Consider the following 54,878-nt stretch of genomic DNA (forward strand, 5'->3'; position numbering starts at 1 on the left):
TCCCGGTGCGCCGCAGCCGCCCGGTGCGCCCGGGATGCCGCCGCATGTCGCGCCGCCCGTGCCGCCCGGTGCGATGCCTCCGCCGGGGCAGGCGGGGCCCGGTCCGCAGCCGTCGTACGGCTATCCGCAGCCGCAGGGGCAGCCGACGGTGGGCCCCGGCTACCAGGCCGTGCTGCGCTATCGCGCGCAGGACGGGTCCGAGCAGCAGTTGATCAGGCGGTCGGCGCCGGGCACCCCGCACCCGGAGTGGCAGATCTTCCATGAGCTGCGCGCCATGAACGTGCCGCCGGACCAGGTGTTGGAGCTGCACACGGAGCTGGAATCGTGCGCGCTGCCGGGTGCGTACTGTGCGCGGATGATCCGTGAGCAGTGGCCGCAGGCGCGGCTGGCGTCGATCGCCCCGTACGGCACGGATCATGCGAGCCGGCAGCAGGGCATGCAGCAACTGATCGCGCACCAGGGCGAGTTGCACCAGGTCGCGGACGGTCCGGCGCGTCCGGCGCCGGTGCGTGCGTCGCTGCCGCCGGTGCAGGCGGCGCCGCCGATCCCGCCGGAGAGCATCGCGCAGGAGCTGGCGGGTGCCTTCGGACCGGGCGTCTTCCGGTTCGAGCAGGTGGCGGTGTCCCGGCAGGGTGTGCCGCCGGTCGTGGCGCAGGGGCTGGTCATGGGCGGGCTGCCGATGGACATGGGCCCGTTCTTCTGGGCGCAGGCCCAGCCGGGCCGGCCCGTGCCGACGCTCGCAGAACTGGCGCAGGAGCGCGGTGTGCAGCCGGCTTCCGACGCGGGCTCGTACCTGGTCATGGGCAGCGACTTCGGCAAGGCGATCTGTGTGCAGTACGGCACGGCGAACATCGTGGCCGTGCCGGTGGAGTCGGGCCCGGGCGGGGCGCCGGTGCCGCCGCAGTTCGTGAACACGGGGCTGCCCGAGTTCCAGCGGTGCATGGCGCTGCTGGGCCGGATGTGGCGTCTGAGGTTCGGGCTGAACCAGGAGCAGGCGGGCCGCTGGACCGTCGACTTCCAGGCGCAGCTGGCCTCCCTCGACCCGGCGGCGCTCGGCTCGCCGGAGAGCTGGTGGTCGGTGCTGCTGGAGCAGATGTGGGACGGGCTGCTGTGACCTGCCCCTGACGCATCCGCCGCTGACGCGTTCGCGCTGCTTGGACCCCGAGGGCCGGGCCGGTCGTTTCGACGACTGGCCCGGCCCTTTGGCGTGCGAACGCCGTGCGGTCGTCGTGCGACCGCGAGCGTCGCCCGGAGTGTCGCGTTATGAAGACTTCCGTCCGATATATCAAGATGTGCGCGAAATCATCATTTCGCGCCCACTCGGCGGAGAGGGGTCCCAGGATGCGCGGCACGCCGGTCTTGCCCCACGGCTTCGGAGGCCTGCGGGGGCGTGGCTACTGTCCCGAGCAGGTCGAGGCCCTCGCCGAGGCGCTGGCCCAGGACCGGGACGCCGCCTGGGAGCGGGCGGCCCGGCTCACCGTGCTGGCCCGGGACATGGAGGTGGAGGCCGAGCTGCTGCAGGAGCATGTGGCGCAGCTGGCCCCACAGTCGTACGAGACCCTCGGCGAGGGTGCGCGGCGGCTGTTCCAGTCGGCGCTGGAGGAGGCCGAGGCGGTACGGGAGCGGGCGCGGCAGGAGGCCCGGCGGCTGCACGAGGAGGCCGAGGAGCACGCGGACGGCGTGCGGGAGGCAGCGCAGGCGCACGCCGACACCGTGCGCGCCGAGGCCGAGGACCGGGCCCGTCACCGGCTGCTCGCGGCGCAGGCCGAGGCGGACGAGATCCGTGTCGATGCCCGGCGTGCGGTGAAGGAGGGCCGCGGCGAGGCGCTGACCGCGCTGCGGGAGGTGCGCCGGCGTACCGCCGCGATGCTCACCGAGCAGGCCGCGGAGTGCGCACGGCGGTGGGCCGAGGTGGAGCAGCTGGAGTCCGACCGGTTCGCCGGGCGCGATGCCCTGGGGGCCGAGCGCACGGCCCGCGCGGAGGCGGAACTGGCCGCGGCGGAGCGGGAGTTCGCGCAGGCGGAGGAGTTCGACCGGCGCAGCCAGGAGGAGGCACGCGAGCGTGCCGCCGAGATCCTGGCGGCGGCTCGCTCGCGTGCGGAGCAGATCGCCCGGGAGACGGAGCTGGTGCTGCGCGAGCACGAGGAGCGGTCCGGCGGCGTGCAGGCGGAGATGGACGTCGTACGCAACAGTCTTACGGCGCTGACGGGTTCGGCGTCGGGGGAGTGACCGGCGGGCCGGGGCGTGCGGGCCCCGGCCGTGCGCCGTCGCCGGCGCGCCTCGTGCTCAGCCGCTTCTGCGCACCGCTCCCGCCAGGATCCAGCCCTCCACCGCCTCGTACTGGTGGCGCTGTTCCTCGGCGGCCCTGCGGCCGGAGATGGCGGTGCCGAGCCAGCCGAAGGCGAAGCCCAGCGGGATCGTCACCAGGCCCGTCGTGGTGAACGGGAACCAGTTGAAGTCGGCGTCGGGGAACGCCGAGATGGGCGAGCCGGAGACCAGGTTGGTGCCCGGCATCAGCACCAGGACCGCTGCCGTGCCGCCGATGAGGGTCCACAGCAGGCCGGTTCGGGTGTAGCGGCGCCAGAAGAGGCTGTAGACGAGGGCGGGGGCGAGGGCGGAGGCGCCCAGGCAGAAGGAGAGCGTCACCAGGGGCTGCAGGCTGCGGTGCTGGACGAGGGTGGCCAGCAGGATCGCCGGAGCACCGACCGCGAGGGCCGAGACCCGGGCCAGGGTCATCTCGCGCCGCTCCGACATCTCCTGGACGCGGGTGGCGAAGACGTCGTGGGCGAGCGAGTTGGCGCAGGCGAGGATCATGCCCGCGACGGAGGCCAGCAGGGTCAGGAAGATCGCGGTGGTGACCGTGGTGAACAGGAACGTTTCCGCGGTGGAGACGTCCGGGCCGAAGGCGGCGCGTGAGCCCAGCAGATAGGCCGTGTTGCCCTGCGGGTCGGCCCCCGCGATCGTCGCCCGCCCGATGAGCGCCGTGGCGCCGAAGCCGATCACCGTGATGATGAGGACGAACAGCACCACCAGCGACACCGCCCACGACATGGAGCGCCGCACCTGGCGGGCGCTGCGCGCGGTGTACATGCGCATGGTGACGTGCGGCAGGCAGGCGCCGCCGATGACGACCGTCAGCTCCGAGGTGATCATGTCCAGACGGGGGTGGGAGCTGCCCGCGAACTGCACCCCGGAGTGCAGGAAGCGGGAGCCGACCCCGCTCTGGCCTGCGGCCGTGTGGAACAGCGCGCCCGGGTCCCAGTCGAAGCGGCGCAGCATCAGTACGGCGACCACGGCGCCCGATCCCAGGAGCATCACGATCTTCAGGATCTGGATGAGGGCGGTGCCCTTCATGCCGCCGATGGCCGCGTAGCTGATCATCAGGGCGCCCAGGCCGATGATGCAGCCGGTCTTGAGCGCGTCGGCGGAGAAGCCCAGGATGAAGGCCAGCAGCTGTCCCGTTCCGGCCAGTTGGACCAGCATCAGGGGCAGCAGCGCGGCGATGGTCACCGCGCAGGCGGTGATGCGCACGGTGCGGCCCGGCATGCGCCGCGCGAGGGCGTCGCCCATGGTGAACCGGCCCGCGTTGCGCAGGGGTTCGGCCAGCAGGAACATCAGCAGCATCAGCGACAGGGCGGTGCTCAGGGCGAGCGCGATCCCGTCGTAGCCGCACAGGGCGATCACGCCGCCGGTGCCCAGCACGCTCGCCGCGGAGATGTAGTCGCCCGCGATCGCGAGGCCGTTGCGCATGGGGGAGAGGGAGCCGTAGCCGGTGTAGAACTCGTCGAGGTCGTCGCCGTCGGGGCCCGTCATCACGCACAGCAGCAGCGTGATCGTGGCGACCGCGGAGAAGGCGACCAGGGACATGGCCTGGGCGTTGCCGCTGAAGTGGGTCATCGTGCCGCCTCCCGCTTGGCGTCCACCTCGGACTGCTTGCGGATACGGGCGGCGATCGGGTCGACGTTGCGCCGGGCCGTGTGCTCGTACAGCGCGATGGCCAGCCAGGTGACCGGGACCTGCAGCAGGGCGAGCAGCAGTCCGGTGGGCAGTCCGTCGGCGATCTCGCTCGTCATCAGCGACGGTGCGAATGCCGACAGGATGAGGAACAGCGTGAAGTAGCCGAGCGCGGTGAGGGTGGCGGTGCGCCGCTGCCAGCGGTAGGCGCTGCGCAGGATGCGCAGATCGCTGTGGTGCCCGAGGGCGGGTTCGGCCGGCCGGCGCCGGGCGGCCTGCGGCGGGTCGGTCAGGGGCGGTTGCCAGGGGTAGGTCAGGTCGTACGCGGGCGACACGGTGGGGCGCGGGGGTGGATGCGGGGACGGGTCGTAGGACATACCGGTGCTCCTTGAGCGGCTCGGGGCCGGTCCGGCGGAGGCTACTCGTCGGTACTGACGTGGCGCGAGGTTTTCACCAAACTGGTCGGTCGGTACGCGCTTACTTCACTGACCTGCGGTGTTACCCGCGTTAACTCAGACTTTTGACGGTCAGTCGGTCCGTTCGGTCGGTGCGGTCAGCCCGGTCAGCCCGGTCAGCCCGGGCAGCCCGGTCAGTCCTTGAGGACGGGGAAGCGGCGGGGCGCGAGGAAGAGCAGGACCAGGAAGGCCGCGGCGGCCGCGCAGCCCGCGCCCGCGTACACCGAGTGCACCGCGTCCGCGATCGCCCGCCGCGTCGCCTCCGGCACCGCGCCCGCATCCAGACCCCGGGTCACCGAGTCCAGGTCGCCCGCGCCGCCGAGGCGGGAGGCGAGCACGCCGTTGGCGACCGCGCCGAAGACCGAGGCGCCGATCGTCTGGCCTGTCTGCCGGCAGAACAGGACGGACGCCGTCGCCGTCCCCCGCTCCGACCACCGCACCGTCGACTGCACGCCCACGATCAGCGGCAACTGGAAGACGCCGAGGGCGGCGCCGAGGCACAGCATCAGCAGCGCCGGCTGCCAGGCGGCACCGGGATAGGGCAGGAAGGGGAAGGCGAACAGGATCAGCGCAGCCGTCCCGATGCCTAGCATCGCCGTGTTGCGAAAGCCGATCCTGCGGTACACGTGCTGGCTCAGGGCCGCCGACACCGGCCAGCTCAACGTCCATACGGACAGCACGAATCCGGCACTCACCGGCGCGAGGCCGAGCACCGCCTGCGCATACGTCGGCAGGAAGACGCTCGGCGCCACCATCAGCAGCCCGAGTGCGGCCAGCGCCAGATTCACCGCCGCGATCGTACGGCGGCGCCACACCCACCCGGGAATGATCGGCTCGGCCGCCCGGCGCTCCACCAGGACCACAACCACGGCGAGCACAAGTCCCGTACCGAACAAGGCCGTTGAGGGCGCCGACAGCCAGGGCCAGGCCACCCCGCCCTGCACCAGCGCGGTCAGCAGGACGCCGCCGCAGGCGAACACCGCCAGCGCGCCCGCCCAGTCGATGCGGGGCCGACCGGCCGACTCCCGTGCGGGCTCGTGGAGATGACGGACGATCAGCCACAACGCCAGTGCGCCGATGGGGAGGTTGATCAGGAAGATCCAGCGCCAGTCGGCGTAGGCCGCCAGGATCCCGCCGAGTCCGGGTCCTGCCACCGCCGACACCGCCCACACCGTGGACAGCCTGGCCTGGATCCGGGGGCGGTCCCTGAGGGGGTAGAGGTCGGCGGCGAGCGTCTGGACGGTGCCCTGCAACGCCCCGCCGCCCAGGCCCTGCACGATCCGGAACGCGATCAGCGCGCCCATGCTCCAGGCCATACCGCACAGCAGCGAGCCGAGCAGGAAGACGGACGCGCCGGCGACCAGGACCGGCTTGCGGCCGAAGGTGTCGGACAGCTTGCCGTAGACGGGGAGGGTCACCGTGACCGCGAGCAGATAGCCGGAGAAGAGCCAGGAGAAGACGGAGAAGCCGCCGAGGTCGCCGACGATCTGCGGTACGGCCGTCGAGACGATGGTGGCGTCGAGTGCGGGCAGCGCCGTCGCCAGCATCAGCGCGGCGACCACAGCCCCCCGTCCGGGGGTGCCCGGCGATCGCTCGTCCGCGACCGACGCCCGTATCTCCGTGTCCCCCTGGTCCACCGGATTCCTTCCCCGTGCATCCATCCGCCGGGACAACTGTGCCACTTGCACCTCACGCCGCGGCAGGGCGCACGGTGATGGGCGGGTGGGTGGAGCCAACCCTTAGACCGGCTCCACCCGTCGGTGGAGACCCCTTAGGGGTTCCTCCGTACTACGGCTCGGGGAGGGTTCGTACCGCTGGAGGACGAGACGGGCGCCGGGCGTCCTTAACCTGGCTTTATGCCGCTGGGGGGCGGCTGACCGAACCGGCGGGGGTGGGGTTTTCCCCCGTAGAAGAGGGTGCTGGGCACCAGCGCGCGGGACCCCCTCCCGGGACCAGACTCATCGACGTACCAGTTCGAACGACATCCGAACCACATCCGAGTGACACACGCACTGCCCGACATAGGAGACAAACCATGACTTCGGCCGTGACCATTCCCAGGCACGGGGGCACTGGAGGGCGTACGGCCGTTGCCGCGCGAGCGCGACAGGTCGTCAAGGCATACGGGTCCGGGGAGACCCGCGTCGTCGCCCTCGACCATGTCGACGTGGACATCGCCCGTGGCCAGTTCACCGCGATCATGGGCCCCTCGGGGTCCGGCAAGTCCACGCTGATGCACTGCCTCGCCGGGCTCGACACCGTGACCTCCGGTCAGATCTATCTGGACGAGACCGAGATCACCGGGCTCAAGGACAAGAAGCTCACCCAGCTGCGCCGGGACCGGATCGGGTTCATCTTCCAGGCGTTCAACCTGCTGCCGACGCTGAACGCGCTGGAGAACATCACGCTGCCCATGGACATCGCCGGGCGCAAGCCCGACAAGCAGTGGCTGGCGCGGGTCGTCGACACCGTCGGGCTCTCCGACCGGCTCAGGCACCGGCCCAGCCAGCTCTCCGGCGGCCAGCAGCAGCGCGTCGCCGTGGCCCGTGCGCTGGCCGCCCGGCCTGAGATCATCTTCGGTGACGAGCCCACCGGAAACCTGGACTCCCGTGCGGGCGCCGAGGTGTTGGGCTTCCTGCGGCGCTCCGTCGACGAGCTCGGACAGACCATCGTGATGGTCACGCACGACCCGGTCGCCGCCTCGTACGCGGACCGTGTGCTGTACCTCGCCGACGGCCGGATCGTCGACGAGATGTACAAGCCCACCGCCGAGGCCGTCCTGGACCGCATGAAGGACTTCGACGCCCGGGGGCGTACGTCATGACCGTCCTGAAGACGTCGATGCGCAACTTCTTCGCGCACAAGGGACGCATGGCCCTCTCGGCGATCGCCGTGCTGCTGTCGGTGGCCTTCGTGTGCGGGACGCTGGTGTTCACCGACACCATGAACACCACCTTCGACAAGCTGTTCCAGGCGACCTCGTCCGATGTCACGGTCAGCGCCAAGGGCGCCTCCGACAGCGGTGAGACCACCTCCGACAACGGCAGGCCGCCGGTCATGCCGGCCTCCGTGCTCGCCAAGGTGCGCGCGGCGCAGGGCGTGAAGTCGGCGGAGGGGACCGTCTTCTCCACCTCCGTCACCGTCGTCGACCACAAGAAGGACAACCTCTCGCCCACCAGCGGCGGCCCGACCATCGTCGGCAGCTGGAACGGCAACGACGCCCGCACCATGAAGATCACCTCCGGTACGGCGCCCAAGGGCCCCGGCCAGGTGATGGTGGACGCCGACACCGCCGACAAGCACCACCTGAAGCTCGGCGACGACCTCGGTGTGATCAGCGCGGTCGGCACGCACCACGCGAAGATCTCCGGCATCGCCGACTTCCAGGTCACCAACCCCGGCGCGGCCATCTTCTACCTGGACACCAAGACCGCGCAGCAGACGCTGGTGGGCAGGACCGGCGTCTACACGAACGTCAACGTCACGGCCGCCTCCGGAGTGAGCGACCCGCAGCTGAAGCAGCACGTCCGCGCGGCCCTCGGCACCGGCTACAAGGTGCAGACCGCCAAGGAGACCGCCGACGCCAACCAGAAGGACGTCGAGAGCTTCATGAACGTCATGAAGTACGCGATGCTCGGCTTCGCCGGGATCGCCTTCCTCGTCGGCATCTTCCTGATCATCAACACCTTCTCGATGCTGGTCGCCCAGCGCACCCGCGAGATCGGCCTGATGCGGGCCATCGGCTCCAGCCGCAAGCAGGTCAACCGGTCCGTGCTGGTCGAGGCGACACTGCTCGGCGTCCTCGGCTCGGTGCTGGGCGTCGGCGCGGGCGTCGGCCTCGCGGTCGGGCTGATGAAGCTCATGGGCAAGCTGGGCATGCATCTGTCGACCACCGACCTGACGGTCGCCTGGACCACCCCGGTCGTCGGCCTCCTGCTCGGCGTCGTCGTCACCGTCCTGGCCGCCTACCTGCCCGCACGCCGGGCCGGCAAGGTCTCCCCGATGGCCGCCCTGCGCGACGCCGGAGCCCCGGCCGACGCGAAGGCCGGGCGCATCCGCGCCCTGATCGGCATCGTGCTGACCGGCGCCGGCGGCTACAGCCTCTACCTTGCCGCGAACGCCGACAAGGCGAGCGGCGGTTCGCTCTGGCTCGGCCTGGGCGTCGTGCTCTCCCTGATCGGGTTCGTCGTCATCGGCCCGCTCCTGGTGGCCGGCGTGGTGCGCGTCCTGGGCGCCGTCCTGCTGCGCATGTTCGGTCCGGTCGGCCGCATGGCCGAGCGCAACGCGCTGCGCAACCCGCGCCGCACCGGTGCCACGGGCGCCGCCCTGATGATCGGTCTCGCCCTGGTCGCCTGCCTCTCCGTGGTCGGCTCCTCGATGGTCGCCTCCGCCACCGACCAGCTCGACAAGACCGTCGGCACGGACTTCATCATCCAGTCCGACAGCGGCCAGCTGGTCACCCCGCAGGCCGTCAAGGCGGTCAAGGGCACACCGGGCCTGGCGCGGGTCGACGAGTACAAGACGTACGAGGGCGACTACACCACCCCCGACGGCAGGACGCTCAAGGACACCGACATCACGGCGGCCGACCCGGCGTACGCCACCGACCTGCGCACCAAGACGGTGGCCGGCAACCTCAAGGACGCCTACCTGCCGAACTCGATGTCGGTGCACGAGAAGTTCGCCAAGGCGCACGGCATCCACCTCGGCTCGAAGATCAGGATCGCGTTCAAGGACGGCGCGACCGCGAACCTGACGGTCCGGGCGATCACCAGCAGCGACGTCGTGATCGACTCGGGCGCCAAGTACACCTCCATCGCCACGCTCGCCAAGTACGTGCCCGCCGACAAGATGCCGCTGGACCAGCTGGTCTTCGCCACCGCCAAGGACGGGCAGCAGGACGCCGCGTACAAGTCGCTGAAGTCCGCGCTGCACGACTACCCGCAGTACAAGGTGCGCGACCAGACCGACTACAAGCAGGCGCTGAAGGACCAGATCGGCCAGCTGCTGAACATGATCTACGGCCTGCTGGCGCTGGCGATCATCGTCGCGATCCTGGGTGTGGTGAACACCCTGGCCCTGTCGGTGGTCGAGCGGACCAGGGAGATCGGCCTGATGCGGGCGATCGGTCTCTCCCGCCGCCAGCTGCGCCGCATGATCCGCATGGAGTCGGTGGTCATCGCCCTCTTCGGCGCCCTGCTCGGCCTCGGCCTGGGCATGGGCTGGGGAGCCACCGCCCAGAAGCTGCTCGCCCTGGAGGGCCTGAAGGTTCTGGAGATCCCCTGGCCGACCCTGATCACGGTCTTCCTCGGCTCCGCCCTGGTGGGCCTGGTCGCCGCCCTGATCCCGGCGTTCCGGGCGGGCCGGATGAACGTCCTGAACGCCATCGCCACCGAATAGGGGGCAGGGGAACGGGGGAACGGCCACCGCAGACGGGGGTTGCGGGGGACGGCCCGGCGCCGGGGAGTCTTGGGGGACTCCTCGGCGCCGGGTTTTGTTCGTGCGTCGGGTTTGTTTGTGGCGGATGGCGCCAAGCCCGCTTTTGTCTGTGGCGCGACGGCGCCAAGCCCGCTTTGATCGTCGTTTTCCACAGGCACCGCACCCTCGCGCGGTGCGTCGTACGCTGGAGGGACCCCCGGCCCGCAGCGCGTGTCGGGCGGTTCGTGGTGCCCGCCCCCGGATGAAAGCCGCCAAATGAGCCTGCACGGTCTGCTCGACGCCGTCGTCAAGGACCCCGCCCTCGCGGAAGCCGTCAAGGCTGCGGAGGACGGCAACCGCATGCACGTCGACCTGGTCGGCCCCCCGGCGGCCCGCCCCTTCGCGGTGGCCGCGATGGCCCGCGAGACCGGCCGCCCCGTGCTCGCGGTGACGGCGACCGGCCGGGAGGCGGAGGACCTCGCGGCGGCCCTCAGGACCCTGCTGCCGTCGGACGGCGTGGTCGAGTTCCCGTCCTGGGAGACCCTGCCGCACGAGCGCCTGAGCCCCCGCAGCGACACCGTGGGCCGCCGCCTCGCGGTGCTGCGCCGCCTGGCCCACCCCAGCCCCGACGACCCCGAGACCGGCCCCGTCTCCGTCGTCGTGGCGCCCGTGCGGTCCGTGCTGCAGCCCCAGGTCAAGGGCCTGGGCGACCTGGAGCCGGTCGCCCTGCGCACCGGCCGGACCGCCGATCTGAACGACGTCGTGGAAGCCCTCGCCGCCGCCGCGTACGCGCGCGTGGAGCTGGTGGAGAAGCGTGGCGAGTTCGCCGTCCGGGGCGGCATCCTCGACGTCTTCCCGCCCACCGAGGAACACCCCCTGCGGGTGGAGTTCTGGGGCGACGACATCGAGGAGATCCGCTACTTCAAGGTCGCCGACCAGCGCTCCCTGGAGGTCGCCGAACACGGCCTGTGGGCGCCGCCCTGCCGCGAACTGCTGCTGACGGACGACGTCCGCGCACGTGCGCGTGCCCTCGCCGAGGAGCACCCGGAGCTGGGCGAACTGCTCGGCAGGATCGCCGAGGGCATCGCTGTCGAGGGCATGGAGTCCCTGGCCCCTGTGCTGGTCGACGACATGGAGCTGCTCCTCGACGTGCTGCCCAAGGGCGCCATGGCTCTCGTGTGCGACCCGGAGCGGGTCCGTACGCGCGCCGCGGACCTGGTGGCCACCTCGCAGGAGTTCCTGCAGGCATCCTGGGCCGCCACCGCGGGCGGCGGCGAGGCCCCCATCGACGTCGACGCGGCTTCCCTGTGGTCCATCGCGGACGTGCGGGACAGGGCGCGCGAGCTGGACATGATGTGGTGGTCGGTCTCGCCCTTCGCCGCCGACCTGGAGCTGGAGGCGGACACCCTCAAGCTCGGCATGCACGCCCCCGAGACCTACCGCGGCGACACCGCCAAGGCCCTCGCCGACACCAAGGGCTGGCTCGCCGACGGCTGGCGCACGGTCTACGTCACCGAGGCCCACGGCCCTGCCGCCCGCACGGTCGAGGTCCTCGGCAGCGAGGGCATCGCCGCCCGCCTGGACGCCGAGCTGGGCGCCATCTCCCCGTCCGTCGTGCACGTGGCGTGCGGTTCCATCGAGTACGGCTTCGTGGACCCGGCCCTCAAGCTCGCGGTGCTGACCGAGACCGACCTGTCCGGGCAGAAGGCGGCCGGCAAGGACGGCGCCCGGATGCCGGCCCGCCGCCGCAAGAGCATCGACCCGCTCACCCTGGAGGCGGGCGACTACATCGTCCACGAGCAGCACGGCGTGGGCCGCTACATCGAGATGGTGCAGCGCACCGTGCAGGGCGCCACCCGCGAGTACCTGGTCGTCGAGTACGCCCCCGCCAAGCGCGGCCAGCCCGGCGACCGTCTCTACATCCCCACCGACCAGCTGGAGCAGATCACCAAGTACGTCGGCGGGGAGGCGCCCACCCTGCACCGGCTGGGCGGCGCCGACTGGACCAAGACCAAGGCGCGCGCCAAGAAGGCCGTCAAGGAGATCGCGGCCGACCTCATCAAGCTGTACAGCGCGCGCATGGCGGCGCCCGGTTACACCTTCGGCCCGGACACCCCCTGGCAGCGCGAGCTGGAGGACGCCTTCCCGTACGTGGAGACGCCCGACCAGCTCACCACCATCGCCGAGGTCAAGGACGACATGGAGAAGTCGGTCCCGATGGACCGCCTGATCTGCGGCGACGTCGGCTACGGCAAGACGGAGATCGCGGTGCGCGCCGCCTTCAAGGCGGTCCAGGACGGCAAGCAGGTGGCGGTCCTGGTGCCCACCACCCTGCTGGTGCAGCAGCACTTCAGCACGTTCTCCGAGCGCTACTCCCAATTCCCGGTCAACGTGCGGGCGTTGAGCCGCTTCCAGACGGACACCGAGGCCAAGGCCGTGCTGGAGGGGCTGCGCGAGGGCTCGGTGGACGTCGTCATCGGCACCCACCGGCTGTTCTCCTCCGAGACCAAGTTCAAGGACCTGGGCCTGGTCATCGTCGACGAGGAGCAGCGCTTCGGTGTCGAGCACAAGGAGCAGCTGAAGAAGCTGCGCGCCAACGTCGACGTACTGACGATGTCCGCGACCCCGATCCCCAGGACCCTGGAGATGGCAGTCACCGGCATCCGCGAGATGTCGACCATCACCACCCCGCCCGAGGAGCGCCACCCGGTCCTCACCTTCGTCGGACCGTACGAGGAGAAGCAGATCGGCGCCGCGATCCGCCGTGAACTGCTGCGCGAGGGCCAGGTCTTCTACATCCACAACCGGGTCGAGTCGATCGACCGGGCGGCCTCCCGGCTGCGCGAGATCGTCCCCGAGGCGCGCATCGCGACGGCCCACGGCCAGATGTCGGAGTCGGCGCTGGAGCAGGTCGTCGTCGACTTCTGGGAGAAGAGGTTCGACGTCCTCGTCTCGACCACGATCGTCGAGTCCGGCATCGACATCTCCAACGCCAACACCCTGATCGTGGAGCGCGGCGACAACTTCGGCCTCTCGCAGCTGCACCAGCTGCGCGGCCGGGTGGGCCGCGGCCGCGAGCGCGGCTACGCCTACTTCCTCTACCCGCCGGAGAAGCCGCTGACGGAGACCGCCCACGAGCGGCTGGCCACCATCGCCCAGCACACCGAGATGGGCGCGGGCATGTACGTCGCGATGAAGGATCTGGAGATCCGCGGCGCCGGCAACCTCCTCGGCGGCGAGCAGTCCGGCCACATCGCGGGCGTCGGCTTCGACCTGTACGTCCGCATGGTCGGCGAGGCCGTGGCCGACTACCGCGCCTCCCTGGACGGCGGGGTGGAGGAGGAGCCGCCGCTGGAGGTCAAGATCGAGCTCCCGGTCGACGCGCACGTCCCGCACGACTACGCCCCCGGCGAGCGCCTGCGCCTGCAGGCCTACCGCGCCATCGCCTCCGCCAACACGGAGGAGGACGTCAAGTCGGTGCGCGAGGAACTCGTCGACCGCTACGGCAAGCTGCCCGAGCCGGTGGAGAACCTGCTCCTGGTGGCGGGCCTGCGGATGCTCGCGCGTGCGTGCGGCGTCGGCGAGATCGTCCTGCAGGGCAGCAACATCCGCTTCGCGCCGGTGGAGTTGCGCGAGTCCCAGGAGCTGCGGGTCAAGCGGCTGTACCCCGGCGTCGTCATCAAGCCGGCCGCGCACCAGGTGCTCGTACCGCGCCCGAAGACCGCGAAGGTGGGCGGCAAGCCGCTGGTCGGACGCGAACTGCTGGGCTGGGTCGGCGAGTTCCTGACGTCGATCCTGGGGTCGTAGACCGGACCGCCCTCAGGGCAAGGCCGTCCGCGCGAGCCGGTGCCCCGCGCGGACGGCCTTTCTCTGCCTGTAGTCGCGTCCGTCCTACGGCTGTTCCGGCTTGTCCCGGTCCATGCCCATCCGGCCCTCGATGTTCTGCTGTGCGTCGTCGACCTGGCTCTCGTACTTGTTGCCGGTCCTCTCGTTGACCTTCTTCTCCGCCATGTCGGAGGCCTTCTTGGCCTTGTCCTGCATCTGGCGGTTGCTCTTGAACCTGTCGAAGATGCCCATCCAGAGCTCCTTCCGGAGTAGCTCACCCTCGACAGTACGACCGGATTGCGCGAATCGACCACTTAAGCCCGAAGTGGTCTGGACCTCGTGCGTGACTCCGTGCGCCCTGTCGCTACCGTGTGCGCGAGTCGTACACAGGGAAGACGCCCGGCAGGGGCGGATCCCGTTGGCAGGGGGAGGGTGCGCCGTGAGGCGTCTGAGGGGTGGGGTCGCGGCAGCCGTCGTGCTGGTGTTCGCCGTGGCCGGATGCAAGGCGGAGACGAAGACGGGCTCCGGCGGACCGGAGCAGACCGGCGGTGGCGGGGGCGCCGCCCTCACGGCGGCCGAGTCGCTGACGGTGAAGGGGCGGGCGCCGAAGACGGGATACGCCCGCGACAGGTTCGGCACCGCCTGGGCGGACACCGACTCCAACAGCTGCGACACCCGCGACGACATCCTCAAACGGGACCTGAAGGACGTGAGGTTCACCGGCGGGACCTGCAAGGTCTCCTACGGCGTCCTGGAGTCGGACCCGTACTCGGGCAAGAAGGTGACCTACCGGCGCGGCCGCAGCCAGGTCGACATCGACCACATGGTCGCCCTCTCCGACGCCTGGCAGAAGGGCGCGAAGTACTGGGACGCGAGCAAGCGCATAGCCCTGGCCAACGACCCGCTCAACCTCCTCAGCGTCGACGCCGGCACCAATCGCTCCAAGGGCGACGGCGACACCGCGACCTGGCTGCCGCCGAACAAGGCCTTCAGGTGCACCTATGTCTCCGCGCAGGTCGCCGTGAAGAAGAAGTACGGGCTGTGGGTGACCGCCGCGGAGAAGGCCGCGATGGAGAAGGTCCTCAGGAGCTGCCCCGGACAGAAGCTGCCCTCCGGCGGCAATCCGACGAACGCACCCTCCCGCTTCCACGCGGACTGAACCGCGGCCCCTCCGCGTGAGCCGCGGCACGTCCTTGAGGAGTGTCGGGCGGTTCAGCCGCCCAGGGCGTCCAGGTCCAGGATCTTCCCGGCGGGCTTCTGCGCCGGGACCGGCTCGTCGAAGTCGCCGAAGGTGATCGAGCCCGGGTCCTTCGCGGTGCTGTCCAGCCGCAGCAGGTACGGCTTGCCCTCGGTGGCGACGTACATCGTGTAGCGCTCCTTGCCGTCCTTGACCTTCAGGACGGCCGCCGTGCTGCCGTCGACCTTGGCCGTGCCGGCCCGGGTCGCCGTGGGGGCGTCCGTGCTCCCCGAGGAGCCGTCCGAGCCGACGTCCTCGGCGCCGCCGAGCACCGAGTCGAGGTCGCAGAAGCCCGCGATGTCCTTGGCGTCCGAGCCCTTGGCGGACATCTTGGTCCACTTCCCGGCCAGCATGGTCACGGCCGCGTCGGTGTCGGCAGCGGACTCGCCCTTGCTCTGCTCCCGCAGGAACGCCTCGTCGTACTTCATGTAGACGGTGTCGCCGGTCTTGATCAGGTCGGCCTTGCCCTGTGTGCCCATGCCGAGCGTGCCGGCGCACTCGTTCTTCTTGTCCAGGGCCATGTCGATCCGGATCGTGCCGTCGCTCTCGTCGTCCTGGATGGTGCCCTTCATCCGGAGCGAGGAGGCTTCGGTGGTGGCCTTCATGGCCCGGTCGCCGATCTCGTCGGCGCTCAGGCCGGCGAAGGGGTCCTTGGGCCTGCTCGCGGCGGCCGTGGCGGACACCTTGCCGTCCGCCGTGCCGTCGGCCGTGTCCTTGCCGGACTGGCAGCCGACGAGTCCTGTGGTGGCCGCGGCGAGCAGGCAGGCGGCGGCAAGTGCGGTGCGACGCATGGAGATTCCTCGGTGGGTGAGGGTGAGTGTGGTGGTGCCGGCGGTGGTCAGCCGGTCTTCTTCCAGTCCTGGCAGCCGGTCGTCTTGAAGTAGGCGTCCGAGGAACTGATCGTGACGACGGCCGTGCCGGTCGCGTTGTTGTTCGCGATGATCGAGCCGAGCGAGTGCCCGGCGTCCTTGGCCCGCTCCCAGTAGCAGGTGCCGTCGGAGTTGCCCGTGGAGCGGTAGGTGCCCGGCGCGATGTCGGCGCCGACCCGGAACATGCCGCCGTCGCCGGCCATCCCGGTCGCGGGCGTGCCCTTGGCCTTGGTGTCCACGGCCTCCCAGTCCTTGCAGCCGTTGGACTTGAAGTACCTGTCGGTGGCCTTGACGGTGACGTAACTGGTGCCGCTCACATTGTCGTTGGCGATGATCGAGTTCATCTCGCCCTTGGCGTCCTTGGCGCGCTCCCAGTAGCACATGCCGTCGGAGTTGCCGGTGGTGCGGTAGGTGCCGGGCTTGATGTCCGAGCCGACCCGGAAGTCGCCGTCGCCGGCGAACGCGGCCTTCTTCTTGGTGGCGGCCGCCTTGGAGCCGCCGGAGCTGTGGTGGGCGGACGCCGAGGAGTCCTTGCCGGAGCCGGAGCCTCCGTCGCTCGATCCGTTGCCGCCGTGCGTCGACGCGACACCGATGACTACGACCCCCACGACGGCGCCCAGCGCGATCTTGCCCTTCATGCCCATGACGTGTTCCCCCCTTGAACCGCGGCCGCCGCCCTTCGGCGACCGCTCGTTCGCTGGGTCAATAAGAGCAGAGCTTGTGAACCGAGTCAACACGGTTCACGGATGCGGGTACGTACACGGGCGTGAATCCGTAGATCTTGCGTGCGTCGGTATGCTCGCCCCACAGACGGTGGGGACGACGAGGGGAGCCGCCGGTGCAGGACAACGCGACAGAGGTGACCGCCGCCGGGATCGCGCGGCTCGCCGGGGTCGGCCGCGCCGCCGTCAGCAACTGGCGCCGCCGCCACGCCGACTTCCCCAAGCCGGTCGGCGGCACCGAGACCAGCCCGTCCTTCGCGCTCGCCGAGGTCGAGGCCTGGCTGCGCGAGCAGGGCAAACTCGCCGAGGTCCCACTGCGTGAACGCGTCTGGCAGCAGCTCGCCGGACACCCCGAGGGCCCCGTCACGGCGCTCACCCACGCCGGCTGCGTCCTGCTGCTCATCCACGCCCGCCCCACCGTGTGGCTGGAGGTGAGCGCCGGGACGGACGAACGACTGGCCGAACTGCTGCCGAAGGCCCTGGACGAGGTGCTGGCGCCACGGTTCGGGGAGGGGAGGGCCGCTGGAGGGGAGCCGGCTTCCGGGAGGGGGGCCGCGTCCGCGGCGGCGGAGCCCGCTGTGCACGCCGCGCCCACTGTGAACGCCGCGCCCGCCGTGCACGCCCCCGCGAGCTCCCAACTCCTGGCCTCCGCCCCGCTGCTGCGCGGTGCCGCCGAACTCGCCGCCGAGACGGGCGCCCGCCAGGCCTTCGAGTTCCTGCTCGGCCGGCATCTCGACGCCAACCCGCGCCAGTACACGCTCACCCCCGCCGAACTCGCCGGGCTCATGGCCGACCTCGCGGGTCCCGCGCGCACCCTCCTGGACCCCGCCTGCGGCACCGGCGCCCTGCTGCGCGCCGTCGCGCCCCGCCCCGACCAGGAGCTCTACGTGCAGGACAGCGCCCCCGAACTCGCCGCGCTCACCGCGCTCCGGCTCGCCCTGCACACCCCGGCCGCCGTGCACGCCGGCGCGGGCGACACCCTGCGCGCCGACGCGCACCCCGGACTGCGCGCCGACGCCGTCCTGTGCCACCCGCCCTTCAACGAGCGCAACTGGGGCCACGACGAACTCGCCTACGACCCCCGCTGGGAGTACGGCTTCCCGGCCCGCAACGAGTCCGAGCTGGCCTGGGTGCAGCACGCGCTCGCCCGCCTGAAGGACGGCGGCAGCGCCGTCCTGCTGATGCCGCCCGCCGCCGCCTCCCGGCGCTCGGGCCGCCGCATCCGCGCCGACCTGCTGCGCCGCGGCGCGCTGCGTGCCGTCGTGGCCCTGCCCGTCGGCGCGGCACCCCCGTACAACATCCCGCTCCACCTCTGGGTGCTGCGCCGGCCCGACAAGGCGCCCGCGCAGCCGGAGTTGCTGCTCGTGGACACCGGGCAGTACGCCACCGAGGGGCGCGGCGGGCCCGACTGGCGGGCCGTGCGTGGAAGCGTCCTGGACGCCTGGCAGGCGTACGACCGGCGGCCCCCCGCGCGCGGGGGCACGTTCGAGGAACGCCCGGGTCTGGCCCGCGCCGTGCCCGTGATCGACCTCCTCGACGACGACGTCGACCTCGCCCCGGCCCGGCACCTGCCGCCCCCGGCCGCGGCCGACGGCGCGGGCGCGCTCACCGACGTACGCGAACGCCTCGGCGAGACGCTGCGGCTGACCGCCGACCTCACCCCGCCGCCCGTGGAGGCCGGCCGGCCCGCGCGCTGGCCGCTGACCACGGTGGGCGAACTCGCGCGCGGGGGAGCCCTGGTGCTGCGCACCGGCGGAAACGGCGGCCACGCGCGCGTGCCCGTCCTCACCGACCACGACGTCCTCGCCGGCACCGCGCCCTCCGGCACCCTGCCGGAGAGCGACGAGGAGGCCGTGCTGACCGAACCGGGCGACATCGTCGTGCCGGTGCTCGGCGGGGGTTCGGTGGCGCGCGTCATCGACGACGCGACTGCCGGCGCCGCCCTGGGGCGCAACCTCGTGCTCCTGCGCCCCGATCCCGCGGCCCTGGACCCCTGGTTCCTCGCCGGGTTCCTGCGCGGCACCGCCAACAACCGCCAGGCCAGCAGCTATGCGTCCACGGCCACCCGGCTCGACGTGCGCCGCCTGCAGCTCCCGCGGCTCCCGCTGGACGAACAGCGGCGCTACGGCGCCCGCTTCCGCGCCCTCGACGACTTCGAGCGCGCCCTGCGGCACGCGGGCCGGCTCGGGGAGCAGCTCGTGCGCGGAATGTACGACGGGCTGACGGACGGGACGGTGGCACCGGGCTGATCAGGACAACGGTTCGGTACAACCCGTGACCCGTTGTCGTTGTCGGCCTATACGCTCGGACTCGGCATCCACGTTCGTCCCATCAGGTCTCCAGGAGCAGCCATGCAGGGCCACGGCTACGCCCCGCCCCCGCCGCGTCGACCCTCGACAGGGGTGTTGGTCCTGCTGCGCGTGATCTTCGCGGCGCTGCCGATCCTCAGCATCGGCTTCCTGGCCTGGGTGGCGACGCTGCGCGCGGCGATCGTGACCCGCAAGGGCTCGGACTGGTGGATCTTCGGCGGCTCGCTGGCGGTCCTCGGCGTGAGTTTCGGCTTCCTCGCCACCGACAACACCGACGACTTCAGCACGGTGAACGGCAACATCGGGATGAGCATCCTGCTCCTCAACGCCGCCGCCTGCACCGGGTACTTCCTGTACACGGACATACGCCACTACCGGCCCCACCCCACGGCCCATCCGCTGCCCCCGGCCCCCGGCATGGGCTACGGCTACCCGCAGCCCCCGTCGCCGTACGCCGCGACCCTTCCGCAGACGCCGGTGACACCCATGCCCGCCCCCGCGCCCGCCACCCCCGTGCCGCCCCCGCCGCAGCGTCCCGCGCCCGTTCGCATCGACCAGGTGCGCGCCGAACTCGACGAGCTCAGCGACTACCTGCGCCGGCACCCGGGCCGGCCCGACGGCAACCACGAGGGCGGAAGGTGACCGTGGCGGCAGGACGTGTCGTCGCCGGCCGCTACGAGCTGTCCACGCTCATCGGACAGGGCGGCATGGGACAGGTCTGGACGGCGTACGACAAGCGGCTCGACCGGCGCGTGGCGGTGAAGCTGCTGCGCCCCGACAAGGTGGCCGGGCAGGAGGCCGAGGAACTGCGCCGCCGGTTCGTGCGCGAGTGCCGGGTGACCGCACAGGTCGACCACCCGGGGCTCGTCACGGTGCACGACGCGGGCAGCGAGGGCGAGGAGCTGTTCCTCGTCATGCAGTACGTCGACGGCGCCGACCTCTCCGACCATCTCGCCGAGCACGACCCCTACCCCTGGCAGTGGGCGGTCGCGGTCGCCGCGCAGCTGTGCGCCGTGCTCAGCGCCGTGCACGCGGTGCCGATCGTGCACCGCGACCTCAAGCCGAGGAACGTGATGGTCAAGCAGGACGGCACGGTCACCGTCCTCGACCTCGGCGTCGCCTCCGTGATGGACACCGACACCACACGCCTGACCCACACCGGCTCACCCATCGGCTCGCCCGCCTACATGGCGCCCGAGCAGGCGATGGGCGGCGCGGTCGGCCCGTACACCGACCTGTACGCGCTCGGTGTGCTGCTCCACGAACTCCTCAGCGGCGACGTCCCGTTCGCGGGCTCCACCGCGCTCGGCGTGCTGCACCGGCACCTGTACGAACCGCCGGTCCCGGTGCGCCGTATCCGCCCCGAGGTCCCCGAAGCCCTCGAAGCGCTCGTGCTGCGCCTGCTCGCGAAGGACCCGCAGCACCGCCCGGCCTCCGCGCAGGAGGTGTACGAACACCTGGCGCTGCTCCTGCCCGCGCGCGGGATGCCCACCGGAGGCCCCCTCGACCCCACCCGCCCCTTCGTGCGCCCGCACGCCCCCTGGCCGGACCGCGCCCGCACGCCCGCGCCGCAGCCCGCCCCGGCCGCGCAGGGCGTCGAGAAGGCGGAGAAACCCGATGTCGTCCGCGCCGTCGACGACGTCAAGCGCCTCCTCGGGGAGGGCCGCATCACCCAGGCCGTCGACATCCTCGGCGCGATCCTGCCCGCCGCCGCCGAACAGCACGGCGAGCACTCCCCGGTGGTGCGCACACTGCGCAAGCAGTACGCGGCGACCCTCATGGACGACGGCCAGTACCGGCGCGCACTGCCCGAACTGCGCCGCCTCGCCGACGAACGCGCTGCCGAGGCCGGCCAGGCCGACCCCCAGTCGCTGCGCTTCCGCTACGAGGCCGCCCAGTGCCTGGAACAACTCGGCGACCCGGCCGCGGCCCTCGCCGAGTACCGCGCACTGCTGCCGTACTACGAGAACCAGTACGTGGCCGGCGACCCCGGGCTCTCCCACGACGTCCGCCGCCGCATCGGCCACCTCCTGCTCGCCCTCGGCGACCGCCCCGCCGCCCACGACACCCTCGCCCGGCTGCTCATCGACGTGGAGCGGCTGCGCGGCCCCGGCCACCCCCTGGCGACCGAGATCCGCCGCACCCTGCAGTGGCTGGGACAGGTGCGCGGCTAGTCTTTGCCGATCCCTGGGGGACTTTTGTGATCTCCAGGGGTTTGTGTTTCCCGAACGCATGATCGGCGCGGGATACGTTGCGGTTCCTTTTCGCCGCGCAAGGCACAACCAGGGGTGGGGTATTCATGGCCGGTCACAAGCAGTCCAAGAAGCGCAGACACATCACATGGGCCGTCGCAGGGGCCGCCGTCGTCGCCGGAGCCGGCCTCGCCGCCCAGACGTCCATGGCCGCCACCACCTGGCCCGCGCAGAAGACGTACACAGGGCGCGTTTTCGACACCTGCACCGCGCCCTCCCTCTCCGCGATGAAGGCCTGGCACACCGGCTTCTACGGCGCCGCCGCCGTCTACGTCGGCGGCAGGAACCGCGGCTGCTCCCAGCCCAACCTCACCGCCTCCTGGGTGAAGTCGGTCAGCGCGGTCGGCTGGAAGCTCGTCCCGATCTACGTCGGCGCCCAGCCGCCCTGCCAGTCCGGCTCCAACCCGGAGAAGCTCACCGCGTCCACCGCCGCCTCGCTCGGCAAGGCCGACGCGGACGACGCCGTGTCCAAGGCCAAGGCGCTCGGCATGAAGGCCGGCAGCCCGATCTACCTCGACATGGAGTCGTACGACATCACGAACACCTCGTGCAACAACGCCGTGCTCGGCTACGTCCGCGCCTTCGACAAGGAACTGCACGCCAAGGTGTACCGCGCGGGCTACTACGGCTTCACCAGCTCCAGCGCGAAGGCCGTCGCGAACGCCAAGGACAGGACCGACCTGCCGGGCAACCTCTGGTACGCGCTGTGGGACAAGAAGAACACCACGACCACGGACTGGCCGTTCGGCAAGACGCAGTTCACCTCGCACAGCCGCGGCCACCAGTACATGGTCAACAGCAAGGAGACGCGCGGCGGTCACACGATCACCGTGGACCGGGACGCCTGGGACGGGCCGGTGGCCATCACGGGCTGACGGCCCGCACGCGCGCGTGCGGCACATGACGCGTGCGGCGGGTTGTGCGTGCGGCGGGTCGCTCGTGCGGCGGGTCGCTCGTGCGGCTGGTCGCGTGGGGCGGGTGCGAGGCGCGGCGGTGCCCGAAGTCGTGGTGAATCGTTGGTCGAATGGGTTGGCCAGAGCTTGGCCGCTGCATACCATCGATCACCGCAAGACTTTGTGCTCCGTCGCACAAGCTCCCCGGGAGGCTTCCTTGCACCGCCGCCGTCGCACCGCGCTCGTCCTCACCGCCGCGATCGCCGCGGCGGCACCCCTGCTCACCGCCTGTGGAAGCGACGCGCATCCCGGCGCGGCCGCCGTCGTCGGCGGGCAGCGGATCACCGTGGCGCAGCTGGAGAACCGGGTGAAAGAGGTGCGCTCGGCGCAGCGCGCGGCCGTGAAGGACGAGGCGCAGTACCAGCAGGCCGTCGCACAGACCGGCACCCTGACCCGCGACACCCTGCACAGCCTGGTCCTCGACCGGGTGCTGCACCGGGCCGCCCAGGACGCGGACATCAAGGTCACCCCCAAGGAGATCCAGCAGATGCGCACCGGCCTGGAGCAGCAGGTCGGCGGCTCCAAGGCCCTCGAGACGGCCTGGCTGCAGCAGTACGGCGTCGCCCCGCGGCGCCTCGACGACAATCTGCGCCTTCAGCTGGAGGCGCAGAAGCTCGCCCAGAGCCTCGGCACCGACACCAGCAAGCCGGCCTTCTGGAACGCCCTGTCCAAGGCGTCCAAGGAACTCAAGGTCGACCTGAACCCGCGCTACGGCGCCTGGGACGTCCAGAAGAGCAGCCGCGTCGACGCCAAGACGCCGTGGGTGCGCGAGGTCACGTCGTCGGGGACGCAGCAGTCGGCATGACGGTGACGCGCCGGGCCTACGTGACGGTGACGCGCCGGGCGTAACGGTACGGCGGGTGCCGGCCGGCCTGTGGATAACTTCCGGGGCGGTCGGCGCCGTGAGTTACGTTCGGATCGTGAACGCAACCAGCCCCGAAGAGGCCCCCGGCCGCATCGTCCTGCTCACCACCAGCCATCGCGTCGCGCCCGGCCTGCTGTCCTGGCCGGCCTGGCAGGCGCTGCACGCCGCCGACCGGGTGCTGTGCGCGGACGGGGCCCACCCGCAGCTGCCGTATCTGCGCGAGGCCGGCACCGCCGTGGACGAGACCTCGCCCACGGCCGAGGAGCTGGTCGCCCTGTGCGCCGGCGGACACACCGTCGTGGTCGTGGCGACCGGCGAGGGCGAGCCGGCGCTCACCGACGGCCTGGCCCGTCTCGCCGGCTCCGGACGCGTGCAGATGCCGGAACTGGAGCTGCTGCCCGCCTCCTACGACCTCCCGGGCGCCCGGCTCCTGGACCTCGTCCAGGTCATGGACCGGATCCGCGTCGAGTGCCCGTGGTCCTCCCAGCAGACCCACAAGGGCCTGGCGAAGTACGGCATCGAGGAGGCGTACGAACTCGTCGAGGCGATCGAGGACGGCGACCGCGACGAGCTGCGCGAGGAGCTGGGCGACGTCCTGCTCCAGGTGATCTTCCACGCCCGCATAGCCGAGGACGACCCGGACGCCCCCTTCTCGGTGGACGACGTGGCCGCCGGGATCGTCGCCAAGCTCATCCACCGCCACCCGCATGTCTTCGGCGACGCGACCGCCTCGACGCCCGAGGAGGTCAAGGAGCACTGGCTGCGCACCAAGGCCGTCGAGAAGCAGCGCACCTCGGTCACCGAGGGCGTCCCACTGGGCCAGCCGGGCCTGGCCCTCGCCGCCAAGCTCGCGTCCCGGGCCCGAACGGCCAACCTCGACGTCCCCCTGCCCCCCGCCGAGGGCATCGGCTACGAACTCCTCGCCCTGGCCATTCGCGCCGAGACCGAGGGAGTGGACCCGGAAACGGCCCTACGCGCAGCGGCCCGCGCCTACCGCGACGCGATCATACGGACGGAGGAGGGGGGCCCGGCTGCTGCCGGCGGTTAATTGGTGTTGGCGGTGGCGATGGTGAGCGCCGGGGGCGACAGGTACTTGGCTGCTGCGGGCGGTTGATCGGCTGTTGGCGGTGGCGGCGATCGCTTGGGTGCCGGTGGGGGTGACGGTTTGGGCGCCGTGGGCGACAACTGCTCGGCTGCGGCCTGTGACGGATCGGCCGTTGGCGGTGGCGGTGAACGCTTGGGTGCCGGTGCCGGTGCCGGTGCCGGTGGCGGTGGCGGCGATGGCGATCGCTTGGGCGCCGCGGGCGACGACCGCTCGGCGCCCGTCGGCGATGGCTTGGGCGCCGCGGGCGACGACCACATGGCTGCCGTCGTCGACTGATCGGCCGGTGGCGGCGGTGACTGTCGCTTGACTGCCGCCGACGCCGATCGCTGAGTGCCGCAGGCGACAACGACTCGGCTGCCGCCGGCGACTGACCGGCTGCCGGCCACGGCGACGACCGCTGGAGCGCCGCCGACGGCGACGGCTTGGGTGCCGCAAGCGACAACCGCTCAGCCGTCGCCGACAAATCCCGGTCAGGTCGGGGTGAAGCGGACCGGCAGGTCTCGTAGGCCGCGCATGATGAGGCCGCCGCGGCGGCGCAGGTCGGCTGGGTCTGCGGCGAGTTCGAGGTCGGGCAGGCGGCGCAGCAGGGTCTCCAGTGCGGTGCGGCCTTCGAGGCGGGCCAGGGGAGCGCCGAGGCAGTAGTGGATGCCGTGGCCGTAGCCGAGGTGCTGGTTGTCCCGGCGGGAGAGGTCGAGCGTGTCGGGCTCCGGGAAGCGCGCGGGGTCGCGGTCGGCCGCGGCCAGTACGACCAGGACGGGGTCGCCGGTGGCGATGCGCTGCCCGCCGACGGTGAGGGGCTCGGTGGCGAAGCGCCAGGTCGCCAGTTCCACCGGGCCGTCGTAGCGGAGCAGTTCCTCCACGGCGGTGTCGAGCAGCGCGCTCTCCCCGCGCCGCAGCGACTCCTGGAGCCGGGCCCGCTGCACGGGGTTGCGCAGCAGCGCGTACGTCCCGTTGCCGATGAGATTGATGGTGGTCTCGAAGCCGGCGAAGAGAAGCACGAAGCACATCGCGGCGGCCTCGTTCTCGGTGAGGTGCTCGCCGTGGTCGGAGGCGCGGATGAGCCCCGAGATCAGGTCGTCGCCGAGGTCGCCGCGCTTGCGGTGGATCAACTCGGTGAGATAGTCACGGATCTTCTTCACCGAACGGGCGACCCCGCCGCGCGGCCCCCCGCCGTGCCGGATCATCATGCCCGCCCAGTCGCGGAAGTCGTCCTGGTCCTCGCGTGGGACGCCGAGCAGGTCGCAGATGGCGTAGATCGGGAGGGGGAAGGCGAACTCATGGATCAGATCGGCCTCGCCGCGCGGCGCGAACCGGTCGATGAGATCGTCCGTCAACTCCTGCACGCGTGGCGTGAATTCCGCCACCCGCCGCGGGGTGAACGCCTTGGAGACGAGCCGGCGCAGCCGGGTGTGGTCCGGCGGGTCGATGTTGAGCAGATGCGTCATCAGATTGGCGCTGCGCTCGCCCGGGATGCCGGTCCTGCTCTTGCCCTGCGCGTCCTCGGCGTGATGGTCGGGGTTCTTCGACAGCCGCCCGTCGGCCAGCGCCTGACGAGCGTCGTCGTAGCGGGTGACCAGCCACGCCTCGACCCCGCTGGGCAGCGTCGTCCAGTGGACGGGGGAGTGCTCGCGCAGCCAGGCGTAGGCCGGGTACGGGTCGTCGGCGAACTCCCGGCTGAAGAGTTCGGGGGCGGCGTTCGGGAGGTTCACCCCACGACGGTAACCGGACGGCCGGCGACCGTGCCGCCGCAGGGAACCGGTCAAAGATGACACGCTTTCAACTATGTGATCTTCACGTGATCTGCGCGGCATTAACTTGTGACAAGTGATCGTCAGCCGATACCTTCACCCACCAGCGCGGTGCCCAGCATCATGCGCCGCGCCGCTCAGCGCTGTCTCGCGAAAGGCTCCTGCATGCTCTCCGGGAACGGTCGACACCGTCGCCCCCGCCAGGCCCCGGCCATCATCGTCGCCGCCGGAGTGACCGGCTCCGCCATCGCCATCCCGCTCCTCGGCGCCTCCGCCGCGAACGCGGCCGACGGCACCGCGTGGGACAAGGTGGCGCAGTGCGAGACCGACGGCGCCTGGAGCCAGAACGACGGCAGCGGTTTCTACGGCGGCCTGAAGCTGAGCCAGGACGACTGGGACAAGTACGGCGGCCTCGACTACGCCTCCAGGCCCGACCTCGCCAGCCGCAACCAGCAGATAGCCGTCGCCGAGAAGATCCTCGACGCCAAGGGCGTCGGCGCCTTCCACACCTGCGGACTGACCTCGGGGCTGACCGAGGCCTCGGGCTCGGACGACATCGACACCGGTGTGCTGGGCGGCGGTTCATCCGATTCGTCCGCCTCATCCGATCCATCAGGTTCTTCGGATTCTTCGGCTTCATCGGATTCGTCCGGGATGTACGGCTCCACCGGTCTGTCCAACTCGTCCGCGTCGGGCGACACGTCCGACGAGACCTCTTCCTCCAGCTCCTCCAGCCCCTCCGGTTCATCCAATTCGGATGATTCGACCGGCTCGTGGGGTTCGTCCGGTTCGCCGGATTCGTCCTCCAGTGCATCCCCCTCGGCGTCTCCGGACGAGACGGACAACTCCGCCAAGTCCGACACATCGGCTTCGCCGTCCAGTTCGTCGTCCGCCTCGACGCCGAGCGGTGCGAAGGGGGACGACTCGGACAACGTCCAGCAGCCGGTGGGCTCTTGGAGCCTGGTGGACACCGGCCCGACCGGCAGTGGTCGGCACCGTGGCGCGAGCGCCGACGAGTCCCCGGCCGGCGGTCACGCGGACGACACCTACACCGTCCGTGCCGGCGACACTCTCGCCTCCATCGCCGACTCGCTTGACCTGGACGGCGGATGGCACCGGCTCTACGACGCGAACAAGAAGGCGATCGGCGCCGACCCGAACCACATCTTCGCCGGTCAGACCCTCCGGCTCGGTGGCGAATAGCGAGCGAAAGGGGCGCGAACAGGGCCAAAAACAACGGAAGTTCACGTCACACTTTGGGCTTGATGTCCGGTTTGATGAAAGTGTGGGATGAGTCTCAGAAGCCCTGATCGTCTTTGAAATTCCGTGGAGCGCGTGTCTACGGTCTTCACCGCTCGTCAACACGAGCCCCGGCTGCCGCAACGCCGAATCCTGCCAGCGGCCGTACGGGAACAGTCGTCGCGTCAAGCGCCGTAGGCAGGAGCGGGGGACCCAAGGTAAGTGCCCCACCGGGAAGTTGCCGGTGGCGGCTTGGGGTGTAGCCGTGCCGAGCGAGAGCGAGGCGCGACCGGGCAACTCAACCGGCCCGAACCCGACAGCTCACCTCGCAGGCGTCGGTGAGGGGATCAAGCATGCTGTTTTCCGGGCAGGGCAAGCACCGCCGTCCGTCCAAGGCCACCCGCGTCGCCGCGTTCGCCGGCATCACCGGTGTCGCCATCGCCGCCCCGCTGATGGCGGCCGGCAACGCCTCCGCCGCCACCTCCTCCGAGTGGGACAAGGTCGCCCAGTGCGAGTCGGGCGGCAACTGGTCCATCAACACCGGCAACGGTTACTACGGCGGCCTGCAGTTCTCCGCCTCCACCTGGGCCGCGTACGGCGGCACCGCCTACGCCCCGCAGGCCAACCAGGCCAGCAAGTCGCAGCAGATAGCCGTCGCCGAGAAGGTTCTCGCCGCGCAGGGCAAGGGTGCCTGGCCGGTCTGCGGCACGGGCCTGTCCGGTGCCGCCTACAACGGCGCCGCCGCCGCGAAGCCGAGCACCACCACGCACTCCGACTCGCAGGCCGCCTCCCGCTCCTCCGAGCGTCCGGCCGCGAAGACGCAGAAGAGCCAGAAGACCGTCACCACCCCGACCGGCAAGAAGGTCAAGAAGGGCGACGGCGAGTACAAGGTCGTCAAGGGCGACACCCTCAGCACCATCGCCGCCAAGCACCACGTCTCCGGCGGCTGGTCGAAGCTGTTCAAGCTGAACAAGGACATCGTCCAGGACGCCGACCTGATCTACCCGGGCCAGCAGCTGCACCTGAAGTAGCAGCCCGCCCCCGTCCCCACGGACTCCCCGCCTCGGTGCGTGTTCCCCCGTACGCACCGGGGCGGGGTCTTTTCTGCCCGCGTGCATTCGTGCCCGTGCATCCGTACCCGTGCATCCATGCTTCCGTGCCGGTTTTTGTTCCGTTCGGAAACAATTTACTCTCGGTTCTGCCCAAGGGGTGGGCGATCGCGTGGCCGATCGGCCCGGGCCGGTTAGGCTCGTCTCGCAGAGCCCACTGCGGCGCTGCGTAGCCGCGTCACATTGAAGAAGGAGATGCTCGTGCCGTCCATCGACGTCGTCGTAGCCCGGGAAATCCTGGACTCCCGAGGCAACCCCACGGTCGAGGTCGAGGTCGGCCTCGACGACGGCAGCACGGGTCGTGCCGCCGTCCCGTCCGGCGCCTCCACGGGCGCCTTCGAGGCCATCGAGCTCCGCGACGGTGACCCCAACCGCTACCAGGGCAAGGGCGTCGAGAAGGCCGTCCTCGCCGTGATCGAGCAGATCGGCCCGGAGCTGGTCGGCTACGACGCCACCGAGCAGCGCCTGATCGACCAGGCGATGTTCGACCTGGACGCCACCGACAACAAGGGCTCGCTCGGCGCCAACGCCATCCTCGGCGTCTCCCTCGCCGTGGCCCACGCCGCCTCCGAGGCGTCCGACCTGCCGCTCTTCCGCTACCTGGGCGGCCCGAACGCGCACCTGCTGCCGGTGCCGATGATGAACATCCTGAACGGCGGCTCGCACGCCGACTCCAACGTGGACATCCAGGAGTTCATGATCGCCCCGATCGGCGCGGAGACCTTCTCCGAGGCCCTGCGCTGGGGCGCCGAGGTGTACCACACGCTGAAGAAGGTCCTGAAGTCCAAGGGCCTGTCCACCGGTCTCGGCGACGAGGGCGGCTTCGCCCCGAACCTCGAGTCCAACCGCGCCGCCCTCGACCTCATCCTCGAGGCCATCAAGGAGGCCGGTTACGTCCCCGGCCAGCAGATCGCCCTCGCGCTCGACGTCGCCGCCTCCGAGTTCTACAAGGACGGCAAGTACCTCTTCGAGGGCAAGGAGCGCTCCGCCGCCGAGATGACGGAGTACTACGAGGAGCTCGTGGCGGCCTACCCGCTCGTCTCCATCGAGGACCCGCTGTACGAGGACGACTGGGCCGGCTGGAAGGTCATCACCGACCGCATCGGCGACAAGGTGCAGCTGGTCGGCGACGACCTGTTCGTCACCAACCCCGAGCGGCTGGCCCGCGGCATCGAGGAGGGCTCCGCCAACGCCCTGCTCGTGAAGGTCAACCAGATCGGTTCGCTGACCGAGACCCTGGACGCCGTCGAGCTCGCCCAGCGCAACGGCTTCAAGTGCATGATGTCCCACCGCTCCGGCGAGACCGAGGACGTCACCATCGCCGACCTGGCCGTCGCCACCAACTGCGGCCAGATCAAGACCGGCGCCCCGGCCCGCTCCGAGCGCGTCGCCAAGTACAACCAGCTGCTGCGCATCGAGGAGATCCTCGACGACGCAGCGGTGTACGCGGGCCGCAGCGCCTTCCCGCGCTTCAAGGGCTGAGCCGCCACTGACCCGTTAAGGGTCAAGGCTGCGCCAGTCGTACGTACGTCCCCGTACCGGTCCCGTACCGTGTGCGGGGACGTACGCACGTGTGCACGGGAGGCGGGGCTATGGCCGTCAAGGACCGGGACCGGTTCTCGACCGCGACCAGGATCAAGCTGCTCGGTGAGCAGACGGCGGCCCGTGTCTACCGATCCCAGACCAAGCGCCAGGCCCGGCGCTCGCGGCTGACCGGCCGGGCCGCGCTGCTCGCGCTGGTCCTGTGCTCCCTGGTCGTCGCGCTGGCGTATCCCATAAGGCAGTACGTCTCCCAGCGCTCCGAGATCTCCGACCTGCAGCGGCAGAAGGAGCAGGCGCGCGAGCGGGTGGAGCAGCTGCGCGACCTCAAGGCACGCTGGCAGGACGACTCCTACGCCGAGCAGCAGATCCGGCAGCGGCTGCACTACGTGATGCCGGGCGAGACGGGCTACATCGTCGTCGGCCCGCACGCGGGCAGGCAGTCGCGCACCGAGCTGGGCGCGGCCGACCGCCCCTGGTACACCAACGTCTGGGACGGGGTCGACAAGTCGGACGCCTCCGACCGGTGAACCGCACAACAGGCAAGCTGAACAAGCAGAAAGACAGGCATGGAAACGCCCCCGCCGCCCACCCCGCGCACCGAGCCCACCGACGCGGACGTCGAGGCCTTCAAGCAGCAGCTCGGGCGGCCGCCGCGCGGCCTGCGCGCCATCGCGCACCGCTGCCCGTGCGGGCAGCCGGACGTCGTGGAGACCGCTCCGCGGCTGCCCGACGGCACGCCCTTCCCGACGACGTACTACCTGACCTGCCCGCGCGCCGCCTCCGCGATCGGCACGCTGGAGGCGAACGGCGTCATGAAGGAGATGACCGAGCGGCTGCAGACCGACCCGGAGCTGGCCGCGGCCTATCGCTCGGCGCACGAGGACTACATCCGGCGCCGTGACGAGATCGAGGTGCTGGAGGGCTTTCCCAGCGCCGGGGGCATGCCGGACCGGGTGAAGTGCCTGCACGTCCTGGTGGCGCACTCCCTGGCCGCCGGTCCGGGCGTCAACCCGCTCGGCGACGAGGCGATCGCGATGCTGCCCGAGTGGTGGCGCAAGGGGGCGTGTGTGGTGCCGGGCGCCGCTGAGGAGTGACGGTCGCTGCGGCCGGCCCGGGGCTGCGCCCCAGGCCCCGCTTCGGCCCCGAAAGGGCCTCGTCCTCAAGCGCCGGACGGGCTGAGACGACCGGACCGGCATCGAAACGCTCACGCGGCCACCACCGCGAACACGGAAGGGCCTCCCACATGACCCGCGTCGCCGCCATCGACTGCGGTACCAACTCCATCCGGCTGCTCGTCGCCGACGCCGATCCCGGGACCGGTGAACTGGTCGATCTGGACCGGCGTATGACCATCGTGCGGCTCGGGCAGGGTGTCGACCGGACCGGGCGGCTGGCTCCCGAGGCGCTGGAGCGGACGTTCGCCGCCTGCCGGGAGTACGCCGCGGTCATCAAGGAGCACGGGGCCGAGCGGCTTCGCTTCGTGGCCACCTCGGCCTCGCGGGACGCCGAGAACCGCGACGACTTCGTGCGCGGCGTGCTCGACATCCTCGGCGTCGAGCCCGAGGTCATCACCGGTGATCAGGAGGCCGAGTTCTCCTTCACCGGTGCGACGAAGGAGCTGACGGGCAGCGACCACCTCGACAGGCCGTACCTGGTCGTCGACATCGGCGGCGGCTCCACCGAGTTCGTCGTGGGCGACGAGCAGGTGCGCGGAGCCCGCTCCGTGGACGTCGGCTGCGTGAGGATGACCGAGCGGCACCTCGTGCGGGACGGCGCGGTCACCGACCCGCCCGCCGAGGAGCAGATCGCGGCCGTACGGGCCGACATCGAGCGGGCGCTCGACCTCGCCGAGGAGAGCGTCCCGCTGCGCGAGGCACGCACGCTGGTCGGCCTCGCGGGGTCGGTCATGACCGTGTCGGCGATCGCGCAGGAGCTGCCCGAGTACGACTCGCGGCGCATCCACCACTCCCGCGTCCCGCGCGAGAAGGTCCGCGAGATCACCGAGTGGCTGCTGCACTCCACCCACGCCGAGCGCGCGGCCGTCCCCTCCATGCACCCGGGCCGCGTCGACGTGATCGCAGCGGGAGCCCTCGTGCTGCTCTCGATCATGGAGCGGATCGGGGCCGAGGAGGTCGTGGTGAGCGAGCACGACATCCTCGACGGCATCGCGTGGTCCTTGGCGTAGCCCTCTTTACTACTGAGCGGTAGCTCTCGGACGAGCAGGTCGGATAGCGTATGAGCGTGACCGAGGGGGCCTCCGGGGGCGTTCGGCGCGGTGTCGCCGACGAAGTTCGTGAAGTTCTTCACAAGAGATTCCGCCCTGTGGAAGCATGAAAAGCGCTCCGCTTGAGCCTTTCGGGGGTCAACAAGCCCTTGAACATGTTCAATCGGGGCAGCTGAGGGCGCTGTGAGAGGGTCTCGCGGAAGCTCGTTTCGGACCCCTCACGGCGGTCGTCCGGAGACGGAGAGCCAGCTCACGGGGCTTTCACAAGGGGACGTACCGCCCACGTGAACCACCCGGCGGAATCGCGCCGGTCAAGCGGGTCGCGGAGGATAACACACCCCCTGCAAGACCTTGTGAAGGGGCGCACGAGGTACCCCCCTGAGCCAGGTGGATACTCGATGGCATGAGCACCACGGAGCGTCCCAGGATCCTCGTAGTAGGCGGTGGGTACGTAGGCCTGTACGCAGCTCGGCGCATCCAGAAGAAGATGCGCTACGGCGAGGCGACCGTCACGGTCGTCGACCCCCGGTCGTACATGACCTACCAGCCCTTCCTGCCCGAAACCGCCGCCGGCAACATCTCCCCGCGCCACGTCGTCGTCCCGCTGCGACGCGTGCTGCCGAAGGCGGAGGTTCTCACCGGCCGGGTCACCACCATCGACCAGGACCGCAAGGTCGCAACCGTCGCCCCGCTGGTCGGCGAGGCGTACGAGCTGCCCTTCGACTACCTGGTGATCGCGCTCGGCGCGGTCTCCCGCACCTTCCCGATCCCCGGCCTCGCCGAGCAGGGCATCGGCATGAAGGGCATCGAGGAGGCCATCGGCCTGCGCAACCACGTCCTCGAGCAGCTCGACAAGGCCGACTCCACCACCGACGAGGAGATCCGCCGCAAGGCGCTCACCTTCGTCTTCGTCGGCGGCGGCTTCGCCGGTGCGGAGACCATCGGTGAGGTCGAGGACCTGGCTCGCGACGCGGCCAAGTACTACACCAACGTGTCCCGCGAGGACATGCGCTTCATCCTCGTCGACGCCGCCGACAAGATCCTGCCCGAGGTCGGCCCCAAGCTGGGCGCCTACGGCAAGGAGCACCTGGAGAGCCGCGGCGTGGAGATCTACCTCTCCACCTCGATGGACTCCTGCGTCGACGGCCACGTGGTCCTGAAGAACGGCCTCGAGGTCGACTCCAACACGATCGTCTGGACCGCCGGCGTCAAGCCGAACCCGGTCCTGTCCCGCTACGGCCTGCCGCTCGGCCCCCGCGGTCACGTCGACTGCGAGCCGACCCTCCAGGTCAAGGGCACCGACTACATCTGGGCCGCCGGCGACAACGCCCAGGTCCCGGACCTCGTCGGCCGCAAGGCGGGCAACGAGAACGCCTGGTGCCCGCCGAACGCCCAGCACGCGCTGCGTCAGGCCAAGGTCCTCGGCGACAACGTGATCTCCGGTATGCGGGGCTTCCCGCAGCAGGACTACTCGCACGCCAACAAGGGTGCGGTGGCCGGTCTCGGGCTCCACAAGGGCGTCGCGATGATCGTCATGGGCAAGATGAAGATCAAGGTCAAGGGCCGTCTGGCCTGGTACATGCACCGCGGCTACCACGGTCTGGCCATGCCGACCTGGAACCGCAAGGTCCGCGTCTTCGCCGACTGGACCCTCGGCATGTTCCTCAAGCGCGAGGTCGTCTCCCTCGGCGCCATGGAGCACCCGCGCGAGGAGTTCTACGAGGCCGCCAAGCCGGCGCCGGTGGCCGCCGCGCCGAAGGAGAAGACCGAGGCCAAGGCCTCCTGACCGGATCCCGGTCGCCGTACGAACCGAAGGACCTCCCGCCATCCGTGGTGCGGGAGGTCCTTCGGCGTATCCGGATCCTTCGGCGTTCCCCGGTGTCGCTGTTCTCCGGGTATCACCCCGAGCAAGTAGATGGTCCCTGCATGTATTTTGCCGAGCCGTAACGCGCACGGGGGACTGTACAAGGGCTCCATCGGTGTTTACGTGTTGACTGAACATTCCGGGATCGCTGTCACGGAGGTGTGCACCATGGCTGACGCCGCGCTGCGGCTGAAGAGCCTCGTAGAACAGTTGCTGGGGGTGCCGTTGCCGGTGCGCATCCGCGCCTGGGACGGTTCGGTGGCCGGGCCGCCGGGCGCACCCGCGCTCGTCGTGCGCAACCGCCGCGCACTGCGCCGGCTGCTGTGGAAACCGGGGGAACTGGGCCTGGCCCGGGCCTGGGTGGCCGGGGACCTGGACATCGAGGGTGACCTCTACGAGGGCCTCGACCGGATGGCGTCACTGGTGTGGGAGCGCGGCGAGGACGCGCGGACCCTGCTGCAGGCGCTCGGCGACCCGGAGGTGCGCTCGGCCGCCCGCGGACTGGTGAGGATGGCCGGGCTTCCGCTGCCGCCCGCCCCGCCTCCCGAGGAGGTCCGCAAGGCCCGCAAGCATCTGCACACCAAACGCAGCGACAGGCGCGCCATCAGCCACCACTACGACGTCGGCAACGACTTCTACGAGATCGTCCTCGGCCCCTCCATGGTGTACTCGTGCGCCTACTGGCAAGAGGACGGCACCCTGGAGCAGGCCCAGCGCGACAAGCTCGAACTCGTCTGCGGCAAGCTCGGCCTGACGCCCGGTCAGCGACTCCTCGACGTCGGCTGCGGCTGGGGCTCCATGGCCATCCACGCCGCGCGCGAGCACGGCGTGAGCGTCGTCGGCGTCACCCTCTCCCAGGAACAGGCCGCCTACGCCCGCAAGCGCGTCGCCGACGAGGGCCTGACCGACCGCGTGGAGATCCGGGTCCAGGACTACCGCGACGTCGCCGACGGGCCCTACGACGCCATCTCCTCCATCGGCATGGCCGAACACGTCGGCGCGGAACGGTACTTGGAGTACGCGCGGGACCTGCACACCCTGCTGCGCCCCGGCGGCAGGCTGCTCAACCACCAGATCGCCCGGCGGCCGCAGCGGGACGAATCGGCGTACAACGTCGACGAGTTCATCGACGCCTACGTCTTCCCCGACGGCGAGCTGGCTCCCATCGGCACGACCGTCACCCAGCTCGAACGCGCCGGGTTCGAGGTGCGCGACGTCGAGTCGATCCGCGAGCACTACGCCCTCACCCTGCGCCGCTGGGTGGCCAACCTGGAGACGGAGTGGGCGCGTTCGAAGCGACTGGCCGGCGCCGGGCGGGCCCGTGTCTGGCGGCTCTACATGGCCGCGTGCGCCCTGGCCTTCGAGCACAACCGCATCGGCGTCAACCAGGTGCTGGCCGTCAAGACCCCGGAGAGCGGCGCTTCGGGGCTGCCGCTCAGGGCCCGCACCTGGGGCGTCCCGGCGTCGTAGGAGTACGGCAGAAGGGGCCCCGCCCGGCGACCGGACGGGGCCCCTTGTCCCGTAGTGCTGCGTCCCGTAGTGCTGCGTCCCGTAGTGCTACTCCGACTTGATGGCCGTCAGCGTGTTCAGGCGCGCCGCCCGCCGGGCCGGCCACAGGGCGGCCAGGACGCCGACCGCGGCGGCCAGCAGGAGGAAGACCCCCATCCGCGCCCAGGGCAGGACCAGTTCGTACGTCGCCATCTTGGTGCCGAGCAGTTCGCCGGCCGCCCAGCCGAAGAAGACGCCCAAGCCGATGCCGAGCACGCCGCCGAACAGGGAGATCACCAGGGACTCCAGGCGGACCATGCGCTTGATGCCCTTGCGGTCCAGGCCGATCGCCCGGAGCATGCCGATCTCCTGCGAGCGTTCGAAGACCGACATGGCCAGGGTGTTGATGACACCGAGGACCGCGACGATCACGGCCATGGCGAGCAGGCCGTAGAGCATGTTCAGCATCAGCGTGAACATCTTCGCGATGTCGTCGGACAGGTCCTGCTTGCTCTGGACCTTGATGGCCGGGTTGCTGCCGAGGGCCTTCTCCAGCTTGTCCTTGGTGGCGCCGGACGCGCCGTCCGCCGTCTTCACCAGGACCTGCATGTCACCCGGGTCGGTCATGTGCGGGGTGACGGTCCGGCTGTCGACCAGGATGCCGCGGATCAGCTCGTTGCCCTCGTAGATGCCGGAGACCGTCAGCGGGGTCGACTTCCCGTCCTCGTAGTGCGCGGTGAAGCTCGAACCCTCCCTCCAGCCATAGGACTTGGCGGTGTCCTCGTCCACGACGACCTGGCCGCCGCCCACCTTGAAGGCGCCGTTGTCCACCTTCAGGTCCGTCAGCTTCGCGATCGCCGCGCCGTTCACTCCGGTCAGGGACTCGCCCGAGCCGTCGATGCGCGAGTAGACGTTGCGCAGCGGGCTGGTGTCGGTGACCTCGCCGGTGGCGTTCAGCTTCTTGTCGACGTCCGGGGAGAGCTCGTTGCCGCTCGCCATGGAGACCACGTAGTCGGCCCTGATGGCGGACGAGGCCATCTTGTCGATCGACTTCTGCAGGCTGCCCGCCATCACCGTCATGCCGGTGATGAGGGTGAGCCCGATCATCAGCGCGGAGGCGGTGGCCGCCGTGCGGCGCGGGTTGCGCACCGAGTTCTGCCGGGCCAGCTTGCCGGAGATGCCGAAGATGCGCAGGACCGGCGCCGCGGCCGCGATCAGCGGGCGCGAGAGCAGCGGCGTGAGGATGAAGACGCCGATGATGAGCAGGACCGCGCCGAGGCCCATGGGGGCCTGGCCGTCCGAGCCGTCCATCGTGGTGGCCGCGAGGACCACCGCGATGCCCGCGGCACTGAACAGCGCGCCCAACGTGTTGCGCAGCACCAGGGACTTGGTCGTCGCCTTCGCGTGGATGCTGCTCATCGCGGCGACCGGCGGGATCTTCGCGGCCCGGCGGCCGGGCAGCCACGCCGCGAGCATCGTGATGAACACGCCGACCACGAGGGCGGTCGCGACCGTGCCCGGCGTGATGACGAGCGGGCCGTCCGGGACGCTGCCGCCGAGCGTGCCCATCAGGGCGCGCAGCCCGGCGCCGATGCCGATGCCCGCGACCAGACCGGTGACACCGGCGACCACACCGACCACGAACGCCTCGATCAGCACGGAGCGGGTGACCTGGCGGCGCGAGGCGCCGACGGCGCGCAGCAGGGCCAGTTCCTTGGTGCGCTGGGCGACCAGCATGGTGAAGGTGTTGGCGATGATGAACGTGCCGACGAAGAGCGCGACGCCCGCGAAGACCAGCAGACCCTGCTTGAGGCCGCTCATCGACGACGAGATCTGCTCGGCCTGGTCGTCGGCGAGCTTCTTGCCGGTGGTGGTCTCCACGAGCTTGGTGCCCAGCGCGTTGTCCAGCCCGGTCTTCAGCGCGACCTGGGAGGTGCCGGGGGCGGCCCGCACGTCGATCTCGTCGTAGGTGCCGGGCTTGCCGAACAGCTTCTGGGCGGTGGCGGTGTCGTAGAGGGCGAGGGAGCCGCCGGCCGCGACATTGCCGTCGTCGGTGGTGAAGATGCCGCTGACGGTCGGGGTGAGGACCGGGCCGTCGACGGAGAGGCGGACCTTGTCGCCGACCTTGTACCCGGCGCGCTCGGCCGTCTTGGCGTCGATGGCGACCTGGTGCGCGCCGTGCGGTGCGCTGCCCGACTTCAGCGGGTAGCGGGGGTCCTTGTCGCCCCAGTAGTTGCCGCCCTGTGACTGGAAGCCGCCGCCGATCAGCTTGCCGTGCCTGTCGGCGATCGCGGTGAAGCCGCTGACGACGCCGACGGCGTTCGCCGCGCCCGGAACCTTCGCGCTCCGGTCGAGCATGGCCTGCGTCAGCTCGGGCGTCTTGCTGATCGTATTGCCCTTGTCCTCCTGGGACTTGGCCTCAACGGCCACGTCGACCCGGTCGAAGCCCTTGGCCGAACTGTTCTGGTACGCATCGGAGATGGTGTTGGTGAAGACCAGCGTCCCGGAGACGAACGCCACGCCGAGCATCACGGCGAGCACGGTCATCAGGAGCCGGGCCTTGTGCGCAAGGACGTTGCGCAGGGCGGTGCGGAACATCAGCTCGTACGGCCCTTCGCGTCGAACTCGGGGGTCTGGGGGTTTCCCCCAGGAAAATGCCGCATGAAGTCGAGGACCGCTTCGGACGTCGGGCGGTACATCTCGTCGACGATCCGGCCGTCGGCGAGGAAGACCACCCGGTCCGCGTACGCCGCGGCGACCGGGTCGTGGGTCACCATCACGACCGTCTGCCCCAACTCCCTTACGGAGTTGCGCAGGAAGCCCAGCACCTCGGCGCCGGAGCGGGAGTCGAGGTTTCCGGTGGGCTCGTCGCCGAAGATGATGTCCGGCTTGGAGGCGAGGGCGCGGGCCACGGCGACGCGCTGCTGCTGGCCGCCGGAGAGCTGGGAGGGCCGGTGGCCGAGGCGGTCCTTGAGACCGACCATCCGGATCACCGTCTCCAGCCACTGCTTGTCGGGCTTGCGGCCCGCGATGTCCATCGGAAGGGTGATGTTCTCCAGGGCCGTCAACGTCGGCAGCAGGTTGTACGCCTGGAAGATGAAGCCGATCTTGTCCCGGCGCAGCTTGGTGAGCTGCTTGTCCTTCAGGGAGCCGAGTTCGGTCTCGCCGATGCGCACCGAGCCGGAGGAGAAGGTGTCGAGACCGGCCACGCAGTGCATCAGCGTGGACTTGCCGGACCCCGAGGGGCCCATGATCGCGGTGAACTCTGCCTGCCGGAAGTCGACGGAGACCCGGTCGAGGGCGACCACCTGGGTCTCGCCCTGTCCGTAGATCTTCGAGAGATCCGTGGCGCGTGCGGCCGTGGTGGTGGCCCGGCCGGCGACGGGTGTGGTGGTCACGGGTAGGAACTCCTCGCGGGACGATGTCTTGAAGGGACGTGACCATCGTGCTGGCCGCAAGAGCCCGTGTAGTCAGCCGCTGTTCCGGTTCCTGGGGGCGACTCGGGTCGGACCGAACGCCGCGTAGTCATACCTCAGGATGACGGCGACCCCTGACGAGGACCCCCGACGCTGCCGCCCGCTCGGGTCCGCGTCGAGAACCGGTGGAGCACCCTCGTTCGGGCGGTGAAATTCCGTCATTCCGCATGCGCGACGAAGCGTCGCACGCAAGGCTATTGGCATGTGCGGATGGCGCGTACCACGGGCTGATGCACCCTCAGACGTCAATAAAATAAGACAACATCGGTCCACCGGTCGGCAGTTCGGGGGACGTATCCCGATAGGCTCGGGAAGCTCGAAGCGGAGCCCATGGCCTGCCCGGATGGTGGAATGCAGACACGGCGAGCTTAAACCTCGCTGCCCCTTCGCGGGCGTGCCGGTTCAAGTCCGGCTCCGGGCACTTCCACTCCTTCACTACTTGAACGTTGACAGCGGCCGCGTGCCGTCGGAGACTCCTTCCGAACCTGGTGAAGAAGTTTTCACCAGGCGAACGTCCAGGCGAACGCCTGCGCCCGTCCGAAGGGAACGACCGATGCGCACCACCGTCGGCATCATCGGAGCCGGCCCGGCCGGACTGCTCCTCGCCCGGCTGCTCCACAACGCCGGCATCGACTCGGTCGTGCTGGAGAGCCGCGACCGCGCCTATGTCGAGCAGCGCCAGCGTGCCGGAATCCTGGAGCAGGGCACGGTGGACGTGCTGCGCGCGGCGGGCGCCGGGGAGCGCATGGACCGCGAGGGGCTCCGGCACGACGGCATCGAGCTGCGCTACGACCGCAGGCGCCATCGCATCGACTTCCCCGCCCTCACCGGCGGCCGGTCCGTGATGGTCTACGCCCAGACCGAGGTGTGCAAGGACCTGATCGCCCTGCAGCTCAAGGAGGGCGGTCCGCTGCTGTTCGGGGCGCAGGCGCTGGCCGTCGAGGGCGCGGAGAGCGACAGCCCACGGGTCCGCTTCCGGCACGAGGGGCGCGAGTCCGTCCTGGAGTGCGACTACGTCGTCGGCTGCGACGGGTCCTGGGGAGTGGCCCGCACGGCGGTCCCCGCCGAGCTGACCCGCACCTTCGAGCGGACGTACCCCTTCGCCTGGCTCGGCATCCTCGCCGACGTGGCGCCCTCGCACGACGAACTCGTCTACGCCCGCCACGACCGCGGCTTCGCCCTGCTGTCCATGCGCTCCCCGTCCGTCTCCCGGCTCTACCTCCAGGTGCCCGAGGGCACCGACGCCGAGGCGTGGAGCGACGAGGAGATCTGGCGGGAGCTGGAGCGCCGCTTCGAGACCGCGGACGGATGGCGGCTGGAGCGCGGCCCGATCACCCAGAAGTCGGTGACACCCATGCGCTCCTACGTCCACGAGCCCATGCGGCACGGCCGGCTCTTCCTCGCCGGCGACGCGGCCCACATCGTGCCGCCGACGGGCGCCAAGGGACTGAATCTGGCCGTGGGCGACGTCGTCACCTTCGCGCGGGCACTCGCGCACCGGCGCGAGACCGGTTCGCAGGAGCTCCTCGACGCCTACTCGCGGACCTGCCTGCGCCGCGTCTGGCAGGCCGAGCGGTTCTCGTACGAGATGACGACGACGCTGCACCGCACCCCTGGTGCGACGCCCTTCGACGACCGGCTGCAGCTCGCCCGGCTGGAGCGCATCGCCTCCTCGCGGGCCGCCGCGACCGACCTCGCCGAGGGGTACACGGGCTTCCCGCTCGACTGAGTGATCTCCGGCAGGTTCCGGCCATGTCGCAGATTGGTCATGAATGGGCCCTGGTGGTGAGGGGAATCACGGATCCGCGTAGCGTGTTGCGCAGCACGACGAGGGAAAGATCCTCCCCAAGCACTAGGGTCAATCCTTTGCCTACCTATTACCCTTGATGCCAAGGCCGCGCCGCGGCCATGGAGGAGTGCAATGAGGAGCAGAAACCCGGTCTTCTCGCGACGGGGGTTCAGCCGCGACAACGGCTACGCGGGCTTCAACGCCGCGCCGCAGGCCGGGGGACAGGCTGTCGGCACGCAGGGCAACCCGTACGGCCAGGGCAATCCATACGCCCAGCCGCCCGGCGCCCCCTACGCGCAGAACCCGTACGCGCAGAACCCCTACGCCCAGCAGGGCCTGCAGGGCGCGCCGCCGCAGGCACCGGCCACCACCGGCCGGATGACGATGGACGACGTCGTGCTGCGCACGGCGACGACCCTCGGCACCCTGATCGTGACGGCCGCGCTCGCCTGGGCGCTGCTGCCGGTCGACGACGCCCACATCAACCGCTCGTACGGCATCGGCATCGTCGCCGCGCTGATCGGCATGGTGCTGGCGTTCGTCCAGTCCTTCAAGCGCAAGGCCACGCCGGCGCTGATCGTGTCGTACGCCGCGTTCGAGGGTGTCTTCCTCGGCGTCGTCTCCAGCATCGTCGACAACCGCATCGCGAGCGGCGCGGCCATGCAGGCCGTGATCGGCACGATGGCGGTCTTCGCCGGAGTGCTGATCGCGTACAAGGCGGGCTGGATCCGAGTCAACCGCCGCTTCTACGGCTTCGTGATGGCGGCCGCGCTCGGCTTCGTCCTGCTGATGGCGGTGAACCTGCTGTTCGCCGTCTTCGGCGGCGGTGACGGCCTCGGCTTCCGCAGCGGCCCGCTCGGCGTCTTCTTCGGCGTCGTCGGCATCCTGCTCGGCGCCTGCTTCCTCGCCCTGGACTTCAAGCAGGTCGAGGACGGCATCGCCTACGGCGCGCCGAAGGACGAGGCGTGGCTGGCGGCCTTCGGCCTGACCCTGACGCTGGTCTGGATCTACATGGAGTTCCTGCGGATCATCGCGATCCTCAACAGCAACGACTAGCCGTCGACGGCCGCGCTTCGGCGCGGGCTGTGCAGCAAAGGGCCCCGGATCGATTCCGGGGCCCTTTTCCGTCGTCCAGGTGCGCACCTAGATCAGTTTGCGCGCGGCCCTCCTCAGGTCGTACTCATGAACAATCGCCTTGGCGTGGCCGTACGCGAGGTTGTGCTCGTGCCGGAGCCAGCTGACCTTCTCCTCGAAGTTGAAGAGAGCCGGGCCTTCTTCGACGGCGCGAAGCCAGTCGGTGACCTCCCGACCGGTGCAGTGCGGGATGCGGGCGAGCAGGTTGCGATGGGTCTCCTCGGAGAAGACTTGGGACATCGGCGCCTCCGGACGAAAAGGGGATGTAAGCCGGTCCTTCAGGTCACCGTGCCTGAGCGTTCGCCTGTTGGCAACAGTGCGGCGGCGCGTACGCTCGGGCTCGTGGTTGATACGACGCCCTTGACCCGTGCCGTGGATCATTTCGCCGACCGTCTGCGGGCGGCGCCGCAGAGTCGTCTGCAGCGGGGCGGCGCAGCGGAAGCGCTGGCGCTGGCAAGAGAGTTGGCACGGCAGGCGCAGGTTCTGGAGGAGCCGGGGGTTGAGCCCCGGGAGATGCCCGACGCGGGGATGTTCGCTGCCGCTGATCAAATCACGGTGGCTGCTCATGACTTGGCCCTCGTGCTTTGTGACGAGGGCCAGGTCGAGGAGGCTGTGCGGTTGGTGGGGGAGGCGCAGGCGCGGGCCGGGGTTTGAGGGTGCGGGGTGGGGGTGCGGTGTGCGGGGTTTGGGGCTCGTGGGCGGGTGCGGGTGCGTCGTGGCTTGTCGCGCAGTTCCCCACGCCCCTAAAAGCGCTCGCGGCCCGCGCCGCTGAAAACGCCCGCGCCTTGCGCCGCTGAAAACGCCCGCGGCCCGCGCCCCTGAAACGCCCGCGCCCCTTCAGGGCACTGAAGAACCCCGCGCTCTACAGCGACGCTATGACCCTGTCCGCCAGGATGTAGACGTTCTCCTCGCCGCACTCGAACGTCAGCGTGTATGCGCCCGAGATGCCCGAGCCGCCCAGCAGGACCGGGGTCTGGCCGGCGCGCAGGGCGGCGGCCAGGCGTTCCGCGGTCTCGCGGTGGCCCGGGGTCATGCAGAGGGTGGTGCCGTCGGCGAAGACGTAGACGTCGAGGGTGCCGAGGGGGCCCGGGCGGACGTCGGCCAGTTCGATGCGGGAGGCGGCCAGGTCCTCGAGAGTGGCCACCGTGCGTTCGTGGTCGCCCACGACGGGTGACTGGACCGGGACGAAGTCCGGGTGCGAGGGGTGGCGGCGGCGGGCGGCGGCCAGTTCGGGGGAGTCCCCCGCGAAGTCGTCGGGCTCCGCGCTCGGTTCGGCCACCGGCTCCAGACCCACGAAATCGGTCTGCCGCGGCATGAACAGCTCGCTGTCCGCGATTCCCAGCAGCGAGGGCGCGTCGGAGGCGTCACGCGACTCCTGGGCGGCCCAGAAGGCACGGGCCTCGGCGAGCTCGCGCTCACGCTCCTCGGCGAGCGCCGCGGCTACGGCCGCGCGTATCTCGTCGGTCTCGGCGGAGCGGGCGGCCGGTACGAGGCCGCGCGCGGAGTTGTTCTCGGCGAGCTGGGTGTGCAGTACCGCGACCTCACGACGCAGCACCATGAGCGTGCGCAGGACGGCGACGCCCACGGCGCCCGTGGCGGCCGTGATGACCAGCAAGGCGATCGGCATGGCGCTCACTGACGTACTCCCGGTTCAAAGTCGACCCCCGACTTCCTACATCAGCTTGAAGGGCGGACTATCCAGCTGTCAGTGCGTAACGTCACGAAACGGGCGGGAGTTTGGGCCCGGCGCTTACTGGCGCAACAGCGCTGACCTGCGTAGATCCCTCCGCTAAGGGAGATAGGTCACATCCTGGGGGAGATTGGATCACAAATCGGCCCGGAGGCCCGGGGTTTCCCGGACTCCGGGCCTTCGTCTCACCGTGTGTGCTACGGCGACTACCGAGAGGTCAGCTCAGACGCTCGATGACCATCGCCATGCCCTGGCCGCCGCCGACGCACATCGTCTCCAGACCGAACTGCTTGTCGTGGAACTGGAGGGAGTTGATGAGCGTGCCGGTGATGCGGGCGCCGGTCATGCCGAAGGGGTGGCCGACGGCGATGGCGCCGCCGTTGACGTTCAGCTTCTCCAGCGGGATGTTCAGGTCGCGGTAGGAGGGGATCACCTGGGCGGCGAACGCCTCGTTGATCTCGACCAGGTCGATGTCGTCGATGGTGAGGCCGGCGCGGCCGAGCGCCTGCTGCGACGCCTCCACCGGCCCGAGGCCCATGATCTCGGGGGACAGGCCCGAGACGCCGGTCGACACGATGCGGGCGAGCGGGGTCAGGCCCAGCTCGCGGGCCTTGGTGTCGCTCATGATGACGACCGCGGCGGCGCCGTCGTTCAGCGGGCAGCAGTTGCCGGCGGTGACCAGACCGTCGGGGCGGAAGACCGGCTTGAGTCCGGCGACGCCCTCCATGGTGACGCCCGCGCGCGGGCCGTCGTCCTTGGCGACGACCGTGCCGTCGGGCAGCGTCACCGGGGTGATCTCGCGCTCCCAGAAGCCGTTCTTGATGGCTTCCTCGGCGAGGTTCTGCGAGCGCACCCCGAACTCGTCCATGTCCTGGCGGGTGACGCCCTTGAGGCGGGCCAGGTTCTCGGCGGTCTGGCCCATCGCGATGTACGGGTCGGGGACCAGGCCGTCCTCGCGCGGGTCGTGCCAGGTGGTGCCCTCCTGCTGGGCGACCTCGGCGGTACGCGCCTCGGCCTCGGCGAAGAGCGGGTTGTGCGTGTCGGGGAGGCTGTCGGAGTTGCCCTTCACATACCGGGAGACCATCTCGACGCCGGCCGAGATGAAGACGTCGCCCTCACCGGCCTTGATGGCGTGCAGGGCCATCCGGGAGGTCTGCAGGGAGGACGAGCAGTACCGGGTGATGGTGCAGCCCGGCAGGTGGTCCATCCCCATCTGCACGGCCACGATGCGGCCGAGGTTGTTGCCCTGCTCGCCGCCGGGCAGGCCGCAGCCGAGCATCAGGTCCTCGATGTCCTTCGGGTCCAGCTCGGGGACCTTGGCGAGGGCGGCCTGGATGATCGTGGCGGTCAGGTCGTCGGGGCGCAGATCCTTGAGGGAGCCCTTGAAGGCGCGGCCGATGGGGGAGCGGGCGGTCGAGACGATCACGGCTTCGGGCATCACGGCTCCATTGGCATACGGGGGCGTTGTGCGGGGCTGCTTGGGAAGCTACCCGCACGTAGCTGCCGGGTCACGGGTGTCGCGATGTGACCCTGACCGCAATTTTCTAAGCGCTTGCTTTTCTGCTTCCCGGGGCGGCCTGCGTGGCCGCCGTCTCCGGCTCGTGCACCCGCCGCCTGCGCCTGCGCTTGAGCAGCGCCCAGGGCCCGCGCGGTCCCGTCGGCATGGCGGCCGTGACCTCCGTGCCGGCCTCGGACGCCGCCTCCGCCGCCGCGCGTGCGACCGGCAGGAAGCCCTCGCGGCGCGAGACGTCCGGGCGCTCCTCCTCCGGCCAGACGCCCAGTGCCGCGCAGACCGTGGGCAGCACCGCCATGGCGGCCGTCGCGTACCCCTCCGCGGAGGGGTGGTAGTTGTCGGGGCCGAAGAGCTCGCGCGGGTTGGCCTCGAACTCGGGGCCCAGCAGGTCGCCCAGCGACACCGTGCGGCCGCCCTGGGCGACGGTGCCGATCGTCTGCGCGGCCGCAAGCTGGCGGGAGGAGCGGCGGGCCAGCCAGCGCAGCGGCTGCTGCACGCGCTCCACGGTGCCCAGATCGGGGCAGGTGCCGACGACCACCTCCGCGCCGGCCGTGCGCAGGCGCCGTACCGCCGCCGAGAGATGGCGCACCGAGCGGGTCGGCGGCATGCGGTGGGTGACGTCGTTCGCGCCGATCATGATCACGCAGACGTCCGGCACCAGCGCCGGGTTGGCCAGGACCAGGGCGACCTGGCGGTCCAGGTCGTCGGAGGTGGCCCCCGGCAGGGCCACGTTGTGCAGGACCACCGGGCGTTCCGCCACCGCCGACAGACCGGAGGCGAGCAGGGCGCCCGGCGTCTGGCCCGCCCGGTGGACGCCCTGTCCCGCGGCCGTGGAGTCACCGAGCATGGTCAGGCGCAGGGGAGGTTCGTCGGGGACGGTGTACGTGGTGCCGTACAGGCCGTCCGCCACCGGGACCCGGCCGCTGGTGCCGTTGCCCACATGGCGCCGGGCCATGTGGACCTCTGCCAGCACCAGACCGACCGCGGCCGCGCCCGCGAGGCCGATGCCGCCACCGCCGTACGCCGCTCCGGCCGCGATCCGCCGGGCCACCCGCGCCCTCGACATGCTCGTCATAGGCCGCGCCACCTCCTCTTTGCCGTACACCCACTCCTTGCCCCGTACACACGGTCGGCCAATCTCAACAGTCAGTGAACGACCGTTGCGGGCCGTAGGCTGGCGGAACCACTACGACCACTTTCTTTTGCAAGCATCCGGAGACAACGGTGCAATTCCACGACTCGATGATCAGCCTCGTCGGCAACACCCCGCTGGTGCGGCTCAACAGCGTGACCAAGGGCATCAGGGCCACCGTCCTGGCCAAGGTCGAGTACTTCAACCCGGGCGGCTCGGTCAAGGACCGCATCGCCCTGCGCATGATCGAGGCGGCCGAGAAGAGCGGCGAACTGAAGCCGGGCGGCACCATCGTCGAGCCGACCAGCGGCAACACCGGCGTGGGGCTCGCCATCGTGGCGCAGCAGAAGGGGTACAAGTGCATCTTCGTGTGCCCCGACAAGGTGAGCACCGACAAGATCAACGTGCTGCGGGCGTACGGCGCCGAGGTGGTCGTCTGCCCGACCGCCGTGGACCCCGAGCACCCGGACTCGTACTACAACGTCTCCGACCGTCTGGTGCGCGAGACGCCCGGCGCGTGGAAGCCCGACCAGTACTCCAACCCCAACAACCCGCTCTCCCACTACCACTCCACGGGTCCCGAGCTGTGGGAGCAGACGGAAGGGAAGATCACCCACTTCGTGGCGGGCGTGGGCACCGGCGGGACCATCTCCGGCACCGGCCGCTATCTGAAGGACGTCAGCGACGGCAGGGTCAAGGTCGTCGGCGCCGACCCCGAGGGCTCCGTGTACTCGGGCGGCTCCGGACGGCCGTATCTCGTCGAGGGCGTCGGTGAGGACTTCTGGCCGACCGCCTACGACCGCACCGTCGCCGACGAGATCGTCCCGGTGTCCGACAAGGACTCCTTCCAGATGACCCGGCGCCTGGCCAAGGAGGAGGGGCTGCTGGTCGGCGGCTCCTGCGGGATGGCGGTCGTGGCGGCCCTGGAGGTCGCGGCGCGGCTCGGCGAGGACGACGTCGTGGTGGTGCTGCTGCCCGACAGCGGCCGCGGCTACCTCAGCAAGATCTTCAACGACGAGTGGATGGCCGACTACGGCTTCCTGGAGGACTCCGGCCCGAGCGCGCGCGTCGGCGACGTGCTGAACGACAAGGAGCACGGCGCCATCCCGTCCCTCGTCCACATGCACCCGGACGAGACCGTCGGCGAGGCCATCGAGGTGCTGCGCGAGTACGGCGTCTCGCAGATGCCGATCGTGAAGCCGGGCGCCGGCCACCCGGACGTCATGGCCGCCGAGGTCGTGGGCTCGGTGGTGGAGCGGGAGCTGCTCGACGCCCTGTTCACCAAGCGGGCCTCCCTGGAGGACCCGCTGGAGAAGCACATGTCCGCCCCGCTGCCGCAGGTCGGCTCGGGCGAGCCGGTCGCCGACCTGATGTCCGTGCTCGGCCGCGCCGACGCGGCGATCGTCCTCGTCGAGGGCAAGCCGACCGGCGTGATCGGCCGTCAGGACCTGCTGGCCTTCCTGGCCAAGGGGAAGTAGCGTCCGCGGACTTCGTGGAAGTGGTACGAGCGCGTCACGTCCGCGCAGCACGCGCTTAACACGGGTCCGGCACATTGAAGGACGTCGGCAGGGCGCAGGTTCATCGCCCGGCCGGCGCCGAACGTCCAAGGACCTCCGGAGCGGCTCCCGGACCTCCATGGACGCCCGGACGCGCACACCGGCCCGGCCGGTCGGCGTCCACCGCGGGGACCGCCGTCGTCCCGCCCCCCGTCCGCGGGGGTGCGGCGGTCCCCGCGCATGTCCTTCTCAGGCAGGCGGCTCACATGGGCCGGCTCATTCCTCCCAGCGGTCCCCGTCCTTGCCCCGCTTGTCGCGGTGGCCGAACAGGCCGGGGTTGTTGCGCACCGCCTGGACGAAGTTCACGCCGACGATGCCCACCCAGGTGGTGAACAGGCCCGGCAGATGGCCGAACGTGCCGCCGATCGCGGAGAGCGGGATCGCCAGGACCAGGGAGACCAGGCCGAAGCCGAAGCGATCACCCCAGGAGTCCGTCGCCCGGGGCGCCCGGGCGCCCCGGGCCACCACCATCTGCTGCTCCGCCAGCTGCCGCCGCACCCGGCGCTCGACCGCGCCGTCGATGCGCTGGTCGACCTTCTCCAGGAACGAGTCGACCAGTGCGGACTCGTACTCCTCACCGAGTTCCCGGCGCGCCTGCAGGGTGGCGTTCAGTTCCTTCTTGAGCTCGGCGTCCCGCGCGTCCATAGCGGTCTCCCATCCCGTCATGGAACACCACGGTAAGGAGCCGTGCGCGGGCCCGCACTGGGGTTAGCCCCCCTGTTGGGGGCGGGGTGTCCCGCGTACGGGCACCCCGCGCGGGTCACTCGGCCAGGCCGTGCCGCTTCGCGTAGTCGTCCGCCACCTCCTCGGGGTCCTTCTTGTCCTTGTCGACCAGCCGGTTGAGCTCGGTGAGCTGGGCGGTGGTCAGGACGTTGCCGAGGCGGGCGAGCGCCTTGCGGACCGTGTCGTCGGCCTTGCGGTCGGCGATGAGCGGGACGATGTGCTGGCTCGGGATCAGGTTCGCGGGGTCGGCGAGGACCACCCAGTCGTTGGCCTCGATGTCGGTGTCGGTGGTGAAGAGGTTCGCCACGTCCACGTCGCCCTTCTTCAGGGCGCCCTTGACCAGCGGGCCGTCGGAGTCGAGCGACTTGAACTCCTTGAGGTCCACGCCGTAGACGTCCTTCAGGCCGACCGCGCCCACCCGGCGCTTCTTCACCTCGGGGGCCGCGCCGAGGACCAGTTTGCCGTTCTGTTTCTTCAGGTCGGCGAGCGAGGTCAGGCCGTACTTCTTCGCCGTCTCGCGGGTGACCACGAAGGCGTCGGAGTCCTCGGCCGCGCCGTACGGCAGGATCTGCAGGCCCTTGGGCAGGGCCAGGGTGAGGGCGTTCTGCATGGCGCCCTCCTCCGCGGCGGTGGCCTTCGGGTCGAGGTAGTTGAGCAGGGCGCCCTGGTACTCGGGCAGCAGGTCGATGTCGCCGCTCTTGAGGGCGGGGATCACGATCTCGCGGGTGCCGAGGTTGGGGCGGACGGTGACCTTCACCCCGGCCTGCTTCAGGGCGGCCGCGTAGAGGTAGCCCAGCACCTGGTTCTCGGTGAAGTTGGCGGTGCCGATGGTGACCCCGCCCTTGCTGGAGCCGCCGCCACCGGAGGCGGAGCCCGACCCGTCGAGGGAGGTGACGCCGCTCGCGCAGGCGGAGAGTGCGGGGACGGAGGCGGCCGCGAACAGGCCGCCGAGGACAGTGCGTCGGTTCATGGTCTTCTGGGTCCCTAGGCGGTGCGGTGTCGGAAGAGGAGGCGCTGCAGGCCGGACAGCAGCAGGTCCAGGGCGACGGCGACCACGGCGACCAGCACCGCGCCGCCGAGCACCTGCACCAGGTCGCGCTGGGCGAGCCCGTCGAAGACGTAGCGGCCCAGGCCCCCGAAGGAGACGTACGCGGCGATCGTGGCGGTCGCGACGACCTGGATGAGCGCCAGGCGCAGGCCCGTCATGATCAGCGGCAGCGCGAGCGGCAGTTCGACCTGGAAGAGAACCTGGTGGCCGCGCATGCCCTGCCCGCGCGCCGCGTCCCGTACGTCCGGGTCGACGGCCGTCATCCCGGCGTAGGTGTTGGTGACGATCGCCGGGACGGCGAGGGCGACCAGCGCCACGTACACCGGCAGCATCGACAGGCCGCCGGCCAGGAAGACCAGGACGACGAGGCCGACGGTGGGCAGGGCGCGGCCGAAGGAGGAGAGGTTGATGGCGAGGAAGGCGCCCTTGCCGGTGTGGCCGATGAGCAGGCCGATCGGCAGGCCGATGGCGGCCGCGATGAGGGTCGCGAGGAGCGAGTACTGCAGATGCTCGGCGAGGCGGTGGGTGATGCCGTCGGAGCCGGACCAACTGGCGCCGCTGGTCAGCCAGGTGCCGAGGTTCTTGAGGAGTTCGTACATCTCAGGCTCGCCTCCTGCGCCAGGGGGTCAGCACGTACTGCAGGGCGACCAGCAGCGCGTCCGCCACGACCGCGAGCAGGATGGTGAGGACCACGCCGACGATCACGGGGGTGGGGAAGTTGCGCTGGAAGCCGTCGGTGAACAGCTGGCCCAGGCCGCCGTCGCCGATGTAGGTCGCGACCGAGACCAGCGAGATCGACATGACCGTGGCGATCCGGACGCCGGCCATGATCACGGGGAGCGCGAGCGGGAACTCGACGGTCAGCAGCGTGCGCAGGGGGCGCGTGCCCATCGCCTTGGCCGCCTCCTTGGTCTTCGCGGGGACCGAGTCCAGGCCCTCGACCGTGTTCCGCAGCAGCACGACCAGGGTGTAGACCGTCAGGCCGATGACCGTGGTGGTGCGGGTCAGACCGCTGACCGGGAGCAGCAGGACGAAGATCGCGATCGACGGGATCGTGAACAGGACGTTGGAGATGCCCAGCAGAAAGCCGCGCAGCGGGCGGAACCGGTGGGCGATCACCGCGAGCGGGAGCGAGATCAGGACGCCGAAGAAGACGGCGCTCAGGGCGGCCTGGAGATGGGAGAGCGTGAGGCTGGTGAGTTCGTCGGTGTGGTCGCCTATCCACGACCAGTCGACGCTCATGCCGCGACCCGCGCTTCCGAGTGCGCCGCTCCCGCGTGCTCGTGGATGTCGTCGCGGGAGGTGACGCCGGTGAGGACGCCGTCGGCGTCGACGCGGGCCACCAGGCCGGTGGGGGAGGCGACCGACTCGTCGAGGGCCGCGAGGAGGGAGTCGGTGTCCTTCAGCGGGCGCAGGGGGATCTCGGTCTCCTTCGACGCCCAGTGCAGCGGGCGGTTTCCCTCGCCGAGTACGAGGGTCCAGGCGCCGCCCTCGGGGGCCGGGCCGTACGGCACGTCCGCGAGGGTCTTCAGCGACAGCAGCTTCAGGCCGCGTTCGGCGCCCAAAAAGTCGGCCACGAAGTCGTCGGCGGGCCGGGCGAGCAGTTCGGCGGGCGAGGCGCACTGCACCAGATGGCCGCCGGTGCGGAAGACGGCGATCTGGTCGCCGAGCCGCACCGCCTCGTCGATGTCGTGCGTGACGAAGACGATGGTCTTGCTCAACTCCTTCTGCAGACGCAGCAGTTCGTCCTGGAGCTGGGCGCGCACCACCGGGTCGACGGCGCCGAAGGGCTCGTCCATGAGCAGCACCGGCGGGTCGGCGGCCAGGGCGCGGGCCACGCCGACGCGCTGCTGCTGGCCGCCGGAGAGCTGGTGCGGGTAGCGCCGGCCGGCGTCGGCGGCGAGGCCCACGGTCTGAAGCAGTTCGGCGGCCCTGGCGCGGGCCTTCTTCCGGTTCCAGCCGAGCAGCAGCGGCACGGTGGCGATGTTGTCCAGCACCGTGCGGTGCGGGAACAGGCCGGCCTGCTGGATGACGTAGCCGATGGAGCGGCGCAGCTCGGCGGCGTCCTGCCGGGTCACGTCCCGGCCGCCGACCCGGATGGTCCCGGAGGTCGGCTCGACCATCCGGTTGATCATCCGCAGGGTGGTGGTCTTGCCGCAACCGGAGGTGCCGACGAGGACGGTCACGCCCCCTTCGGGCATCTCCAGGGTGAGATCGTGGACCGCTGTCGTGCCGTTGGGGAAGCGTTTGTGGACCGCATCGAACTGGATCATGAGTTGTCCCTTGCCCGGCTGTATAACGTCATGCAGAGTTCTTGGTATCTGAATAGGTTGTCAACGTCTCGGCGCTAATCCGCGGTAATTGATGACCGGTAGGCAAGATCGGATGTCTGGATTGATTGGGGTTTGAGCTTTATGTCGTCTCGGATCGTGGACACTCCGGATGCGGCGTCGGTGGACCACACCGGCCTGGTGGTCCTCGACGGGATCGGGCTCGGCGTCGTCGACGTGGTGCGGCTGGCCGAGGGGACCGCGCGGCCGGTCCCCGGCACCGACGCGATGAAGCGGGTGACGGAGTCCTGGGACGCCGCCCGGCAGATCGCCGCGACCGGACGCGTCTACGGCCGCTCCACCGGCGTCGGCGCCAACCGGAACGAGGACGTGCCCACCGAAGCCGCCGCCGAGCACGGGCTCAGGCTGCTGCGCAGCCATGCCGGCGCGATCGGCGACGAGCTGCCCGCGCGGGAGGTCCGGGCGATGCTCGCCGTCCGCGCCAACCAGCTCCTCGCGGGCGGTGCGGGGCTTCGGCCGACCGTCGTCACCGCGCTGTGCGAGGCGCTGGAGAGCGGCGCCCACCCGGTCGTGAACGAGTTCGGCTCGGTCGGCACCGGCGACATCGCCGCCCTCGCCCAGGCCGGCCTCGCCCTCGCGGGCGAGCACCCCTGGCGCGGGCCGGGCGCGCCCAAGCCGCAGCAGCTCGACAACAACGACGCGCTGGCCTTCATCAGCAGCAACGCCCTCACCCTCGGCCAGGCCGCGCTGGCCCTCGACGAACTGCGCGGACTGGTGCAGGCCACCCAGGTGGTCGCCGCGCTCTCCCTGCTGGCCGTCGACGGCTCGCACGAGGCCTACGCCGCCCCCGTGCACGCCGCTCGCCCGCACCGGGGCTCCACCGAGGTGGCCCGCCGGATGCGTGCCCTCATCGGCGCTGCCGACCGGCCCACCCCGCCGCTCGGCCGCATCCAGGACCCCTACGGCTTCCGCTGCGTGCCCCAGATACACGGCCCGGCACTGGACGCGGCGGACGCGCTGGAGGAGGTGCTGCGCATCGAGATCAACGCGGCCGCCGAGAACCCGCTGATCTCGGCCGAGGACATGGCGGCCTACCACCACGGCGGCTTCTACCAGGCCCAACTCGCCCTCGCCCTGGACCACTTCAGGCTGGCCCTCACCCAGGTCGCCCGGCTGTCGACCTCGCGGCTGTCCACGCTGAACGAGCCCGGCTTCACCCGGCTGCGGCCCTTCCTCGCCAACGAGGAGGCCGCCGCCTCCGGCGTGATGATCCTGGAGTACGCCGCCGGGGCCGCCCTCGGCGATCTGCGCGCGTTCTCGGCTCCCGCCTCCCTCGGTCACGCTGTACTCTCCCGGGGCGTCGAGGAACAGGCCAGCTTCGCCTCGCTCGCCGCCCGCCAGACGCTGCGCGCCTGCCGCGCGTACCGTCTCGTCGTCGGCTGCGAAGTCGTCGCCGCCGTACGGGCGTTGCGTCAGCGCGGACTGCGACCCGAGCCGGACCTGCCGGTGGGCCGCGCGCTGCAGCTCGCCGAGTCGGTCCTGTCCGAGGACCAGGCCGACCGTCCGCTCACCGAGGACGTGACGGCGGCGGCCGCGATGCTGGACCGGTTCACGGACATCTGGAGGGGGAGTGCGTCTTGAGCGGGCGGTGGGTTGTTAGTGGGCGGGGGGTCGTTGGTGGGCGGCGGATTGTGTGTGGGCGGCGCACCGTGATCGGTGGGCGAGGCGTCTGCGGTGGGCGGGTCATTGGCGGTCGGGGAGTCATGAGCGGGAAGAGGGCATGAGCGTGGTGGACAGTCCTGCGGGGCGCCTGCAGGCGCTCTTCGAGGGGCATCGGCTGACGCCGACCCAGCGGCGGATCGCGCACAGCATGGTGCGGCGCGCCTCCGACGTCCCGTTCCTGTCCAGCGTGGAGTTGGCCGAGCTGGCCGGGGTCAGCCAGCCGTCCGTGACCCGCTTCGCGGTCGCCCTCGGCTTCGACGGCTACCCGGCGCTGCGCAAGCACCTGCGCGAGGTCGCGCCCGCCGAGCAGACGGCCGAGACGGGCTCGTACAACGAATACCAGCAGGCGGTCGAGGCCGAGATCGAGAACCTGCGGCACCTCGCGGAACTGCTGGCCGACCCGCGCGCGGTGCAAAAGGCGGGCCGGCTGCTCGCCGCCTCCCGCCCGCTGCCCGTCCTGGGCCTGCGCGCCGCCGCCTCCCAGGCCTACGGCTTCTCGTACTTCGCCGCCAAGGTCCACCCCGACGTCCGGCTGCTCGACGAGGGCGGCACGATGATCCAGGACCGTATCGAGGCCGCCGTACGCGCCGGGGCGAGCGCCCTGCTCTGCTTCGCGCTGCCCCGGCACCCGCGCGAGGTCCTGGACGCCCTCGCCTTCGCCAAGCAGGCCGGGCTGACGGTGGTGACCGTCGCCGACTCCGCCTTCGCGCCCGTCGCCAAGGTCTCCGACCTGCTGCTGCCCGCCGCCGTGGGCACGGGCCTGGCCTTCGACACGGCCTGTGCGCCGATGTTGCTGGGCCGGGTTCTGCTGGAGGCCATGTGCGACGACCTGCCGGATGCGCAGGCGCGGCTTGAGGAGTTCGATGCGCGGGCGGCGGCGCGGGGGTTGTTCGTGGAGTGAGGGCCGCCGGGCCGGTGGTTTCGTCGAGCGGGCCGGGCTGACGGTGGTGATCGTTGCCGATTCTGCGTTCGCGCCCGTGGCCAAGGTGTCCGACCTGCTGCTGCCCGCCGCCGTCGGCACGGCCGCCGCGCCGGTGCCGCCGGCCCGGTGCGTTCTCAGACTGGTCTCACCTTCCCTCGCTAGCCTCCCGTCCAACGGATGCCCCACAGACAGGAGACGGGAGGCCGAGAGGTGGCACGCGGAGTTCGCGAGGTGCGTGGAGGGCGAGGTCTGGCGCGGGTGGCCGTCGTCGTACGGGCCGGAGCGGCGCCGCTGTGGTGGGCCGGTGTGTTCGCCGCGGGCGTCGGGGTGCTGGTGCCGGGGATCACCGGCCGCCGGATCGGGGTGCTCGCCGGGGCCGCGCTGTTCATCGTGGCGGCGGCCGTGGTGTCGTACGCCCGCCGCAGGCGCTACACCGCTCTGGCCCGCTCGGCCGCCCGCGCGGGCAAGCACGACGTGCTCCAGGACCGCGCGGTGAGCGTGCGCAACTGGCGCCGCGGACACCGCTGGTGGCTGCTGCTGGCCTTCGTGGCGGCGCTGGGGAGCGCGTTCGCCGTGCCCGCGGCGGGCGGCATGCTGCTCGCCGGCTGCGGCACCGGGCTGCGCCTGAAGGCCGCCTGGCTCGGGCGGCGCGAACGGGCCGAGGACGGGCTGCTGTGGGTGCGGGTCGACTGGCTCGCCGCGGG

The 54,878-nt window shown here is 70.9% G+C and carries 45 protein-coding genes, 1 tRNA gene and 1 riboswitch; of the genes, 28 read left to right on the plus strand and 18 right to left on the minus strand.

Translation table 11 applies throughout. From position 1 onward, the window contains the following. Nucleotides 1-1,114: SUKH-4 family immunity protein (locus tag JYK17_RS33155; protein ID WP_261996419.1), on the plus strand; the 1,114-nt coding region annotated here is incomplete at its 5' end. A gap of 227 nt (nt 1,115-1,341) precedes the next feature. Further along, a complete protein-coding gene (locus tag JYK17_RS33160) occupies nt 1,342-2,229 on the plus strand; it encodes a coiled-coil domain-containing protein (protein ID WP_128802156.1) in 888 nt (295 codons plus the stop codon). A 57-nt stretch (nt 2,230-2,286) separates the two neighbouring features. On the opposite strand, the gene JYK17_RS33165 is transcribed toward JYK17_RS33160, so the two are convergent. From JYK17_RS33165 to JYK17_RS33175, 3 genes are all read right to left on the minus strand, one after another. Beyond that, complete coding sequence (locus JYK17_RS33165; protein ID WP_108008289.1) at nt 2,287-3,897, minus strand: sodium/solute symporter; 1,611 nt, start codon at nt 3,895-3,897, stop codon at nt 2,287-2,289. Further along, entirely contained in the window at nt 3,894-4,331 is a 438-nt protein-coding gene (locus JYK17_RS33170; protein ID WP_108008287.1) for a DUF485 domain-containing protein, read from the minus strand. The genes JYK17_RS33165 and JYK17_RS33170 overlap by 4 nt, the downstream gene beginning before the upstream one ends. Nucleotides 4,332-4,543: 212 nt before the next feature. After that, entirely contained in the window at nt 4,544-6,070 is a 1,527-nt protein-coding gene (locus JYK17_RS33175) for an MFS transporter (RefSeq protein ID WP_372465354.1), read from the minus strand. A 374-nt stretch (nt 6,071-6,444) separates the two neighbouring features. On the opposite strand from JYK17_RS33175, the gene JYK17_RS33180 reads away from it, so the two are divergent. From JYK17_RS33180 to mfd, 3 genes are all read left to right on the plus strand, one after another. Then, on the plus strand, nt 6,445-7,233 hold the full coding sequence (locus tag JYK17_RS33180) for an ABC transporter ATP-binding protein (RefSeq protein WP_108008285.1): 789 nt from the start codon (nt 6,445-6,447) through the stop codon (nt 7,231-7,233). Further along, a complete protein-coding gene (locus JYK17_RS33185; protein ID WP_222811829.1) occupies nt 7,230-9,809 on the plus strand; it encodes an ABC transporter permease in 2,580 nt (859 codons plus the stop codon). The genes JYK17_RS33180 and JYK17_RS33185 overlap by 4 nt, the downstream gene beginning before the upstream one ends. Nucleotides 9,810-10,103: 294 nt before the next feature. Continuing rightward, nucleotides 10,104-13,634 carry a transcription-repair coupling factor gene (mfd, locus tag JYK17_RS33190; RefSeq protein WP_108008281.1) on the plus strand — a complete coding sequence of 1,177 codons (3,531 nt, stop codon included), beginning with the start codon at nt 10,104-10,106 and terminating at the stop codon, nt 13,632-13,634. Nucleotides 13,635-13,718: 84 nt separating this feature from the next. On the opposite strand, the gene JYK17_RS33195 is transcribed toward mfd, so the two are convergent. Further along, nucleotides 13,719-13,904 carry an antitoxin gene (locus tag JYK17_RS33195; RefSeq protein WP_108008279.1) on the minus strand — a complete coding sequence of 62 codons (186 nt, stop codon included), beginning with the start codon at nt 13,902-13,904 and terminating at the stop codon, nt 13,719-13,721. Nucleotides 13,905-14,091: 187 nt separating this feature from the next. Here JYK17_RS33195 and JYK17_RS33200 point away from each other — a divergent pair, with 187 nt between their 5' ends. Further along, entirely contained in the window at nt 14,092-14,811 is a 720-nt protein-coding gene (locus JYK17_RS33200) for an HNH endonuclease family protein (RefSeq protein ID WP_128802153.1), read from the plus strand. Between the two features lie 53 nt (nt 14,812-14,864). On the opposite strand, the gene JYK17_RS33205 is transcribed toward JYK17_RS33200, so the two are convergent. Continuing rightward, nucleotides 14,865-15,680, minus strand: a complete 816-nt coding sequence (locus tag JYK17_RS33205) for a hypothetical protein (RefSeq protein WP_108008275.1) — start codon at nt 15,678-15,680, stop codon at nt 14,865-14,867. Between the two features lie 47 nt (nt 15,681-15,727). Further along, the gene (locus JYK17_RS33210; protein ID WP_128802152.1) at nt 15,728-16,402 is read right to left on the minus strand and encodes an Rv1352/Rv1906c domain-containing protein; all 675 of its coding nucleotides are present in this window, start codon (nt 16,400-16,402) and stop codon (nt 15,728-15,730) included. A gap of 194 nt (nt 16,403-16,596) precedes the next feature. Between JYK17_RS33210 and JYK17_RS33215 the strand changes: the two genes are divergently transcribed. From JYK17_RS33215 to JYK17_RS33240, 6 genes are all read left to right on the plus strand, one after another. Beyond that, entirely contained in the window at nt 16,597-18,729 is a 2,133-nt protein-coding gene (locus JYK17_RS33215) for an N-6 DNA methylase (protein WP_222811830.1), read from the plus strand. Nucleotides 18,730-18,831: 102 nt separating this feature from the next. Beyond that, on the plus strand, nt 18,832-19,431 hold the full coding sequence (locus tag JYK17_RS33220) for a hypothetical protein (protein ID WP_222811831.1): 600 nt from the start codon (nt 18,832-18,834) through the stop codon (nt 19,429-19,431). 38 nt (nt 19,432-19,469) lie between these two features. Continuing rightward, nucleotides 19,470-20,963 carry a serine/threonine-protein kinase gene (locus JYK17_RS33225; protein ID WP_261996423.1) on the plus strand — a complete coding sequence of 498 codons (1,494 nt, stop codon included), beginning with the start codon at nt 19,470-19,472 and terminating at the stop codon, nt 20,961-20,963. Between the two features lie 125 nt (nt 20,964-21,088). Continuing rightward, nucleotides 21,089-21,916: a glycoside hydrolase domain-containing protein gene (locus tag JYK17_RS33230; RefSeq protein ID WP_108008265.1), complete on the plus strand. Its 828-nt coding sequence runs from the start codon at nt 21,089-21,091 to the stop codon at nt 21,914-21,916. Nucleotides 21,917-22,151: 235 nt separating this feature from the next. Continuing rightward, nucleotides 22,152-22,799 (plus strand): SurA N-terminal domain-containing protein, encoded by a 648-nt coding sequence (locus JYK17_RS33235; RefSeq protein ID WP_108008263.1) that lies wholly within the window; start codon nt 22,152-22,154, stop codon nt 22,797-22,799. Between the two features lie 115 nt (nt 22,800-22,914). Further along, nucleotides 22,915-23,907, plus strand: coding sequence for a nucleoside triphosphate pyrophosphohydrolase (locus tag JYK17_RS33240; RefSeq protein ID WP_108008261.1), 993 nt, complete (start codon nt 22,915-22,917; stop codon nt 23,905-23,907). A 527-nt stretch (nt 23,908-24,434) separates the two neighbouring features. On the opposite strand, the gene JYK17_RS33245 is transcribed toward JYK17_RS33240, so the two are convergent. Beyond that, a complete protein-coding gene (locus JYK17_RS33245) occupies nt 24,435-25,673 on the minus strand; it encodes a cytochrome P450 family protein (protein WP_222811833.1) in 1,239 nt (412 codons plus the stop codon). A gap of 204 nt (nt 25,674-25,877) precedes the next feature. On the opposite strand from JYK17_RS33245, the gene JYK17_RS33250 reads away from it, so the two are divergent. The 8 genes from JYK17_RS33250 (at nt 25,878) to JYK17_RS33285 (ending at nt 35,160) form a co-directional block, all read left to right on the plus strand. After that, a complete protein-coding gene (locus tag JYK17_RS33250; RefSeq protein ID WP_108008257.1) occupies nt 25,878-26,915 on the plus strand; it encodes a LysM peptidoglycan-binding domain-containing protein in 1,038 nt (345 codons plus the stop codon). A 216-nt stretch (nt 26,916-27,131) separates the two neighbouring features. Then, nucleotides 27,132-27,301: riboswitch (cyclic di-AMP (ydaO/yuaA leader) on the plus strand. A gap of 3 nt (nt 27,302-27,304) precedes the next feature. Continuing rightward, nucleotides 27,305-27,982 (plus strand): transglycosylase family protein, encoded by a 678-nt coding sequence (locus JYK17_RS33255; RefSeq protein WP_128802148.1) that lies wholly within the window; start codon nt 27,305-27,307, stop codon nt 27,980-27,982. A 273-nt stretch (nt 27,983-28,255) separates the two neighbouring features. Beyond that, nucleotides 28,256-29,542: a phosphopyruvate hydratase gene (gene eno, locus JYK17_RS33260; protein ID WP_108008253.1), complete on the plus strand. Its 1,287-nt coding sequence runs from the start codon at nt 28,256-28,258 to the stop codon at nt 29,540-29,542. Nucleotides 29,543-29,652: 110 nt separating this feature from the next. Then, the gene (locus tag JYK17_RS33265; RefSeq protein WP_108008251.1) at nt 29,653-30,129 is read left to right on the plus strand and encodes an FtsB family cell division protein; all 477 of its coding nucleotides are present in this window, start codon (nt 29,653-29,655) and stop codon (nt 30,127-30,129) included. A 39-nt stretch (nt 30,130-30,168) separates the two neighbouring features. Next, nucleotides 30,169-30,696, plus strand: coding sequence for a DUF501 domain-containing protein (locus JYK17_RS33270; protein ID WP_222811834.1), 528 nt, complete (start codon nt 30,169-30,171; stop codon nt 30,694-30,696). A 149-nt stretch (nt 30,697-30,845) separates the two neighbouring features. Beyond that, a complete protein-coding gene (locus JYK17_RS33275) occupies nt 30,846-31,787 on the plus strand; it encodes a Ppx/GppA phosphatase family protein (RefSeq protein ID WP_222811835.1) in 942 nt (313 codons plus the stop codon). A gap of 442 nt (nt 31,788-32,229) precedes the next feature. Further along, entirely contained in the window at nt 32,230-33,612 is a 1,383-nt protein-coding gene (locus JYK17_RS33280; RefSeq protein ID WP_108008245.1) for an NAD(P)/FAD-dependent oxidoreductase, read from the plus strand. Nucleotides 33,613-33,858: 246 nt separating this feature from the next. Beyond that, nucleotides 33,859-35,160, plus strand: coding sequence for an SAM-dependent methyltransferase (locus JYK17_RS33285; RefSeq protein WP_222811836.1), 1,302 nt, complete (start codon nt 33,859-33,861; stop codon nt 35,158-35,160). Nucleotides 35,161-35,247: 87 nt separating this feature from the next. Here the strand turns inward: JYK17_RS33285 and JYK17_RS33290 are convergent, their stop codons facing one another. Both JYK17_RS33290 and JYK17_RS33295 read right to left on the minus strand, forming a co-directional pair. Next, nucleotides 35,248-37,776, minus strand: a complete 2,529-nt coding sequence (locus JYK17_RS33290; protein ID WP_222811837.1) for an ABC transporter permease — start codon at nt 37,774-37,776, stop codon at nt 35,248-35,250. After that, nucleotides 37,776-38,576, minus strand: coding sequence for an ABC transporter ATP-binding protein (locus JYK17_RS33295; RefSeq protein ID WP_108008239.1), 801 nt, complete (start codon nt 38,574-38,576; stop codon nt 37,776-37,778). Before JYK17_RS33295 ends, JYK17_RS33290 begins: the two co-directional genes overlap by 1 nt. A gap of 415 nt (nt 38,577-38,991) precedes the next feature. Between JYK17_RS33295 and JYK17_RS33300 the strand changes: the two genes are divergently transcribed. The 3 genes from JYK17_RS33300 to JYK17_RS33310 all read left to right on the plus strand — a co-directional run bounded on the left by JYK17_RS33300 (nt 38,992) and on the right by JYK17_RS33310 (nt 41,499). Next, nucleotides 38,992-39,075: transfer RNA gene (locus JYK17_RS33300), tRNA-Leu, on the plus strand. Nucleotides 39,076-39,207: 132 nt separating this feature from the next. Further along, the gene (locus JYK17_RS33305; protein WP_222811838.1) at nt 39,208-40,383 is read left to right on the plus strand and encodes a 4-hydroxybenzoate 3-monooxygenase; all 1,176 of its coding nucleotides are present in this window, start codon (nt 39,208-39,210) and stop codon (nt 40,381-40,383) included. Nucleotides 40,384-40,575: 192 nt separating this feature from the next. Beyond that, nucleotides 40,576-41,499, plus strand: coding sequence for a Bax inhibitor-1/YccA family protein (locus tag JYK17_RS33310; RefSeq protein WP_222811839.1), 924 nt, complete (start codon nt 40,576-40,578; stop codon nt 41,497-41,499). Nucleotides 41,500-41,586: 87 nt separating this feature from the next. Here JYK17_RS33310 and JYK17_RS33315 read toward each other — a convergent pair whose 3' ends face one another. Beyond that, the gene (locus JYK17_RS33315) at nt 41,587-41,817 is read right to left on the minus strand and encodes a DUF4287 domain-containing protein (RefSeq protein ID WP_128802142.1); all 231 of its coding nucleotides are present in this window, start codon (nt 41,815-41,817) and stop codon (nt 41,587-41,589) included. A 102-nt stretch (nt 41,818-41,919) separates the two neighbouring features. On the opposite strand from JYK17_RS33315, the gene JYK17_RS33320 reads away from it, so the two are divergent. Further along, nucleotides 41,920-42,231 (plus strand): hypothetical protein, encoded by a 312-nt coding sequence (locus JYK17_RS33320; protein WP_181362373.1) that lies wholly within the window; start codon nt 41,920-41,922, stop codon nt 42,229-42,231. Nucleotides 42,232-42,439: 208 nt separating this feature from the next. Here the strand turns inward: JYK17_RS33320 and JYK17_RS33325 are convergent, their stop codons facing one another. The 3 genes from JYK17_RS33325 to JYK17_RS33335 form a co-directional block, all read right to left on the minus strand. Further along, nucleotides 42,440-43,213 (minus strand): hypothetical protein, encoded by a 774-nt coding sequence (locus tag JYK17_RS33325; protein ID WP_108008230.1) that lies wholly within the window; start codon nt 43,211-43,213, stop codon nt 42,440-42,442. Between the two features lie 271 nt (nt 43,214-43,484). Continuing rightward, entirely contained in the window at nt 43,485-44,705 is a 1,221-nt protein-coding gene (locus JYK17_RS33330; RefSeq protein WP_108008228.1) for an acetyl-CoA C-acetyltransferase, read from the minus strand. Between the two features lie 106 nt (nt 44,706-44,811). Beyond that, nucleotides 44,812-45,855, minus strand: a complete 1,044-nt coding sequence (locus JYK17_RS33335) for an SGNH/GDSL hydrolase family protein (protein ID WP_181362372.1) — start codon at nt 45,853-45,855, stop codon at nt 44,812-44,814. A 149-nt stretch (nt 45,856-46,004) separates the two neighbouring features. On the opposite strand from JYK17_RS33335, the gene JYK17_RS33340 reads away from it, so the two are divergent. Further along, nucleotides 46,005-47,390: a cystathionine beta-synthase gene (locus tag JYK17_RS33340; protein ID WP_108008226.1), complete on the plus strand. Its 1,386-nt coding sequence runs from the start codon at nt 46,005-46,007 to the stop codon at nt 47,388-47,390. Between the two features lie 294 nt (nt 47,391-47,684). On the opposite strand, the gene JYK17_RS33345 is transcribed toward JYK17_RS33340, so the two are convergent. The 5 genes from JYK17_RS33345 to JYK17_RS33365 form a co-directional block, all read right to left on the minus strand. Further along, complete coding sequence (locus tag JYK17_RS33345) at nt 47,685-48,113, minus strand: hypothetical protein (RefSeq protein WP_164932368.1); 429 nt, start codon at nt 48,111-48,113, stop codon at nt 47,685-47,687. A 115-nt stretch (nt 48,114-48,228) separates the two neighbouring features. Beyond that, on the minus strand, nt 48,229-49,161 hold the full coding sequence (locus JYK17_RS33350; RefSeq protein ID WP_128802140.1) for an ABC transporter substrate-binding protein: 933 nt from the start codon (nt 49,159-49,161) through the stop codon (nt 48,229-48,231). Nucleotides 49,162-49,175: 14 nt separating this feature from the next. Continuing rightward, nucleotides 49,176-49,838: an ABC transporter permease gene (locus JYK17_RS33355; RefSeq protein WP_108008220.1), complete on the minus strand. Its 663-nt coding sequence runs from the start codon at nt 49,836-49,838 to the stop codon at nt 49,176-49,178. Nucleotide 49,839: 1 nt separating this feature from the next. Then, nucleotides 49,840-50,481, minus strand: coding sequence for an ABC transporter permease (locus JYK17_RS33360; RefSeq protein ID WP_108008218.1), 642 nt, complete (start codon nt 50,479-50,481; stop codon nt 49,840-49,842). Continuing rightward, nucleotides 50,478-51,512, minus strand: a complete 1,035-nt coding sequence (locus JYK17_RS33365) for an ABC transporter ATP-binding protein (protein WP_222811840.1) — start codon at nt 51,510-51,512, stop codon at nt 50,478-50,480. The genes JYK17_RS33360 and JYK17_RS33365 overlap by 4 nt, the downstream gene beginning before the upstream one ends. A gap of 141 nt (nt 51,513-51,653) precedes the next feature. Between JYK17_RS33365 and JYK17_RS33370 the strand changes: the two genes are divergently transcribed. From JYK17_RS33370 to JYK17_RS33380, 3 genes are all read left to right on the plus strand, one after another. Continuing rightward, nucleotides 51,654-53,171 carry an aromatic amino acid ammonia-lyase gene (locus JYK17_RS33370; protein WP_108008214.1) on the plus strand — a complete coding sequence of 506 codons (1,518 nt, stop codon included), beginning with the start codon at nt 51,654-51,656 and terminating at the stop codon, nt 53,169-53,171. Between the two features lie 139 nt (nt 53,172-53,310). Then, a complete protein-coding gene (locus tag JYK17_RS33375) occupies nt 53,311-54,153 on the plus strand; it encodes a MurR/RpiR family transcriptional regulator (protein ID WP_108008212.1) in 843 nt (280 codons plus the stop codon). A 231-nt stretch (nt 54,154-54,384) separates the two neighbouring features. Beyond that, nucleotides 54,385-54,878, plus strand: a 494-nt coding sequence (locus JYK17_RS33380) for a hypothetical protein (RefSeq protein ID WP_308011726.1), incomplete at its 3' end; no start/stop codon positions are given.

The organism is Streptomyces plumbidurans, assembly GCF_019857225.1.
In the GTDB taxonomy this organism is placed as follows: Bacteria; Actinomycetota; Actinomycetes; order Streptomycetales; family Streptomycetaceae; genus Streptomyces; species Streptomyces plumbidurans.

Coding starts and splice junctions, on each gene's coding strand:
- JYK17_RS33160 (WP_128802156.1), top strand. CDS start 1,342: ATGCGCGGCACGCCGGTCTTGCCCCACGGCTTCGGAGGCCTGCGGGGG.
- JYK17_RS33165 (WP_108008289.1), bottom strand. CDS start 3,897: ATGACCCACTTCAGCGGCAACGCCCAGGCCATGTCCCTGGTCGCCTTC.
- JYK17_RS33170 (WP_108008287.1), bottom strand. CDS start 4,331: ATGTCCTACGACCCGTCCCCGCATCCACCCCCGCGCCCCACCGTGTCG.
- JYK17_RS33175 (WP_372465354.1), bottom strand. CDS start 6,070: ATGGATGCACGGGGAAGGAATCCGGTGGACCAGGGGGACACGGAGATA.
- JYK17_RS33180 (WP_108008285.1), top strand. CDS start 6,445: ATGACTTCGGCCGTGACCATTCCCAGGCACGGGGGCACTGGAGGGCGT.
- JYK17_RS33185 (WP_222811829.1), top strand. CDS start 7,230: ATGACCGTCCTGAAGACGTCGATGCGCAACTTCTTCGCGCACAAGGGA.
- mfd (WP_108008281.1), top strand. CDS start 10,104: ATGAGCCTGCACGGTCTGCTCGACGCCGTCGTCAAGGACCCCGCCCTC.
- JYK17_RS33195 (WP_108008279.1), bottom strand. CDS start 13,904: ATGGGCATCTTCGACAGGTTCAAGAGCAACCGCCAGATGCAGGACAAG.
- JYK17_RS33205 (WP_108008275.1), bottom strand. CDS start 15,680: ATGCGTCGCACCGCACTTGCCGCCGCCTGCCTGCTCGCCGCGGCCACC.
- JYK17_RS33210 (WP_128802152.1), bottom strand. CDS start 16,402: ATGGGCATGAAGGGCAAGATCGCGCTGGGCGCCGTCGTGGGGGTCGTA.
- JYK17_RS33220 (WP_222811831.1), top strand. CDS start 18,832: ATGCAGGGCCACGGCTACGCCCCGCCCCCGCCGCGTCGACCCTCGACA.
- JYK17_RS33230 (WP_108008265.1), top strand. CDS start 21,089: ATGGCCGGTCACAAGCAGTCCAAGAAGCGCAGACACATCACATGGGCC.
- JYK17_RS33250 (WP_108008257.1), top strand. CDS start 25,878: ATGCTCTCCGGGAACGGTCGACACCGTCGCCCCCGCCAGGCCCCGGCC.
- JYK17_RS33255 (WP_128802148.1), top strand. CDS start 27,305: ATGCTGTTTTCCGGGCAGGGCAAGCACCGCCGTCCGTCCAAGGCCACC.
- eno (WP_108008253.1), top strand. CDS start 28,256: ATGCTCGTGCCGTCCATCGACGTCGTCGTAGCCCGGGAAATCCTGGAC.
- JYK17_RS33265 (WP_108008251.1), top strand. CDS start 29,653: ATGGCCGTCAAGGACCGGGACCGGTTCTCGACCGCGACCAGGATCAAG.
- JYK17_RS33270 (WP_222811834.1), top strand. CDS start 30,169: ATGGAAACGCCCCCGCCGCCCACCCCGCGCACCGAGCCCACCGACGCG.
- JYK17_RS33275 (WP_222811835.1), top strand. CDS start 30,846: ATGACCCGCGTCGCCGCCATCGACTGCGGTACCAACTCCATCCGGCTG.
- JYK17_RS33280 (WP_108008245.1), top strand. CDS start 32,230: ATGAGCACCACGGAGCGTCCCAGGATCCTCGTAGTAGGCGGTGGGTAC.
- JYK17_RS33285 (WP_222811836.1), top strand. CDS start 33,859: ATGGCTGACGCCGCGCTGCGGCTGAAGAGCCTCGTAGAACAGTTGCTG.
- JYK17_RS33290 (WP_222811837.1), bottom strand. CDS start 37,776: ATGTTCCGCACCGCCCTGCGCAACGTCCTTGCGCACAAGGCCCGGCTC.
- JYK17_RS33305 (WP_222811838.1), top strand. CDS start 39,208: ATGCGCACCACCGTCGGCATCATCGGAGCCGGCCCGGCCGGACTGCTC.
- JYK17_RS33310 (WP_222811839.1), top strand. CDS start 40,576: ATGAGGAGCAGAAACCCGGTCTTCTCGCGACGGGGGTTCAGCCGCGAC.
- JYK17_RS33315 (WP_128802142.1), bottom strand. CDS start 41,817: ATGTCCCAAGTCTTCTCCGAGGAGACCCATCGCAACCTGCTCGCCCGC.
- JYK17_RS33330 (WP_108008228.1), bottom strand. CDS start 44,705: ATGCCCGAAGCCGTGATCGTCTCGACCGCCCGCTCCCCCATCGGCCGC.
- JYK17_RS33335 (WP_181362372.1), bottom strand. CDS start 45,855: ATGACGAGCATGTCGAGGGCGCGGGTGGCCCGGCGGATCGCGGCCGGA.
- JYK17_RS33345 (WP_164932368.1), bottom strand. CDS start 48,113: ATGGACGCGCGGGACGCCGAGCTCAAGAAGGAACTGAACGCCACCCTG.
- JYK17_RS33350 (WP_128802140.1), bottom strand. CDS start 49,161: ATGAACCGACGCACTGTCCTCGGCGGCCTGTTCGCGGCCGCCTCCGTC.
- JYK17_RS33355 (WP_108008220.1), bottom strand. CDS start 49,838: ATGTACGAACTCCTCAAGAACCTCGGCACCTGGCTGACCAGCGGCGCC.
- JYK17_RS33360 (WP_108008218.1), bottom strand. CDS start 50,481: ATGAGCGTCGACTGGTCGTGGATAGGCGACCACACCGACGAACTCACC.
- JYK17_RS33365 (WP_222811840.1), bottom strand. CDS start 51,512: ATGATCCAGTTCGATGCGGTCCACAAACGCTTCCCCAACGGCACGACA.
- JYK17_RS33370 (WP_108008214.1), top strand. CDS start 51,654: ATGTCGTCTCGGATCGTGGACACTCCGGATGCGGCGTCGGTGGACCAC.
- JYK17_RS33375 (WP_108008212.1), top strand. CDS start 53,311: ATGAGCGTGGTGGACAGTCCTGCGGGGCGCCTGCAGGCGCTCTTCGAG.